This is a genomic window from Angustibacter peucedani (assembly GCF_054779595.1).
This window is the reverse complement of record NZ_BAAGXY010000008.1, coordinates 1-56,083: the sequence shown is the minus strand read 5'-3', so window position 1 is coordinate 56,083 and position 56,083 is coordinate 1. Positions and strand designations below refer to the sequence as shown.

Below are 56,083 nucleotides of genomic sequence, written 5' to 3'. Positions count from 1 at the left end.
CGAGCCTGGAGGCGAGCCGTGCGGCGTGTGCGAGCGGCACACCACCGACGCGGTGTGGTCCGACGAGCACTTCACGATGCACCCGCCCGTGGGCGGCAGCCTGCCGGGCACCGTGTGGGTGGCGAGCCGCGTGCACGTCGACTCCTTCTGCGACCTGCCGCCCGAGGTGGCCGCGGCGTTCGGCCCGATGGCTGCACGCGTCGAGCGGGCGCTGCTCGCCCGGGGCGACGTGGGGCGCGTGCACCTGTACCGCTGGGGCGACGGCGGCTCGCACTTCCACGTGTGGTTCATGCCGCGCCCGCTGGGCATGCTCGAGGCGAGCGGTGCGATGCTCCCGCTGTGGGAGGACGTCCTGCCGAACGTGCCGGACGCCGAGCTGGCGGCCGCGGCGCGCGAGGTCGCGGCCCGGATGCGATGAGCTCGCCGGCTGGTGCGGCTGCGGCCCCCGCGGGACCGGGGCTCGCACGGAGGCTCGGCACCGGCGACGCCGTCGTCGTCGGCCTGAGCGCCATGGTCGGCGCCGGGGTCTTCGCGGTGTTCGCACCGGCGGCCCGGGCCGCCGGTGCGGGCCTGCTGCTCGGTCTGGCGCTGGCCGCGGTCGTGGCCTTCTGCAACGCGACCTCGTCGGCGCAGCTGGCGCAGGCCTACCCGACGTCCGGCGGCACGTACGTCTACGGCCGCGAGGTGCTCGGGCCGTGGTGGGGCTTCGTCGCCGGCTGGGGCTTCGTCGTCGGCAAGACGGCCTCGTGCGCCGCCATGGCGTTGACCTTCGCGAGCTACGCCGTGCCGGGAGGCGTTGCGTGGCAACGGGTCGCGGCGGTCGGTGCCGTCGTGCTGCTGACGGTCGCGAACCTGCGCGGCATCACGCGGACGGCCGTCGTCGCGCGGGTCCTGCTGGGCCTGACCGGAGTGGTGCTGCTCGGCTTCCTGGTCCTCGCCGCGACGCGCGCTCCCGACGTCCACCCGGCCGCGCTGCCGTGGCACGGCGGCGCGGGCGGCGTGCTGCAGTCGGCGGGGCTGCTGTTCTTCGCGTTCGCCGGCTACGCGCGCATCGCGACGCTGGCCGAGGAGGTGCGTCGGCCCGAGCAGCTGGGTCGGGCGGTGGTCGTCGCGCTGGCGGTCGTGGTGGCCCTGTACCTCGCGGTCGGTGCCGCGCTGGTGGCGGTGCTGGGGGCCGACCTGCCGCGGTCGGCCACGCCGGTGGCCGCGGCCGCCGACGCGCTCGGCGCCGGGTGGGCGGTGCCGGTGGTACGGGTGGGGGCCGCGGCGGCCAGCCTCGGCGCGCTGCTGGCCCTGCTCGCCGGCGTGGGCCGCACGACGCTGGCGATGGCCCGCGAGCGCGACCTGCCGGGCGGGTTGGCGTCGGTCGACCCGCGGCACCAGGTGCCCGACCGGGCGCAGCTCGCGATCGGGGCGGCGGTCGTCGTCCTGGTGCTGCTGCTCGACCTGCGCGGCGTCATCGGCTTCTCGTCGTGCGGGGTGCTGGTCTACTACGCGGTCGCCAACCTCTCGGCGTCCCGGCAGCCGGCGGCGCAGCGGCGCTGGCCGCGGGCGCTGCCGGCGCTCGGGCTGGTCGGGTGCCTGGTGCTCGTGGCGACGCTGCCGCGCACCTCGGTGCTGGTCGGGCTGGCGGTGCTGGCCGTCGGCGTCCTCGGCCGGCTCGCCGTCGTCCGCCGCCGTGCCGCCCGCCGCTCCTGACGACTGGTGAAGGTCAGAGGCGGCGCTGCAGCTGCGGGCACTGCTCGGCGAGCCGGAACCCCAGGGCCTCGTTGATCGCCAGCATGTGCGCGTTGACGTCGGCGTTGCCGGTGGTGACGAGGGTGCGCTCGGGGTGGGCGGCCTGCAGCCGGCGCAGGTTCTCGACCTTGACCGCGAGGCCGAGCCGGTGGCCGCGGTGGGCGGCGCGCACGAGGGTGCCCCACTGCCACACGTTCGTGCGGGTGCCGGCGCCGACGACGAGGTCGGTGTAGGCCACGACCTGGTCGTCGCCGTCCACCGCCACGGTCGTGAACCGCTCGCGCCCCATGCTCTTCGCCACCTGGAGGTGCTCGCGGTAGCGCTCGGGGGTCAGCGACTCGGGCTCGTACTCGACCGTGCCGGCCGGGGCGTCGACGGCGAGCTGGTTCTCGGTGTCGCACAACGACGCCTGCAGCGGCTCGGGCACTCCCCCGACGTACGTCTGCAGGCGGTACCGCCCCTCCCACGCGGGTCGCGCGCGCTCGCACAGCTCGTCGAGCAGCGCGTCGGCCACGGGCAGCGCCAGGTGGCGCATCGAGTCGAGGCTGGCCTCGACGAACCCGTGCCGGACGGCGAACCGGCGGTACGGGTGCGCGGACCCCGAGCCCAGCGGCACCAGCAGCTCGGACAGCACCTCGGTGCGCCCCCGGCTGCGCACGTGCTCGACGACGTGCTCGACCAGCGCCGACCCGACCCCGCGACGACGGCTGGCCGGGTCGACCAGCACGTCGACGTACGCCTTGTCGACGTTGTCGGTCAGCGGCAGCCACTCGTGCGCGAGCGCCACCGGCCGGCCGTCGCGCCACGCCGCCCACAGCAGGTGGTCCTCGCCGGGATCGGCGTAGCGCTGCTCGGCCGCGAAGGCGGACGCCGCCTCGGGGTCGTACCAGGGGCGGTCGACGGCCTTGCTCGCCGCCTCGACGGCGTGCAGCTGCGCCAGCAGCCCGTCGTCCGAGAGGTCGACGAGCTGCACCTGGAGGAGGGCTGCCGTGGTCACGACTCCACGCTAGGGAGCCCGACCCCCGCGACGCGAAGGGTTTTCGGCCGCACAAGTCGGGTGATCGCGGACGTCGGCGCCACTAGGGTGACCGCGTGACCGACACCGCTGCCGCACGCCCCCGCACCGCCGTCGACGAGATCGCGGACGCCCACCTCGACGCCGAGATCGCGCTCGACCCGATCTCCGCCACCTTCCTGGGCGTCCCGGGCCACGAGACCGAGCTCACCGACTACTCGCCCGACGGCCACGCGGCCCGTCGCGAGGTCGGCCTGCGCACGCTGCGCGCCCTCGACGACGCCCAGCCCGTCGACGACGTCGACCGCGTCACGATCGCCGCCATGCGCGAGCGCCTCGGCCTGGCCGAGGAGCTCTACGCGCTCGAGGCGGACGACCACGACCTGAACGTCATCGCCAGCCCGATGCAGAGCCTGCGGTCGGTGTACGACCTGATGGCCAAGGACACCCCCGACGACTGGTCGACCGTCGCGCAGCGGCTCACCGCGACCCCCGAGGCCATGGACCGCTTCGTCGCCTCGCTGCGGGTGGGCATCGCGCGCGGCGTCACACCCTCGCGCCGCCAGGTCGAGAAGTGCGCCGCGCAGGCCGAGCAGCACGGCTCCTCCGACGGCTTCTTCGCCGAGCTCGCGTCGGGCGCCCGGGCCGGCGACGCCGAGCTGCCCGAGTCGGTGCAGTCCGACCTCGGCCGCTCGGCAGCCGTTGCGGCACATGCCTTCTCGGAGTTCGGCACCTTCCTGCGCGAGGAGCTGCTGCCCGTCGCGCGGGCCGAGGACGCCGTCGGACGCGAGGAGTACGGCCTGCGCTCGCGCTACTTCCTCGGCGCCACCGTCGACCTCGACGAGACCTACGAGTGGGGGCTGGAGGAGCTCGCCCGCATCGAGGCCGAGATGCGCGAGGTCGCCGAGCGGATCAAGCCCGGTTCGACGCCCGACGAGGCCATGCAGGCGCTGGACGACGACCCCGCCCGCCAGCTCGAGGGCACCGACGCGTTGCAGGCCTGGATGCAGCAGCTCAGCGACGCCGCGGTCGACGCCCTCGGCGGCTCGCACTTCGACATCCCCGAGCCGGTGCGCCGGCTCGAGTGCTGCATCGCGCCGACCCACGAGGGCGGCATCTACTACACCGGCCCCAGCGAGGACTTCAGCCGCCCGGGCCGCATGTGGTGGTCGGTGCCGGACGACGTCACGACCTTCGGCACCTGGCGCGAGACCACGACCGTCTACCACGAGGGCGTCCCGGGCCATCACCTCCAGGTGGCGCAGACGACCTACCGCAGCGCGCTGCTGAACCGCTGGCGCCGGCTGGGCTGCTGGGTCAGCGGCCACGGCGAGGGCTGGGCCCTGTACGCCGAGCGGCTGATGGCCGACCTCGGCTTCCTCGACGACCCGGGCGACCGCATGGGCATGCTCGACGGCCAGCGGATGCGCGCGGCCCGCGTCGCGCTCGACATCGGCGTGCACTGCCAGAAGCAGGCCCCGGCCGAGCTGGGCGGCGGCACCTGGGACGCCGACAAGGCCTGGGAGTTCTTCCGGCACAAGGCGAACATGGCCGAGTCGTTCCTGCGCTTCGAGGTCGACCGCTACCTCGGCTGGCCGGGCCAGGCGCCGTCGTACAAGGTCGGCGAGCGGCTGTGGCTGGACGCCCGTGACCAGGTCCGGCAGCGCGAGGGCGAGGCGTTCGACCTGACCAAGTTCCACCGCCGGGCGCTCGACCTCGGCTCGGTCGGGCTCGACGTCCTGCGCGAGGCGCTGCTCGCCTGACGGGACGAACGGAACAGATCGCCGGCACCTGTGGTTGGGTGCACGTGATGGGGAACGTCTGGGGACTGACGGCCCGGCGCTGGCTCGACCTGCGCCGGTGGGCCGGCGACGGCTGTCGCAGCTGACCGCCGTCCACCTCCCACCACCCCCAGAAGGACCCTCATGCTCTCCTCGCTCAAGCGCGTCCCCTTCGGCGCGCAGGTGCTGCTCGCGCTCGTCCTCGGCGTGGCCCTCGGCCTGCTGGCCCGCTCGCAGGACGTCGGCTGGCTGGCCCAGACGCTCACCACGGTCGGCACGCTGTTCGTGCAGCTGCTCAAGCTGGCCGTCCCGCCGCTGGTCTTCACGGCGATCCTGGTCTCGATCACCAACCTGCGGCAGGTGACCGGGGCGGCGCGGCTCGCCGTCCGCACGCTCGGCTGGTTCGCGATCACCAGCGCGATCGCCGTCACGATCGGCATCGTCCTCGGCCTGGTGACCCACCCCGGCCGCGGCGTCTCCCTGGACGTCGGGGCCGCCGAGAAGCCCGAGACCGTCGGCTCGTGGCTGGACTTCCTCACCGGGATCGTGCCCACGAACCCGGTCGGCGCGTTCGTCGACGGCAACGTGCTGCAGATCGTCTTCCTGGCCGCCGTCACCGGCGCCGCGGTGCTCGCGGTCGGCGAGAAGGCCCAGCCGCTGATCACCCTGTCGGAGGCCGTGCTCGAGGTCGTGCAGAAGGCGCTGTGGTGGGTCATCCGGCTCGCCCCGCTCGGCACGCTGGGCCTGATCGGCAAGGCCGTGGCCACCTACGGCTGGGACCTGCTCGCACCCCTCGGCACCTTCACCGTCACGGTCTACGTCGGCCTGGCGCTCGTGCTGCTCGTCGTCTACCCGACGCTGCTGGCCACGGTCGGCCGGCTGAACCCGCTGCGGTTCTTCGCGGGCGCGTGGCCGGCGATCGAGCTGGCGTTCGTGTCGCGCTCCTCGGTGGGCACCATGCCCCTGACCCAGCGGGTCACCACCGACAACCTCGGCGTCCCGCGCGAGTACGCGTCGTTCGCGGTGCCGTTCGGCGCCACGACGAAGATGGACGGCTGCGCCGCGATCTACCCGGCGGTGGCGGCGATCTTCGTGGCCCAGGTGTTCGGGATCCCGTTGGGGCTCAAGGAGTACGTGCTCATCGCGTTCGTCTCCGTCGTGGGCTCGGCGGCCACGGCCGGCCTCACCGGCGCGATCGTCATGCTGACGCTCACGCTGTCGACGCTGGGTCTGCCGCTCGAGGGCGCCGGCCTGCTGCTGGCGATCGACCCGGTGCTCGACATGGGCCGCACCGCGGTCAACGTCGCCGGCCAGGCGCTGGTGCCGGTGCTGGTGTCGGCCCGGGCCGGCATCCTCGACCGCGCGGTGTTCGACGCGCGCGACCAGGCGGTCACCGAGGCCCGGCCGACGCAGCCCGCTGCCCGGCCCGAGCCCGTCCCCGCCTGAGCCGTCCCGCCACCGGCATAGGGTCGGGCGCGTGAGCACTCCTCCCGCGCCCGGCCCGCTGCTGGTGCTGGCCTCCGCCTCCCCCGCCCGGCTGCGCACGCTGCGCTCGGCCGGCGTCGAGCCCGACGTCCAGGTCTCGGACGTCGACGAGGACGCCGCCGTCCTCGCGGCCACCGGGGTCTACGGCCCCTTGGAGGCCGACCAGGTGGCGCTCGTCCTGGCCCGCGCCAAGGCCGAGGCCGTCGCGGCGACCCGCGACGACGGGTTGGTGCTGGGTTGCGACTCGGTGCTCGAGCTCGACGGGGAGACGCACGGGAAGCCCGCCGACGCGGCCGAGGCGCTCGCCCGCTGGCGCCGCATGCGGGGGCGCTCGGGCGTCCTGCACACCGGCCACTGGGTGGTCGACCTGCGCGACGGCGAGGACGGCGGGTCCGGCGCCACGCTCGGCGCGGTGTCGTCCACGACCGTGCACTTCGCCGACGTCCCGGACGACGAGCTCGAGGCCTACGTGGCCACGGGCGAGCCGCTCGCCGTGGCCGGCGCGTTCACCACCGACGGCCTCGGCGGCGCGTTCGTGCGCGGCATCGAGGGCGACCACCACACCGTCGTCGGCGTGAGCCTGCCCGTGCTGCGCGAGCTGCTCGGCGAGTGCGGCGTGCGCTGGACGGACCTGTGGAGCCCCGCAGCAGCGATTTGACGTCGCCCCTCGACGCGCGGTTAGGTGAGGCTTACCTTGTTGTGGTGAGCCTTACCTTCCCGAGTTGAGGAGACTGCGGTGCTGCCGACGTTCGTCATCGGCCTGCGCGAGGGCCTCGAGGCGGCCCTGATCGTGGGCATCGTCGCGGCGTTCCTGGCCAAGCAGGGCCGGCGCGACGCGCTGCGCCAGGTCTGGGCCGGCGTCCTCGCGGCGGTCGTGCTCTGCCTCGGCGTCGGCTTCGCGCTGCACGCCCTCGAGCGCAGCCTGCCGCAGCGCCAGCAGGAGGGCCTCGAGACCGTCATCGGCCTGCTGGCCGTCGCGATGGTCACCTGGATGATCCTGTGGATGCGCAAGAACGCGCGGTTCATGAAGCGCGACCTGGAGCACGCGGCGACCTCCGCGCTGGCCCGGGGCTCGGCCCGCGCCCTGGTGGTCATGGCCTTCCTGGCGGTGCTGCGCGAGGGTTTCGAGACGGCGGTGTTCCTGCTCTCGGTGTTCCAGAGCAGCACCAACGCCGGCACCGCCTCGGCCGGGGCGCTGCTGGGCATCGCGGTCGCCCTGGTGCTCGGCTACGCCATCTACCGCGGCGGCCTGCGCATCAACCTGCAGAAGTTCTTCACCGCCACCGGCGCCGTGCTGGTGCTCGTGGCAGCCGGTCTGCTCATGACGTCGGTCCACACCGCCCACGAGGCGGGCTGGATCACGTTCGGGCAGGGCACGGTCGCCGACCTGTCCGCCCTCGTCACCCCCGGCACGGCCCAAGCCGCGCTGCTCACCGGCGTGCTCGGCGTCCAGCCCCGGCCGACCGTCGTCGAGGTCGTCGTCTGGGCCGTCTACCTCGTGCCGATGCTCGCGGTCGTGCTCTGGAAGCCGCGCCGCCGCACGCCGGCCGCGCGCCCCACCGCCGCCGACGCCGTCGGCACCCCCGCCTGACCGTCCCGCCCCACCCAACCTGCTCGAGAGGTCCGCATGTCCCTGCCCCGCTCCGCCACGGCCGCTGCCGCGGCGCTGGCCGCCACGACGCTGCTGCTGACCGCCTGCGGTGGCAAGGACGACCCCGCCGCGGCCGGGTCGAAGACCGTCTCCATCAAGGTGACGGACGCGGGGTGCACGGCCGAGCCGGCGACCGCCGAGGCCGGCCCGCTGACCTTCGAGATCACCAACGTCGACGCGCAGCGGGTCACCGAGGCGGAGGTCCTCAAGGACGGCAAGATCCTCGGCGAGAAGGAGAACCTCACGCCGGGCCTGTCCGGCACCTTCACGCTGCGCCTGGAGGCCGGCGAGTACGTCGTGCTGTGCCCCAACGCCGCCACCGACCAGTCGCCCTTCACGGTGACCGCCGCGAAGGACGCCGCTCCCGGGTCCTCGGTCGCCCCCGACCTGGCCCGGTCGGTCTCGACCTACCAGGCCTACCTCGAGGACCAGAGCGCGTCGCTCACCGTCTCGACCGAGAAGTTCGTCGCGGCCATCAAGGCCGGCGACACCGCCAAGGCCAAGCAGCTCTTCGCCCCGACCCGCATGTTCTACGAGCGCATCGAGCCGGTGGCCGAGAGCTTCGGCGACCTCGACCCGCAGATCGACGCGCGCGTCAACGACGTCGACCCCGGCGACGACTGGACCGGCTTCCACCGCCTCGAGAAGGCGCTGTGGGCCGACCAGGACCTCAAGGGCATGGACGTCGTCGCCGACAAGCTGCTCACCGACGTCAAGGCGCTGCAGACCAAGGTCAAGAGCGTCGAGCTCGCCCCCGAGCAGATCGCGAACGGCGCCGTCGGCCTGCTCGACGAGGTCGCCAAGAGCAAGATCACCGGCGAGGAGGACCGCTACAGCCACACCGACCTGTGGGACTTCGCGGCCAACGTCGCCGGTGCCCGCGAGGCGGTCGACGTGCTGTCGCCGACGTTGCGGGACAAGGACTCCGCCCTGCTCGGCACGATCAACGGCCAGTTCAAGGACGTCCTCGCCTCGCTCTCGAAGTACCAGACCAGCACCGGCTACCGCGACTACTCGGCCGTCACCGACGACGAGCGTCGCACCATGACCACCCAGGTCAACGCGCTCGCCGAGTCGCTCAGCAAGATCGCGCCGCTGATCGCCTGAGTGCCGCACCGCACCGCCGCACCGCCGCACCGCCGCACCGCCGCACCGCCGCACCCTGCACGGAAGGACCCCGATGAGCTCCACCGGACGTGTCTCGCGCCGCCGCTTCCTGGGCGGGCTGGGCGCTGCCGGGGCGACCGCGGGCCTGGGGGCGGTCGCCGTGACGGCGCACGCCAGCGCCCCGACGTCCGGCACCTCGGGCACGCCGCTGCACCCCGGTGCGCGCGTGGACTTCCACGGCGAGCACCAGGCCGGGATCGGCACGGCGTCGCAGGACCGGCTGGCCTTCGCGTCGTTCGACGTCACGACGACCGACCGCGAGGAGCTGCGGCGGGTGCTGCAGGAGTGGACCGCGGCGGCGGTGGCCATGACGCGCGGCGTGCCCGTGCCGGGCGGGTCGTCGAACCCGGCGGCTCCGCCGGCCGACACCGGCGAGGCCGACGACCTGCCGGCGTCCGCGCTCACCGTCACGGTGGGGTTCGGGCCGTCGCTGTTCGACGACCGCTTCGGTCTGGCCTCGCGCCGCCCGGCAGCGCTCGACGAGATCCCCGCGCTGCCCGGCGACGAGCTGCAGCCCCAGCGCTGCGGCGGTGACCTCGCGATCCAGGCCTGCTCGAACGACCCGCAGGTGGCGTTCCACGTCATCCGCAACCTGGCGCGCATCGGCAGCGGCGCCGTCGCGATGCGGTGGTCGCAGCTCGGTTTCGGCCGGACGTCGTCGACGTCCGTCACGCAGTCGACGCCGCGCAACCTGATGGGGTTCAAGGACGGCACCCGCAACGTGCGCGGCGAGGACGCCGACGCGATGGCCCGCCACGTGTGGGTCGGCGACGAGGGCGACCAGAGCTGGATGCGCGGCGGCACCTACCTGGTGGCGCGGCGGATCCGGATGCTCGTGGAGTCGTGGGACCGCGACTTCCTGGCCGACCAGGAGGCCGTCATGGGGCGCAAGAAGGGCACCGGCGCGCCGCTCACCGGCCACGACGAGTTCGACGTGCCGGACTACGCCGCGCAGGGCACCGACGGCTCACCGGTCATCCCGGACGACGCGCACATCCGGCTGGCCAGCCCCGAGAACAACGACGGGCTGACGATCCTGCGCCGCGGGTTCTCGTACACCGACGGCATCGACGACATCGGGCTGCTGGACGCCGGGCTGTTCTTCATCGCCTTCCAGCAGGACCCCCGCAAGCAGTTCGTCCCGCTGCAGCGCAAGCTCGGCCGGGTCGACGCGCTCAACGAGTACATCAAGCACACCGGCAGCGGCGTGTGGGCCTGCCCGCCCGGCCTGGTCGACGACAGCCGCACCTGGGCCGACCACCTCTTCACCTGACCGCACCTTGGTCGAGAAGTGCGGTCAGACCGGCGGGACGCCCCGCCGACGGGTGCTGAACGACCGGTCGCGCCGCGCGGCGTAGCGCAGCCGCTTCACCAGCTCGGCGCGCAGGTCCTCGGGCTCGACCACGCCGTCGAGCACCAGGTCGCTCACGAGCCGCTCGAGGTCGACGTCCTCCTCGTACTCGCGCCGCCGGTCGGCCACGAACTGCGCCCGCTCGCCGTCGTCCTCGATCGCCGCGATCTTGTTGGCGTACACCGCGTTCACGGCCGCGTCCGGACCCATGACCGCGATCCGCGCCGTGGGCAGCGCGATGCACGCGTCCGGGCCGAAGCCCGGACCGGCCATCGCGTACAGCCCGGCCCCGTACGCCTTGCGGACGACGACGCTGACCTGGGGCACGGTCGCCTCCGACACCGCGCTGACCATCTTGGCGCCGTGGCGGATGATGCCGCCGCGCTCGACCTCCGAGCCGATCATGAACCCTGGCACGTCGGCGAGGTACACGAGCGGCACGTTGAACGCGTCGCACCACCAGATGAACCGCGCGGCCTTGTCGGCGCTGTCGGCGAACAGCACGCCGCCGCGCACCGCCGAGTTGTTCGCGACGATGCCGACGGTCTCGCCCTCGATCCGGCCGAAGCCGGTGACCAGCTCCCCCGCGAACAGAGGCTTGACCTCGAAGAACGAGTCGTCGTCGACCAGCCCGTCGATCACGTCGTGGACGTCGAACGGCGTGCTCTCGACCTCGGGCACGACCGTGGCGTCGAGCGGGGACGCCGGCGGCTCGGGCGCGTACGACGGCGGGGCCTCGCGCCAGGTCGACGGCAGGTAGGAGAAGAGCAGCCGGGCCTGCTCGATCGCGTCCGCGTCGTCGACGGCCAGCAGGTCGCCGCAGCCCGAGACGGTGCAGTGCATGCGCGCGCCCCCCATCTCCTCGAGCGACACCTTCTCGCCGACGACCATCTCGGCCATGCGCGGGCTGCCGAGGTACATGGAGGCGTTGCCCTCCACCATGATCACGCAGTCGGTGAACGACGGGATGTACGCGCCACCGGCGGCCGATGGGCCGAACAGGCAGCAGATCTGCGGCACCTTGCCCGAGAGCGCCACCTGGTTGTGGAAGATGCGGCCGGCCCCCCGCCGTCCGGGGAACAGCTCGACCTGGTCGGTGATGCGGGCACCCGCCGAGTCGACGAACCAGAACACCGGGAGCTCTTCTCGCAGAGCCGATTCCGTCGCCCGCACGATCTTCTCGACGGTGCGCGCGCCCCACGAGCCGGCCTTCACGGTCGGGTCGTTGGCGACGACGATCGCCGCGCGGCCGTCGACCAGACCGCGACCGGTCACGACGCCGTCGGCCGGCAGCCCGTCGGCCATCGCGTTGGCGTAGCGGCCGTCCTCGACGAACGAGCCCTCGTCGAAGAGCAGCGCGATGCGGTCGCGGACGTAGAGCTTGTTCTGGCCGGCCAGCTTCTCGGCCGCCTTCGGCGTGGGCGCGGACGACGCCTCGTGCGCGGCGCGCAGCCGCTCGCGGACCTCGGCGACCCGGGGGTCGGCCGGGTGCTCGGCGCCAGGGGTCACGACGGCAGCCCCAGGCCGCGCGCGATGACCATGCGCTGCACCTCGCTGGTGCCCTCGCCGATCTCGAGGATCTTGGCGTCGCGGTAGAAGCGCGCGACCGGGTACTCCTCCATGAACCCGTTGCCGCCGTGGATCTGCGTGGCGACGCGGGTGGCCGTGACGGCCGCCTCGGTGGAGTAGAGCTTGGCGATCGCGGCCGCCTGCTTGACCTCGGCGACGCTGCGGCGGCCCTCGTGGTGCAGGTCCTTCAGCCACGCGGCCTTGTAGGTCAGCATGCGCGCGGCCTCGACCGCGACGGCGAGGTCGGCGACCTGGAACGAGACGCCCTGGTTGACGCCGATCGGACGGCCGAACGCCTGTCGGGTCTTCGCGTACTCGGTGCTCGCCTCGAGGCAGGCCTGGGCCAGACCGACGGCCAGCGCCGAGATCGCGATGCGGCCGTCGTCCAGCGTCTTGAGGAACTGCTTGAAGCCCTGGCCGCGGTCGCCGAGCAGGTGGTCCTCGGGGACGCGCGCGCCCTGGAACGTCAGGCCGTGGGTGTCGCTGGCGTGCCAGCCGAGCTTGTCGTAGGCCGGCTCGACCGTGAAACCCGCTGTGCCGGAAGGGATCGTGATGGCTGAGATCTCGGGCCGGCCGTCGTCCAGCGTGCCGGTGCGCGCCGTCACCGTGACGACGCTGGTGATGTCGGTGCCCGAGTTGGTGATGAACGCCTTGGCGCCGTCGACGACCCACTCGCCGTCCTCCAGGCGCGCCTTGGTGCGCGTGGCACCGGCGTCCGACCCGGCGTCCGGCTCGGTCAGGCCGAAGGCCGCGAGCGCCCGGCCGGCGACGAGGTCGGGCAGCCAGCGCTGCTTCTGCTCCTCGGAGCCGTACGACAGGATCGGGTTGATGCCGAGGCCGACGCCGGCCGACAGCGTGATGCCGATCGACTGGTCGACGCGGCCGAGCTCCTCGATCGCGACGCACAGGCTGGTGAAGTCGCCGCCGGCGCCGCCGTACTCCTCGGGCACGACGAGCCCGAACAGCCCCAGGTCGCCCATCTGCGGCACCAGCTCGACGGGGAACCGGTGCTCGCGGTCCCAGGTGTCGGCGTGCGGGCGCACCTGCTCCTCGGCGAACTCGCGGACGACGGACCGGAAGTCCTCGTGGTCCTTGCTCAGCTCGAAGGACGTGCTCGGCTCGAACGCGCTCACTGGGGTGCCTCCTTGACGTTGACGTCAACGTAAAGCACGATCGGGTCCATGGCAAGCCGCACCTGGACCATCGCGCAGGTCGCCGAGGAGCTCGGGATCACCCACCGCACGGTCCGCTACTACGAGGACCTCGGGCTGGTGACGCCCGAGCGCCGGGGCACCGTGCGCGTGTTCCACCCGCGCGACCGGATCCGGCTGCAGCTGGTGCTGCGCGGCAAGCGCCTCGGCTTCCCGCTCGACGAGATCCGCACCATCGTCGACATGTACGACGAGCAGCCCGGCGAGACCGGCCAGCTGCGCTACCTGCTCGACCAGATCGACGTCCGGCGGGCCGAGCTCGAGCAGCGCCGGCGGGACGTCGAGGCCGCGCTCGCCGAGCTCGACGAGCTGGAGCGGCGCTGCCAGGACGACCTGCGGACGCTCGCGTGACGGCCCGGTCGGCGGGGTGCTCGCGGTTCGCTAGGCTCGCGGCCGGTCGGAGGGAGCGACGATGACGACGGCGACGACGACGGACGGAGCGGACATGGGACGACACGGGAACCGCATGATCACCAAGGTGCTCATCGCCAACCGTGGCGAGATCGCGGTGCGGATCGCGCGCGCCTGCGCCGACTCCGGCATCGCCTCGGTCGCCGTGTACGCCGAGCCCGACCGCGACGCCCTGCACGTCCGGGTGGCCGACGAGGCCTACGCCCTGGGCGGTTCGACGCCCGGCGACTCCTACCTGGTGCAGGAGAAGCTGATCGAGGTGGCGCGCCAGTCCGGCGCCGACGCCGTGCACCCCGGCTACGGCTTCCTGGCCGAGAACGCGTCGTTCGCGCAGGCCGTGATCGACGCCGACCTGGTCTGGATCGGCCCCTCCCCCGAGGCCATCGACTCCCTGGGCGACAAGGTCAAGGCCCGCCACATCGCCGAGCGCGCGGGAGCCCCGCTGGTCGCCGGCACCAAGGACCCGGTGAACGGCGCCGACGAGGTCATCGCCTTCGCCGACGAGCACGGGCTGCCGGTCGCCATCAAGGCGGCCTACGGCGGCGGCGGGCGCGGCCTGAAGGTCGCCCGCGAGCGCGACGAGATCGCCGAGCTCTACGAGTCGGCCGTGCGCGAGGCCGTGTCGGCGTTCGGCCGCGGCGAGTGCTTCGTCGAGAAGTACCTCGACCAGCCGCGCCACGTCGAGACCCAGTGCCTGGCCGACACGCACGGCAACGTCGTCGTCGTCTCGACCCGCGACTGCTCGCTGCAGCGCCGGCACCAGAAGCTCGTCGAGGAGGCGCCCGCGCCGTTCCTGTCCGACGAGCAGAACGCCGAGCTGTACCGCGCCTCGAAGGCGATCCTGCGCGAGGCGGGCTACACCGGCGCCGGCACCTGCGAGTTCCTCGTGGGCCAGGACGGCACCATCTCGTTCCTCGAGGTCAACACCCGCCTGCAGGTCGAGCACCCGGTGACCGAGGAGGTCAGCGGCATCGACCTGGTGCGCGAGCAGCTGCGCGTCGCCGCGGGCGAGGAGCTCGGCTACGACGACCCGCCGCTGCGCGGGCACTCCTTCGAGTTCCGCATCAACGGCGAGGACGCCGGCTGCGGCTTCCTGCCCGCCCCGGGCACCGTGACGCGGTTCGAGCCGCCGTCCGGGCCCGGCGTCCGGCTCGACTCGGGCGTCGTGTCCGGGGACGTCGTCGCGGGGGCGTTCGACTCGATGCTGGCCAAGCTGGTCGTCACCGGGGCCACGCGGCAGCAGGCGCTCGAGCGCTCGCGCCGCGCGCTGGACGAGTTCGTCGTCGACGGCATGCCGACCGTCCTGCCCTTCCACCGCGTCGTCGTCCGCGACCCGGCCTTCGCGCCGGCGGACGCCGAGACGCCGTTCACGGTGCACACGCGCTGGATCGAGACGCAGTTCGACAACCAGATCGAGCCGTTCGCGGGGGCGGCCGGCGAGGCGGGCGAGCCCGAGGAGCGCCAGCGGGTCGTCGTCGAGGTCGGCGGCAAGCGGCTCGAGGTCGTCCTGCCGGCCGGCTTCTCGGCCGGTGGCGGTGGTGGCGGTGGCGGCGCGAAGGCCAAGGCGCCCAAGCGGTCGGGGCGCTCGTCGTCCGCCGCGGCGGCCGGTGGCGACGCACTCACGGCGCCGATGCAGGGGACCATCGTGAAGATCGCGGTCGAGGAGGGCCAGGCGGTCGAGGCCGGCGAGCTCGTCGTCGTCCTCGAGGCGATGAAGATGGAGCAGCCCATCACCGCCCACAAGTCCGGCACCGTCACCGGCCTGGTCGCCGAGATCGGCCAGACCGTCACCAGCGGCGCCGTCCTCCTCGAGCTCAAGGACCCCACCCCCGCCTGACCCCTCCCCCGCACCCACAGGTCGCTTTCTTGGGAATGTGCCCTCCCCGCGCGGCCCCAGGGGGCGAACTCCCAAGAAGGTGCCCAATGGGGTCGATCGTCCACAGGTGCACGAGGGCTCGGAGGTCATCCACAGCACGGCGTGGTGCCGTTGAAGGCGAGCAGTCCGGCGGCACACGCTGCGGCATGGTGACTCGACGACGACCCAACGGCTCGGAACTTCCTCGCGTCTTCCGAGGAGCAGATGCGGTGTCGGCCGGCGCGTTGTCACCCAAGCAGCTGCGAGGGCCCCTCGTCGTCCGTGTCATCCAGGGTGTCTACCGCCCGGCCTGGGTGCCCCTGACCCATCGGCTCAAGTGCGAAGCGGCCGCACTGGTGCTGCCGGAGGGTGCTGCCATCAGCGGCGTCTCGGCGGCAGCGGTCCGTGGGCACGACCTCGCCCGACCGGACGACGACGTGCTGGTCCGGGTTGGCCCTGCGACCCCGGTACGGAAGCGCGTCGGACTCGTCGTCCGGACTTCGGTGCACCCGGTGTCGGTGTCGCACGTCGACGGCCTCCCACTCGCCAGCCCTCTCGTCACGGCGTTCGACCTGGCGGCGCGGCGTCCACTCGCCGAGGCCGTGGGGAACCTCGACCTCTACGCCCGCGGTGGCGGCGTCGACCTGGCGGAGCTGAGTCACTGGCTCCACGGCAGCCACGACAACGACGTGGTGGCGGTGCGAGCCGCCGTCGCTCTTGGCGATCCCCGCGCGGAGTCGAGGCAGGAATCAGCCGTGCGCGTCCACCTCGCGCTGGCTGGCATCCACCTGGTACCTCAGCACGAGATCTGGCACCGAGGACGGCTGATCGCACGGAGCGACCTGGCGGACGTCGACCACCAGGTCGCGGTCGAGTACGACGGCGCCTGGCACGCGCTGCGCGGCCAGCTGCAGCGCGATCGCGCACGGCTCAACGCCCTGGGAGATGCAGGATGGACCGTGGTGCACGTGACGGCTGACCTCCTGCGCGACCCGGCCCAGTTGGTGGCCGTCGTCCGAGCTGCACGTCTGCGCGCGTCCGCCTGAATCCCTCAGGGCACCTTCTTGGCATTTCGCCCTCGCAGAGCTCCCGGAAGGGCGAAGTCCCAAGAAGGTGCCCTGACGCGACGGGTGGCGGATGCGTGCGGTCGGGCGGCGAGGGGTCAGGAGGGGCGGGTGTGGAGCTGGCGGGCGGCCTCGGCGATGGAGCCGGACATCGAGGGGTAGACCGTGAACGACGCGGCGACCTGGTCGACGGTGAGCTTGGTCTGCACCGCGAGCGCCACCGGGAAGACGAGCTCGGAGGCCCGCGGCGCCACCACGACGCCGCCCATCACGATGCCGGTGCCGGTGCGCGAGAAGAGCTTGACGAAGCCGTCCCGCACGTTCTGCATCTTGGCCCGCGGGTTGGTGGCCAGCGGCAGCATGACCTGCTCGAAGGCGATCCCCGCCTCCTCCAGCGCCGGCGCCGACCAGCCCACGGTCGCGATCTCGGGGTCGGTGAAGATGTTGGCCGCCACGGCCCGCAGGTTCAGGGGCTGCACCGCGTCCCCGAGCGCGTGCGACATCGCGATCCGTCCCTGCATGGCGGCGACCGACGCGAGCGGCAGCACCCCGGTGCAGTCGCCCGCCCCGTAGACCCCGCGCGCCGTCGTCCGCGAGACGCCGTCGACCTCGATGTGCCCGGACGACGACAGGGCCACCCCCGCCGCCTCCAGACCGAGGTCCTCGGTGTTCGGCACGGAGCCCACCGCCATGACGCAGTGCGAGGCCGCCACGGTCCGTCCGTCGGTGAGAGTCACCAGCACGCCCGCGCCCTGCCGCTGCACCGACTGCGCCCGCGAGCGTCCCAGCACGTTCATGCCGCGGCGGGTGAAGACGTCCTCGATCACGGCTGCGGCGTCGGCGTCCTCGCCGGGCAGCACGCGGTCGCGCGACGACACGAGCGTGACCTCGCACCCGAGCCCCAGGTAGGCGTGGGCGAACTCCGCGCCGGTGACGCCCGACCCGACGACCACGACGTGCTCGGGCAGCTCGGGCAGGTCGTACACCTGCTGCCAGGTCAGGATCCGCTCGCCGTCCGGGAGGGCCGACTCCAGCTCGCGCGGCCGCGCCCCCGTCGACACGAGCACGACGTCGGCGTCCAGCACCTGCTCGGCCCCGCCGTCCGCCGGCGTCACGACCACGCGCTCCGGCCCGTCGAGCCGTCCGCGGCCGCGCACGACCGTGACGCCGTCGCGCGCGAGCCGTGCCCCGATGTCGTCGCTCTGCGCCCGCGCGAGCGCCTTGACCCGCTCGTTCACGACGCGCAGGTCGGCGCGCGCGACCTCGCCCGGCTCGGGCGACTCGGCCAGCCGGACGCCGAGCCCGGCCGCCGCGAAGAAGCGCGACATGAAGTCGGACGTCGAGATCAACGTCTTGCTCGGCACGCAGTCGGTGAGCACCGCCGCACCGCCCAGGCCGTCGCGGTCGACCACCGTGACCTCGGCCCCGAGATGGGCCGCCACGAGCGCGCTCTCGTAGCCGCCGGGACCTCCCCCGACGACCACGACCCGCTGCGCTGCCCGCTCGCTGCTCACGGCGTCCATCCAACCACCCGGTCCCCTAACCTGAGGGCCATGCCCCTGTACGCCGCCTACGGCAGCAACCTGGACTCGCGCCGCATGGGCGAACGGGCACCGCACTCCCCGCCGTGCGGCACCGGCTGGCTCAGCGGCTGGCGGCTGACCTTCGGCGGCGAGGACATCAGCTGGCAGGGCGCGCTTGCCACGATCGTCGAGGACGCCGGCACCCAGGTCTACGTGGCGCTGTACGACATCACGCCGGCCGACGAGGCGACGCTCGACGACTGGGAGGGCGCCGGGCTCGGCACGTACCGCAAGGTGCGCGTGCGGGTGCACACCCTGGACGGCGACGAGATGGCGTGGGCGTACGTCGTCGACGGCTACGAGGGCGGGCTGCCCACCGCGAGCTACCTGGGCGAGATCGCCGACGCGGCCGAGGCCGCCGGCGCGCCCGACGACTACGTGGCCGACCTGCGCGGGCGTCCCTGCCGCTCCATCGGGTGAGCGGCCGGACGGCGGTCCGCGGGCTCGCGCTGGCCTGCCACCCGGGCCCGGCGCTGGCCGTCACCGCGCTGGCCGGGCTGCTCGCCGTCACGGCCGGTGCGACCGCCACCACGACCGCGCTCGTCGTGGTCGCGTTCCTCGTAGGCCAGCTCTCGGTCGGCTGGGCCAACGACTGGCTGGACGCCGACCGCGACGCGACCGTCGGGCGCAGCGACAAACCGGTCGCCACGGGGCAGGTCGGGCGCGAGGTGGTCCGGGTCGCGGCGCTGACGGCGCTCACGGCGAGCGTCCCGCTGTCGTTGACGCTCGGCGTCCGGGCCGGGGTGGCCCACGTCGTCGCCGTCGCGTCGGCCTGGGCGTACGACCTCGGCCTGAAGTCGACGCCGTGGTCGTGGGTGCCGTTCGCCGTGAGCTTCGGGCTGCTGCCGGACGTCGTCGTGCTGGCCCTTCCCGGTCACCACCTCGCGCCGTGGTGGCTGGTCGCCGCCGGTGCCCTCCTCGGCATCGGTGCGCACCTGGTCAACGTCCTCCCCGACCTCGACGACGACCACGCCACGGGCATCCGAGGGTTCCCGCACCGCTTGGGGCGCAAGGGTTCTGCGGTGGGTGCGGCCAGCGTGCTGGTCACGGCCGCCGCGTTGGTCGCCCTCGCGCCACCGGGCCGCACCGCCCCTGCCGCCCTCGTCGTCCTGGGCGTCGCGGTGGTGGCCGCGGCCACGGCTGCGGTCACCGGCGCCCGGGGGCGGGGGCGGCTCACGCCCCTGGTCGCCACCGCGGTCGTGGCGGCCGCGGCCGTCGTCCTCCTGCTCGCCTCGGGCGCCCGCCTCGGCTGAGCCGTTCATCCCGGCTTCATCACGACGTCGTCCGGGCCCTGGGCCGCCCGACACCCGGGGGGATAGCCTGCGCTCGGCCGGGCAGACGACCACGTCTTCTCCGCCGTGCTGACGAGGAGGCTGATCGTGCGAACCCGTTCACTGCGCGCCACCGTCGTCCTGGCCATCGGGGCCTCGACCCTTGCCGTGGCGTCCTGCGCGCCACCGGAGAAGGCTGCGACCGGCGACACCAAGAAGGCGTCCACGGCGACCAGCGCCCAGGACCTCGGGGGCCTCGACGCCCTCGTCACCGCGGCCAAGAAGGAAGGCACGCTCAACGTCATCGCGCTGCCGCCGGACTGGGCCAACTACGGCGAGATCATCGCGGGCTTCACCGCCAAGTACGGCATCAAGGTCAGCTCCGCGCAGCCGGACGCCGACAGCGCCACCGAGATCTCGACCGCCAAGAACCTCAAGGGCCAGAGCACCGCGCCGGACGTCTTCGACCTCGGCACCGCGGTGGCGCTCGCCAACACCGACCTGTACGCGCCGTACAAGGTGCAGAACTTCGACAAGATCCCGGCCGAGCTCAAGGACGCGAACGGCACGTGGGTCAACGACTACGGCGGCTACATCTCGATCGGCTACGACGCCGGCAAGGTGCCCGCGCCGACCAGCTTCGCCGACCTGCTCAAGCCCGAGTACAAGGGCAAGGTCGCCCTGAACGGCAACCCCACCAAGGCCGGCGCGGCCTTCGCAGGCGTCGTCGCGGCGTCCCTCGGCAACGGCGGCTCGGCCGACGACGTCGCGCCCGGCGTCCAGTACTTCAAGAAGCTCAAGGACGCCGGCAACCTGGTGCCCGTCGACCCCACCCCGGCCACGATCCAGTCCGGCCAGACCGCCGTCGTCATCGACTGGGACTACAACAACGCGGGCCAGACGAGGGCGCTGCAGGGCAAGGTCGACTGGAAGTCGGTCATCCCCGAGGGCGCGGTCAACGGCGCCTACTACGTGCAGGCCATCAACAAGGACGCGCCGCACCCGGCCGCCGCGCGCCTGTGGCAGGAGTACCTGTACTCCGACGAGGGCCAGAACCTCTGGCTCAAGGGCGGCGCCCGCCCGGTGCGCGGCGAGGAGATGTCGCAGGCCGGCACCATCGACAAGGCCGCCTACGACGCCCTGCCGAAGGTCAGCGGCACCCCGGTCTTCATCACCGAGGCCCAGCGCACGAAGATCACCGACTACCTGAACGCCAACTGGCAGAAGGTGATGGGCTGATCCGGCGGTGACGACCGTCCCTGCGGGACGTGCTCGCGGCACCCGTCGCCGGACGGCGGGTGCCGCGCTCGGCACGCTCCCCTTCTTCGCCTTCGTGGCGGTGTTCCTCGTCGTCCCCACGGTCGTGGTGGTCGTGCAGGCGTTCCTCTCGGACGACGGCGTGCCGACGCTCGACAACGTCCGCGAGCTCGGCAACGCCGACATCCGGCGGGCGCTGCTCAACAGCGTGGTGCTCTCGGGCGTCACGGCCTTGATCGGCGCGGCGGTCGGCGCAGTGGTCGCCTACGCCGTCTCGACCGCTGCGCCGCAAGGGATCCTGCGCCGGACGGTGAGCGCGGCGTCCGGCGTCCTGGCGCAGTTCGGCGGCGTCATGCTGGCCTTCGCGTGGATCGCCACGCTCGGCCTGTCCGGCCTGGTGCCCACGCTGCTGCGCGACCACCTCGGCACCGAGGCCGACACCTCGTGGCTCTACGGCCTCAGCGGCTTCGTGCTGGTCTACCTGTACTTCCAGATCCCGTTGATGGTCATCGTCTTCCTGCCCTCGATCGACGGTCTGCGCCCCCAGTGGCGCGAGGCGGCCGAGTCGCTCGGCGGCACCACGTGGCAGTACTGGCGCCGCATCGCCGGACCGCTGCTGCTGCCGGCGTTCCTCAGCTCGGCGCTGCTGCTGTTCGCCAACGCGCTCTCGGCCTACGCCACCGCGGCCGCGCTCAACGCGCAGAGCACGTTCATCCTGCCGCTGCAGATCGGCAACGCCATCGGCAGCGAGGTCGTGCTGGGCCGGCAGAACGTCGCCAAGGCGCTCGCCCTCGAGATGGTCGTGATCGTCGCGGTCGTCATGACGGGGTACGCCTGGTTGCAGCGCCGGGCCGAGCGGTGGCTGGGCTGATGGCCAGCACCGGACGTCGTCGGGCCCGCGCCCAGCGCCGGCTGCGCTGGGCCGTGCTGCTCGTCGCCGGGTTCTTCTTCGCCCTGCCGCTGTGGGCGATGCTCGTCTTCAGCACCTCCTCGCCGCACGGCGTCACCGGCGAGACCTGGGCCCAGCTCGTGCACGTGCGCCAGCTCGGCCGCGACTACCCGACGTTCGTGGACGGCGTGAAGCTGTCGGCCGCGCTCGTCGTCCTCACCGTGCTGCTGATGCTGGTGCTGCTCGTGCCCACGATGACCTGGGTGCGGCTGCGGCTGCCGCGGCTGCGTCGTCCGATGGAGTTCCTCTGCCTGCTGCCGCTGACGATCCCCGCCATCGTGCTGGTCGTCGGCCTGGCGCCGGTGTACGCGTGGGTGACCTACTTCGTCGGGCCGTCCAGCGTCTGGCTCTTCCTCGCCTACACCGTGCTGGTGCTGCCGTACGCGTACCGCGCGATCGACGCCGGCCTGAGCGCGATCGACGTCCGCACGCTGTCCGAAGCCGCGCGCGGCCTGGGCGCCAGCTGGCCGCGGGTCTTCTGGTCGGTCATCACGCCCAACATCCGCACCGCGCTGATGTCGGCGTCGTTCCTGTCGGTGGCGTTGGTGCTGGGCGAGTACACGATCGCCTCGCTGATGAGCCGCAACAACCTGCAGGTCGGCATCTTCCAGCTCAGCCAGCGCACGCCGTCCATGTCCGTCGCGGTGTCGCTGGCCGCGCTGCTGCTGTGCTTCGTGCTCCTCGTCGTCCTCTCGCTCGCCGGCGGCCGTCGCCGCCCGGCCGTCGTGGGCGTCGCACCCGCCACCACCCAGGAGGTCGAGTGACCACCACGTCCGACGCGAGCGGTGCGGTCCGCACCGGCGTCCCGGTGCGGCTCGAGGGCCTGCACCGCCACTACGGCGGCGTCCACGCGCTCGACGGCTTCGACCTGGACCTCGCACCCGGCGAGCTCGTCGCGCTGCTCGGCCCCTCCGGCTGCGGCAAGACCACCGCGCTGCGCCTGCTCGCCGGGCTCGAGGACGCCGACGAGGGGCGCATCGTCGTCGGCGACCAGGACGTCACCGCGGTGCCCGCGAACAAGCGCGACATGGGGATGGTCTTCCAGGCCTACAGCCTCTTCCCGCACATGACCGCCCGCGACAACGTCGCGTTCGGGCTGCAGCTGCGCGGCGCGTCCGCCGCCGACCGGCGCCAGCGGGCCGGCGAGATGCTCGAGCTGGTGGGCCTGGCCGCGCAGGCCGACCGCTACGCCCACCAGATGTCCGGCGGCCAGCAGCAACGCGTCGCGCTGGCCCGGGCGCTCGCGATCCGCCCGCGCGTGCTGCTGCTCGACGAGCCGCTGTCGGCGCTCGACGCCAAGGTGCGCGTGCAGCTGCGGGACGAGATCCGGCGGATCCAGCTCGAGATCGGCACCACCACGCTGTTCGTCACGCACGACCAGGAGGAGGCGCTCGCCGTCGCCGACCGCGTGGGTGTGATGCGGGCCGGCCGGCTCGAGCAGATCGCAGCCCCCGACGAGGTCTACGCGCGGCCCGCGACGCCCTTCGTGGCCGACTTCGTCGGGCTCACCAACCGGGTCGACGGCGTGGCCAGCGGTCAGCAGGCCCGCGTGCTGGGCGCCGACGTCCCGCTGCTGCCGGGCTCGCCGACGTCCGGCGACGTGACGGTGCTGGTGCGACCCGAGTCCGTCGCGGTCACGGCCGACCCGGCGGGGACCGGCGAGATCGCCGCGGCCAGCTTCCTCGGCTCGCTCGGCCGGGTGCAGGTGCGCACGCCGGACGGCGGCGTCGTCCTCGCGCAGGTGCCGACCCGCGACGTCGAGGCGCTGGCCCCGGGCACGCGCGTGACCCTGACCGTGCGTCCGGTACCTGCGCTCGCGGTCGAGCGCAGCCGCGTATCGTCCTCGCCGTGACCACGCCTGACGCGACGCCCCCGACCGCCCCGCCGGACCTGTCCGACCCGCGCACCGACCCGTTCGACGTCGCGCAGGCCGCCGCGACCCGGCTGGCCGAGCTGACCGGGGCCGCGCACCACGACGTCGCGCTCGTGCTCGGCTCGGGCTGGGCGCCGGCCGGCGACCTGCTGGGCGAGACGCTCGCCGAGATCGCGACGACCGACCTGCCGGGCTTCAGCGCCGCCGCCGTCGCCGGCCACCACGGCGTGATCCGCTCGGTGCGCATCGGCGACACCGACCGGCGGGCGCTGGTCTTCGGCTCGCGCACCCACTACTACGAGGGCAAGGGCGTGCGGGCGGTCGTGCACGGCGTCCGGACAGCGGCCCGCGCCGGCTGCTCGACGGTCGTGCTGACGAACGGGTGCGGCGGCCTGAGCCCCGCGTGGACCCCCGGCACTCCGGTGCTGATCAGCGACCACCTCAACCTCACCGCCACCTCGCCGCTCGAGGGTGCGACCTTCGTCGACCTCACCGATCTGTACAGCAGCCGGCTGCGCGCGCTGTGCCGCGAGGTCGAGCCCGACCTCGACGAGGGCGTGTACGTGCAGTTCCCCGGCCCGCACTACGAGACGCCGGCCGAGGTGCAGATGGCCAAGGTGCTCGGCGGCCACCTGGTCGGCATGTCGACGACGCTGGAGGCGATCGCGGCGCGGCACGCGGGCTTGGAGGTGCTCGGCATCTCGCTCGTGACCAACCTGGCGGCGGGCATCAGCGACCAGCCGCTCGACCACGCCGAGGTGCTCGAGGCCGGCCGCGCCGCCGCCGAGCGCTGCGGGCGGATGCTCGCCGACGTCGTCCGGCGGATCTGATGGCGGTCGACGACGAGCTGCTCGCGCGGGCGGTGCTCTGGCGCGACGACGACCCGGACGACGCCACGCGGGCCGAGCTCGACGACCTGGTCGCACGGGTGCGCGGCGGCGACCTGGAGGCGCTGGCCGAGCTGGCCGACCGCTTCGACGGCACGCTCGAGTTCGGCACCGCCGGGCTGCGCGGAGCCATCGCGGCCGGCCCGAACCGGATGAACCGCGCGGTCGTGATCCGTGCGGCCGCAGGCCTCACCGCCTACCTCGCCGCCGAGAACGGCCGACCGCCGCGCGTGGTCGTCGGCTTCGACGCCCGCCACCGCAGCGACGACTTCGCACGCGACACCGCGGCCGTCGTCACCGCCGCGGGCGGCGAGGCCTTCGTGCTGCCGCGCCCGCTGCCGACCCCGGTGCTGGCCTTCGCGATCCGGCACCTCGGCGTCGACGCCGGCGTGATGGTCACCGCGAGCCACAACCCGCCGCAGGACAACGGCTACAAGGTCTACCTTGGCGACGGCAGCCAGATCGTGCCGCCGGCCGACGCCGGCATCGCGGCCGCCATCGCAGCGGTGCCGACGGTGCAGTCCGTGCCGCGCGCCGACGACGGCTGGACGACGCTCGGCGACGACGTGCTGGAGTCCTACCTCGACGCGGTCGCGGCCGTCGTCCGGCCGGACTCCCCCCGCGACCTGCGGGTCGTGCACACGCCCCTGCACGGCGTGGGTCGCGACGTGCTCGTCGGCGCCCTGCAGCGCGCCGGTTTCGCGGCGCCGTACGTCGTGCCCAGCCAGGGCGACCCCGACCCCGACTTCCCGACGGTCGCCTTCCCCAACCCCGAGGAGGCCGGCGCGATCGACGCCGCGCTCGACGCCGCCCGCGAGCAGCAGGCCGACGTCGTCCTCGCCAACGACCCGGACGCCGACCGGTGCGCCGTCGCGGTGCCCGACCCGGCGGCCGACGGCGGGTGGCGGATGCTCGGCGGCGACGAGGTGGGCGTGCTGCTCGGCGCCTACGTCGTGCGCCGGCTCGAGGCCGACGGCGGCGTGCCCGAGGGCACGGTGATGGCGAACTCGGTCGTCAGCGGGCGGCAGCTGGCCGCGGTGTGCGCGGCTCACGGCGTGCGCCACGTCGAGACCCTCACCGGCTTCAAGTGGATCAGCCGCGTGCCCGGCCTGCGGTACGGCTACGAGGAGGCGCTCGGCTACTGCGTCGACCCCGCCCGAGTGCGCGACAAGGACGGCGTCAGCGCCGCCCTGCTCGTGGCCGAGCTGGCCGCGACGCTGAAGGCCGAGGGGCGCACCCTGCTGGACGAGCTCGACGACCTCGCCGCCGCCACCGGGGTGCACCTCACCGGCCAGCACAGCGTGCGCGTCGAGGACCTCTCGCTCATCACCGACGCCATGGCGCGGCTGCGGGCCGAGCCCCCGGCCGAGCTGGCGGGCGCGGCCGTCGAGCGGCGCGACGACCTCGCGACCGGCTCGGCCGAGCTGCCGCCCACCGACGGGCTGCGCTGGTACACCGCCGACGGCAGCCGCGTGATCGTGCGGCCGAGCGGCACGGAGCCCAAGCTCAAGGCCTACCTCGAGGTCGTCGAGCCGGTCACCGGCTCGGACGGCGCGGCGGCCCGGGCCGTGGCGGCCGAGCGGCTCGCCGCGCTGCGTGCCGACGTCGCGGCGGCGGTCGGGCTGTGAGCTCGCTGGTGCTGCGTCCCCTGCGGGTGGACGACGAGGCCGCCGCGCGCCGGGCCCACGAGGAGCTGCTCGCCGACCACTTCGAGTTCCTGCTCGACACCCGCGAGGGCGAGCCCTGGGCCGACTACGTGGCCCGCCTCGACCGGGTCTCGCGCGGCGAGGACGTGCGCGAGGGCTGGGTGCCGGCGTCGTTCCTCGTGGCCGACGTCGACGGCGAGGTGGTGGGGCGGATCTCGGTGCGGCACGGCCTCAACGACTGGCTGGCCGAGCACGGCGGCCACATCGGCTACGGCGTACGGCCGGGCTCGCGCCGGCGCGGGTACGCGAGCGAGATGCTGCGCCAGGCGCTGGACGTCGCGCGATCGGTCGGGCTGACCCGCGTCATGGTCACGTGCGAGCCGTCCAACACCGGTTCGGCCGCGGTGATCGAGCGCTGCGGCGGGGTCTTCGAGCGGCTGTCGCAGGCGAGCGACGAGCAGGTCGCCATGCGCCGCTGCTGGATCGACCTCGAGAAGGACGCTCCGGTCACGCCGTGACGACGAGCTCCGCGACGTCCGGGTGCAGGGCAGCCAGCCCGGCGTCCAACGTCACCAGCCGGGCGCTGCGCCGGAGGGCCAGCTCGGCCAGGTAGGCGTCGGTGACCTGCCGGTGACCGATCACCCCGTGCATCGTCACCTGCTGGTACCCCAGGTCGTCAGGCCAGAACTCGTGCCCGGGCTGGGCGCAGATGCGCGCCAGCAGGCGCTGGCCGGCCACCGCGCTGCGACCTTGGAGCACGGCGATGCGCACCAGGGCGCCCTGCGTGATCGGACAGGTGGCGAAAGCCGGGTCGGAGCGCTCGCCCCACCACCGGTCCGCCGCGGCGTGGTGCACGTGGTCCGGTAGCGAGAGCGCGACCAGCACGTTGCCGTCGAGCAGCTGCGTCATGCGTCGTCGTCCAGCGCCCGGACGTCGTCTGCCGTGATCGGATGTCCCGTCGCCTCGAACGTCGGGAACCCGTGACGGGACGACGACTCGCGAGGCGACGGGTCGGTCGGCTCCTGCTGCAGTCCTCGCCGCATGATCTCGGCGACCACGCTGCTGAGCGACTGGTGCCGGTCGTGCGCGATCGCTCGCGCGGCTCGGTGCAGGTCGTCCGGGAGGTCGATCGTCGTACGCATCAACGCATCATAGCATCGCCATCATGATGACATGATGCTACCGGCGTCGGACGCTGCGCCCGACCTGGACTAACCTGTCTCCGGTGAGCACCTCCACCGTGCCTGCGACGGCGCAGGCTGATCTCGCCGCGATCGCCGGCATCGACTCGCTGTCCGACGCCGCGCTCCGCCGGTTCCTGCACGGCCTTCCCGGCGTCGACCAGGTCGGCCTCGAGGCCCGCGCGGCGGCCCTCGGCACGCGGTCGATCAAGACGACGTCCAAGGCCTGGGGCATCGACACCGCGATCGGCATGATCGACCTCACGACGCTCGAGGGCGCCGACACCCCCGGCAAGGTCCGCACCCTGTGCGCCAAGGCGGCCCACCCCGACCCGAGCGACCCGTCGTGCCCCAAGGTCGCCGCGGTCTGCGTCTACAACGACCTGGTCGACGTCGCCGTCGACGCGCTGCGCGGCACCGGCATCCACGTCGCGGCGGTCGCCACGGCGTTCCCGAGCGGTCGCGCCAGCCGGGCCGTCAAGCTCGCCGACACCCGCGACGCCGTCGAGGCCGGCGCCGACGAGATCGACATGGTGATCGACCGCGGGGCGTTCCTGTCCGGCCGCTACCTGCAGGTCTTCGAGGAGATCGCCGAGACCAAGGCCGCCTGCACGGCGACCGACGGCCGCGAGGCGCACCTGAAGGTCATCCTCGAGACCGGCGAGCTCAGCACCTACGACAACGTCCGGCGCGCGTCGTGGCTCGCCATGCTGGCGGGCGGCGACTTCATCAAGACCAGCACCGGCAAGGTGCAGCCCGCGGCCACCCTGCCCGTCACGCTGCTGATGCTCGAGGCGGTGCGCGACTTCCGGCTGGCCGGCGGTCGGCAGGTCGGCGTCAAGCCCGCCGGCGGCATCCGCACCAGCAAGGACGCGCTGAAGTACCTCGTCGTCGTCAGCGAGACGGCCGGCGACGACTGGATGGACCCGGACTGGTTCCGGTTCGGCGCCTCGACGCTGCTCAACGACCTGCTGCTGCAGCGCCAGAAGCTCGCCACCGGCCGCTACTCCGGCCCCGACTACGTCACCCTGGACTGAGCGGATCTGATCACGATGCCCACCTTCGAGTACGCCCCCGCACCGGAGTCGCGCTCCGTCGTCGACCTGCAGCCGTCCTACGGCCTGTTCATCGACGGCGAGTTCGGCGACCCGTCGTCCGGCGCGTCGTTCAAGACGGTCAGCCCGAGCACCGAGGAGGTGCTGGCCGAGGTCGCCGAGGGCGACGCCGCGGACGTCGACCGCGCCGTCCGCGCCGCCCGCCGCGCGTACGACCGGGTCTGGTCGAGGCTGTCCGGCGCCGAGCGCGGCAAGTACCTGTTCCGCATCGCGCGGATCATCCAGGAGCGCTCGCGCGAGCTCGCCGTCCTGGAGTCGCTCGACAACGGCAAGCCGATCAAGGAGAGCCGCGACGTCGACGTCCCGCAGGCGGCCGCGTGGTTCTTCTACTACGCCGGCTGGGCCGACAAGCTCGACCACGCCGGGCTCGGGCCCGACCCGAAGGCGCTCGGCGTCGCGGGTCAGGTCATCCCGTGGAACTTCCCGCTGCTGATGCTGGCCTGGAAGATCGCGCCCGCGCTCGCGTGCGGCAACACCGTGGTGCTCAAGCCGGCCGAGACCACGCCGCTGACGGCGTTGCTGTTCGCGGAGATCTGCCAGCAGGCCGACCTGCCGGCCGGCGTGGTGAACATCGTCACCGGGGCCGGCGAGACCGGCCGTGCGGTGGTCGAGCACCCGGACGTCGACAAGGTGGCCTTCACCGGCTCGACCGAGGTCGGCAAGCGCATCGCGCGGGCCGTGGCCGGCAGCCGCAAGAAGGTCACCCTCGAGCTCGGCGGCAAGGGCGCCAACATCGTGTACGACGACGCGCCGGTCGACCAGGCCGTCGAGGGCATCGTCACCGGCATCTTCTTCAACCAGGGCCACGTCTGCTGCGCGGGCTCGCGGCTGCTGGTGCAGGAGAACGTCGCCGACGAGGTCGTCGAGCGGCTCAAGCGCCGGCTGTCGACGCTGCGCGTGGGCGACCCGCTCGACAAGAACACCGACGTCGGTGCCATCAACTCGGCCGAGCAGCTCGCCCGCATCACCGAGCTGGCACAGGTCGGCGAGGACGAAGGTGCCGAGCGCTGGTCGCCGGCCTGCGACCTGCCGGGCAACGGCTTCTGGTTCGCCCCCACGGTCTTCACCGGCGTCTCGAACACCCACCGCATCGCGCAGGAGGAGGTGTTCGGCCCGGTGCTGTCGGTGCTGACCTTCCGCACGCCCGACGAGGCCGTGGCCAAGGCCAACAACACGCCGTACGGGCTGTCGGCCGGCATCTGGACCGACAAGGGCTCGCGCATCCTGTGGACCGCCGACCGGCTGCGCGCCGGCGTGGTGTGGGCCAACACGTTCAACAAGTTCGACCCCAGCTCGCCCTTCGGCGGGTACAAGGAGTCCGGTTACGGCCGCGAGGGCGGCCGCCACGGCCTGGAGGCCTACCTTGCCCACTGACACCCGGCTCGAGGTCCGCAAGACCTACAAGCTCTACGTCGGCGGGGCCTTCCCGCGCAGCGAGTCCGGCCGCTCGTACGAGGTCACCGACAGCCGAGGCCGCTTCCTGGCCAACGCGGCGCAGGGCTCGCGCAAGGACGCGCGCGACGCCGTCGTCGCGGCCCGGGGCGCGGTGGGCAAGTGGTCGTCGGCCACCGCCTACAACCGCGGCCAGGTGCTGTACCGCGTGGCCGAGCTGCTCGAGGGCCGGCGCGCGCAGTTCGTCGACGAGGTCTTGCGCGGCGAGGGCCTGCAGCGCGCCCGCGCCGAGAAGGTCGTCGACGCCGCGATCGACCGCTGGGTCTGGTACGCGGGGTGGTCGGACAAGGTCGCGCAGGTGCTCGGCAACCTCAACCCGGTCGCCGGCCCGTTCTTCGACATCAGCGCGCCCGAGCCCACCGGCGTCGTCGCGGTGCTGGCGCCGCAGCGCTCGTCGCTGCTCGGCCTGGTGTCGGTCGTCGCACCGGCGATCGTCACCGGCAACACCGTCGTGGTCGTGGCCAGCGAGCGCCGACCACTGCCGGCCGTGTCGCTGGGCGAGGTGCTCGCGACGTCCGACGTGCCGGGCGGTGTGGTCAACGTGCTGACCGGCCGCACGGCCGAGATCGCTCCGTGGCTGGCCTCGCACATGGACGTCAACGCGATCGACCTCGCGGGCGCCGCGGAGGCCGAGGGCCTCGCCTGGCCCGACCTCGAGGTCGCCGCGGCCGACAACCTCAAGCGGGTCGTGCGCCCGTCGGTCGACGCGGCCGGTGCGGCGGTCGAGCCGGACTGGCGCCCCGAGCCGGGCCTGGACCGGCTGCGCCGGTTCCTCGAGACCAAGACCGTCTGGCACCCCAAGGGCACGTGAGCGTCCCGGCGTTCGTCGTCGCGCTCTCGCGCGGCGAGGCCACGACGACGTCCGAGGTGACGGGCGGGCTCGCGGTGGTCAACGACGTCTACCCGGTCTCGCACGAGCAGAACCGCCTGCTGCTGACCGCACCCACGCCCTGGGACGTCGCCGTGGCGGACGCCGAGCGCGTGCAGGGCGGCGCCGGGCTGGCCCACCGCCGGGTCGACTGGCTGACCGGCGCACCCGACGACGTCACGGACGACGCGGTGCGCGCTGCCGGCTGGCAGCCGTCGCACGCGGTGTTCATGCACCTCGACGGACCTGCCGACGCCTCGCCGGGCGCGGCGCGCACGGTGCCCTGGTCCGTCGTCCGGCCGGCCGTGCTGGCCGACTGGCGCGAGGCGCTGCCCGACCTGGACGACGACGGCGTCCGCCAGCTCGCCGACCGCCGCGAGGCCACGGCGCGCGCCTGCGGCCTGTCGTGGCACGTCGTGCTGGACGACGAGGACCCGGTGTCGTGGTGCAGCCTGCGCGTGCTCGACCTGGACGGCGAACGGATGGCGCAGGTCGAGGAGGTCATGACGCTGCCGTCGCACCAGGGCCGCGGGTTCGCCCGCAACGTGGTGGCCCACGCGGTGGGCGCGGCTCGTGCGGCGGGCGCCGGGCTGGTGTGGCTCGAGGCCGACCGCGACGACTGGCCGCGAGAGCTCTACTCCCGCATCGGTTTCGAGGTCCGAGGCCCGGCCACGACGGTGGCCACGCGGTCGCCGTCCGAGCAGGTGGCGTCATGAGCGAGCAGGAGCACCGCGCCTGGCACGCGGCGCGCCTGGCCCGGCTCGTCGGGCCGCGCGGCGCCCTGGCGCTGACCGGCACGCACTGGCTCGAGGACGAGCTGGTGCTCGACGGCGTGCCCGGCACCTGGCGGGCGGTCGAGGGGTCGAGCCCGCCGCGCGCCACGCTCACCGCCGCGGCTCGCGACAGCGTGGTCGTCGACGGCGCGCCGCTCGACGGCACGGTCGAGGTGGTGAGCGACCTCCTCGGCGAGCCCACGCCGGTCGTCGCGGGTCGGCTGCAGCTGGTGCTGGTCGACCGCGAGGGCGTCCTCGGCGTCCGCGTCTACGACCCGGATGCCCACCGCCGCAGCGGTTTCGACGGCGTCGAGACGTTCCCGTACGACCCGGCGCTCGAGCGTCCCGCCACCTTCGAGCCGTACGAGACCGAGCAGGTCGTGCCGGTCGACAGCGTCGACGGCGTGCGGCGCACGCTGCCGATCGGTGGCGTGGTGGCCTTCGAGCTCGCCGGCACGACCGTGCGGCTGGCCGTCGAGCGCGACCCGGACGACGGCGTCCTGCAGGCCGTGTTCCGCGACCGCACGGGCGACCGCGCGGCCGGCGGCACGGCCTACCCCTTCCGGTTCCTGAACTTCCCGCCGCCGGACGGCGAGAGCCGCACCGTCGCCGACCTCAACCAGGTCTTCCTGCCGCCGTGCGCGTTCAGCGACCACTTCGTCTGCCCGCTGCCGCCGCCGGGCAACTCCCTCGACGTCGCCGTCGAGGGCGGCGAGGCCCGCGTGCGCTGGGCGCCACCGGCCTGACCCGCCCGCGCCCGCTCAGGGCGCGAGGAGCACGCGCGTCCAGAGGTCGAGCAGCAACCGCTCGACCTCGTCCGGGCCGAGGCCACGGGCGGTGAGCAGCTCGTAGAACTCCGGGGCGTTCGTCGACCACACCAGGTCGGCCACCCGGTCGTCGTCCAGGTCGGGCCGCACCTCGCCCGTCGACCGCAGGTCGCGGGCCAGCAGCCGCATGTTCGCCGCGCGCCGCTCGCCCAGGCCCGCCAGCACCTCGGCCGCCGCGGGGTCGCTCGCGGCGGCCTGGCGCAGCACGGCGACGAGCGGCACGACCCGCTGGTGGCGCGCGGCGATGGCCGCCGCGTAGACCGCCAGCTTGGAGCGCGCGTCGGGGGCGGCCTGCATCTCGCGCACGTAGTCGCGCTCGGCCGACGCGGTCGGGACGTCGGCGGGCCGGCCCGGGTCGTGGCCGGCCAGCGCCTCGTCCACCAGGGCGAGGACCAGCTGCGGCTTGCGCCCGACCGCCGCGTACACGGTGTCGACGGCCACGCCGGCGTCGCGCGCGACCTGCGCGACCGTCGTCCCGGCGTAGCCGTCGGCCGTGAACCGGGCGTGCGCCGCCTGCAGCACCGCCCGGCGGGTGCCGGCAGCCTGCTCGGCCCGCTGCGGGGAGCGGTAGGTGCGGGTCTTGACCGGTCGCGTCACGCGTCCTAGCCTACCCGTATTCGGCAGAACGTCATTCGGATGAATTGCCGTCGAGGCGCCGGAGGTGCCGCATGGGGTCCGTCGACCAGTCCACCCACAGCCCCGCCACCGCGCTCGCGCCGGTCTTCCGGGCCGCCGGCACCGGCCGGGGCACCTGGGCCATGGGCTCGCTGTTCGAGAGCCTGCTGGCCGCGTCCGAGAGCGACGGCGAGCTCGGGGTGTCGGTGGTGCTGCAACCGCCCGGCACGGCCACGCCGCTGCACGTGCACACCCACGAGTCCGAGGCGTTCTACCTGCTCGAGGGCACCATGACCTACCGCGCGGGCGACGAGACCTTCCACCTCGGCGCCGGCGACTTCGTGTACCTGCCGAAGGCCGTGCCGCACGCCTTCCGCGTCACCGGCGAGGCCCCGGTGCGGTTCGTCGGGCTCACGGTGCCCGGCGCGCTGCTCGGCCTGTACGACGAGGTGGGGGTGCCGGCGACCGAGCACCGGCTGCCGGGCGCCGACGGCCTGCCGATGGACGTCGAGATCAGCCGCTGGAACGAGGTCGGCCCGCGCTACGGCCTGCGGGTGGTCGGGCCGCCGATCCCGGCCTAGGCCGCCACGGCCGCCGTGCTGTCGGCGCCGCGGCGCACCAGCGCCGGCCCGATCGCCGCCCCCACCGCGGCAGCCACGAGCGACAGCACGAGAGCGCCGCCCCACACCACCCAGCGCCCGGCCTCGAGCGCGTGCGCGCCGGCCACCGGGCCGACCAGCGCGCTGGCGCCGTACGCCAGCCCGATCATCCCGTTGTACCGCCCGCGCAGGTGGTCGGGCGAGATGGCGTTGACGATGGACGGCGCGACGGCGTTGAAGCCGATCTCGCCGACCGTCCAGACCGCCACCGTGGCGCCGTAGGCCACCAGCGTGTGGGCGAAACCGGTGAGGAAGAACCCCACACCCAGCACGAGGATCGACCCGACGTAGAGCGGCACCTGCGGCAGCGTGCGCAGCGCCGGGAAGGTCAACGGCTGCAACGCGATGATGACGACGGGGTTGACCGCGTACGCCAGCCCGTAGGCCGCCGGCGAGAGGCCGTCGCCGCGCATGGCCAGGGGCAGCGCGACGTACGCCTGCATGTAGACGCAGGCCCCCACCAGCGTCAGCGCGGTGAGCGCCAGCAGCAACCGGTCGCGCAGGACCTCGCCGTAGCCGCCGGACGCCCCCGGCTCGGGAGCCGCGCGCGACTCGGGCACGCCGCGCGCGACCAGCACCGCGAACAGCAGGCAGGTCACGGCGTCCAGGGCGAACAGCAGCCACCAGCCGCGCTCGGCGAGCAGGCCGCCCACCACGCCGCTGACCGAGACGCCGAGGTTGACCGCCCAGTACATGAGGCCGAACGCCCGCGGTCGGTCGGCGGGCGCGACGATCTCGGCCACGGCGGCGCTCGCCGCCGGGCGGTAGACGTCGATCGCCAGGCCCAGCAGCAGCGCGCACACGGCGATCAGCGGGAGCGGACGGGCCAGGCCGAGCGCCCCCATGCCGACCGCGGTGGCCAGCAGCCCGCCGACCAGCGTCGGACGTCGTCCGTACCGGTCGGCCAGCCAGCCGCCGAGCGGCTGCGAGGCCATCGCCCCGGCGCCGAAGCACGACACCATCGTCCCGGCGGTGCCGACGTCGACGTGACGGCCGCCGACGAGGTACAGCGCCAGGAACGGCTCGACGAACTGCCCGACCCGGTTGACCACGGTGCCGGCGAACAGCACCCAGAACGGGCGGGGCAGACCCCCTGCCGTGCGCTGCCACCAGTCCCTCACGCGCCCACCGTAGGGCGCGGCGCCGACAGCGCCGACAGGCCCGTCAGCTCACCAGCGCAGCCCCGCGGCGGCCAGCCCGGCCTCGGCCGCGAGCCGGTCGACCGGGTTGAACGGCGGCGTCTGCGGCGGCTCCACGCCGAGCATGCGACAGGCGTCCCGCAGCACCGCGTCGTAGGCCAGCGTGGCCGACAGCAGGCGGTGGTAGAGCGCGGGCGTGCGCGGGTCGCAGGCCCGCAGGCGCGCGATCTCGACGTCCAGCCGGTGCAGCGACGCCCGCAGGTCGTGCAGCTGCTCGACCGCGGGGTCCGGCGGCAGCACCCGGCGCACGCCGACGGCGTGCAGCGCGGCGCGGCCTGCGCGTCGTGCCAGCGGCCCGGTCCGGGCGCCGATGCCCATGCCTCCATGCTGCGCCTGTCCCCCGCCGTGCGCCACCCCCGTGCCGGGTCTGCGAGAATCACCCCTCGTGCCCGAGTCCCCTCGCCCGCCCGTGACGCGCCTCGTCGTCCTCGCCGGCCCGTCGGGCAGCGGCAAGTCCCACCTCGCCCGGCGCCTCGGCCTGCCGGTGCTGCGGCTCGACGACTTCTACTGCGACGGCGACGACCCGCGGCTGCCGATGCGGTTCGGCATCGTCGACTGGGACGACCCCGCCTCCTGGGACCTCGAGGCCGCCGTGGCCGCCGCGGTCGAGCTGTGCCGCACCGGTCGGGTCGACGTCCCCGACTACGACATCCCGACCTCGCGCGCGGTCGGCCACCACGAGCTGGACGCCGGGAGCTCGCCCGTCGTCGTCGCCGAGGGCATCTTCGCGGCCGAGACGATCGGGCCGCTGCGGGACGCCGGGGTGCTGGCCGACGCCATCACCCTGACCCACCGCCCGGTCGTCACCTTCGCGCGCCGGCTCGCCCGCGACCTGCGCGAGTCGCGCAAGCCACCGCTGACGCTGGTGCGACGCGGGTGGGCGCTGCGCGCGGCCGAGCCGGCGATCGTCGCGCGGCAGGTCGCGCTGGGCGCCGTGCCCTGCACCGTCGCGCAGGCCGAGACCCGCATCCGCGCACTTCTCGCCGGAACGGGTGCGTCAACCAGCTCGTGACAGCCGGGCGACCGGTCGCCCCGCCGAGCCCGACGCCTGAGCGGGGAAGAACACGCTCCAGGCCAGCGCCACCGACAGCATCAGCACCACCAGCGACGGCACCCCCGTCGGCTGGCGCAGGAAGACCAGCAGGTAGCCGGCGCGGGGCACCCCGAACCGGACGACGCCCACCACGTGCCGCGGCGCGACCGTCCAGGCGTCGGGCGAGGCGTTCGCGTCGCCCTGGGTGCGGACACCGCCGGGCACCTGCTCGTGCACGCGGTGGGTCACGACGCCCTGCGTCGTCTCGAACGTCACGACCTCGCCCACCGGGGGCAGGGCGCCGCGGGCCGGCGCGTCGACGACCAGCGCGCCCACCGGGAAGGTCGGGTCCATCGACCCGGTGCGCACGGCGTAGATCCGCCAACCCTGGTGCCACGCGACTCCTGCCACGACGGCGCCCGCGAGCACCGCGGCGGCGGCAGCCACGGCGACGAGCCGACCGAGCAGGCGCACGAGGACCTCCAGCAGGAAGGGGTGGTGGGGGCCGACCGGCTGGCCGACCCCCACCGGGACCGTCAGAAGTTGGCGGCGTCCGGCCGGTGGCCGGCCTGGGTCGCCACGACCTTGAACGGCACGCTCGCGACCGGCGTGTTCTGCGCCCTCCACTTGCCTGTGACGCCGAACACCATGCTCATCGTGCCGCCCTGGCCGGAGCTCAGGTTCGACGCGATCTTGATGGCGTAGGGCACGCCGCAGTACGGCGGGGTGTCGGTCGGGCTGGTGGCCTGCTGGTTGCTGCCGCCGTGGCCGTCAGCGTCCACGCCGCACGAGTCGCCGACGCCCGAGGTTCCCTTGTGCTGCAGGTTGTACGAGGTGAACAGCTGCTGGCCGCCGTTCCACACCTCGAAGTGCCCGTAGCGGCCGAGGCCGCCGTCCGCGCCGCCGTCCTTGGAGCCGGTGAACGCCGCCACGCCCGGGTTGGCCTGGTCGAAGACCAGCCAGACGTCGCTCTGGCCCGACGCGTCGACGTTGTAGTCGATCGTGCGGGTCTTGTACTCCCCCGGGACGAGCTCGTTGAACGACAGCGTGCGGTCGGTGGTGTTCAGCGTCAGGTGCCCGCTGCTCGCCGTGAAGCTGCCGTCCTTGCTGTCGGTGAACCACGCGCCCGTGCCCCCGGCAGCAGCGGCGACGAGCGCGGCGCCCGCCCCGACGGTGCCGACGAACCCGCTGATCTTGAGAATGCCCCGCTTGCTCACTCTGGTTCCCCTCGTGGAATCCGGAGCGCCGGTTTCGCCACTGGCTCGCCACGCGACTGGGCGACCAGTTCACGTCGTCGTGGGTCTTCGCCTCGCTCGGCCGCCGGCTGGTCCGGCGACCGAGGACGACCCTTCCGCATCCTGGGAGCCGGCTGAATGGCTCGTCCGGCCCATCTTCAGCGAGGTGATCTAGCCATTTCCGTTGCGAGACGGGCCATCTGCACCGATCTGCCGGACGTCGCCGTCCGATCTCTGGTAGACAGCAACTGTCGTGCAGCCCCAACGATCTTGCCACCCGGTGGTGACAAGATCACGGTCGGGGACGGGTCAGGCGCCGAGCGCCGCGTACGCCGGCTTGATGACGTCCTCGATCAGCGCGAGCCGCTCGTCGAACGGGATGAACGCGCTCTTCATCGCGTTCACCGTCACCCAGCGCAGGTCGGTCGCGGTCCAGCCGAGCTCGTCGACGAGCAGCTGCATCTCGCGCGGCATCGACGTCCCGCTCATCAACCGGTTGTCGGTGTTGACGGTGACGCGGAAGCGCAGGCGCGACAGCAGGCCGATCGGGTGCGCCGCCACGGACGGCGCCGCACCGGTCTGCACGTTGGACGACGGGCACATCTCGAGCGGGATGCGCTGGTCGCGCACGTAGGCCGCGAGGCGGCCGAGCGAGACGTCCTCGAGCCGGGCGTTGGCGTCGGCCTCGGGGTCGGTGCCGTACGGGCGCGAGCCGACCCGGACGTCGTCGACGATCCGCACGCCGTGGCCGAGACGGTCGGCGCCGCACCACTGGATCGCCTCCCAGATGCTGGGCAGGCCGAACGCCTCGCCGGCGTGGATCGTGAAGTGCGCGTTCTCGCGGCGCAGGTACTCGAAGGCGTCCAGGTGGCGGGTGGGAGGGAAGCCCGCCTCGGCGCCGGCGATGTCGAAGCCCACGACGCCGAGGTCGCGGTACTGCACGGCCAGCCGGGCGATCTCGCGCCCGTTGGCCGCGTGCCGCATGGCCGTGACGAGCGTGCCCACGCGGATCCGGTGCCCGGCGGCCGCAGCACGCTCCTCGCCCTCGCGGAAGCCGGCGAGCACCGCCTCCACGACCTCGGTGAGCGACAGCCCGGCCAGCAGGTGCTGCTCGGGCGCGAAGCGCACCTCGGCGTACACGACGCCGTCGGCCGCGAGGTCCTGGGCGCACTCGCTGGCGACGCGCACGAGCGCCTCGCGGGTCTGCATCACGCCGACGGTGTGCGCGAACGTCTCGAGGTAGCGCTCGAGCGAGCCGGAGTCGGCCGAGGCGCGGAACCACGCCCCCAGCGACGCGGCGTCGTCCGCGGGCAGCGCGTCGTACCCGGTCTCGCGCGCGATGTCGATGATCGTCGCCGGGCGCAGGCCGCCGTCCAGGTGGTCGTGCAGCAGCACCTTGGGCGCCTGCTGCACCAGCTCGGAGATCGCGACGTCGGGCTGCGCGGTGGGGTGTGCGGCGGGGTGGTCGATGGGCTCGTCGGTGGGCACGGCCGAAGACTAGCGGGGCGTGAACGCGTGCCCGACCGCGTACCCCGCCAGCACCAGGGCGAGCACGGACACGAGCACCGCCAGCACGCCCAGCGCGTACGGCGCCGGGAGCGGCTCGCCCTGCCGCATGGCCCGCTCGACCCGCGCCCAGCCGACCGCGGCCCGCACCGCGAGCGCCCCGCCGGCGAGGCACGCGACCCCGGCGACGACGTCCAGCAGCCCGGGCAGGTCGGCGATGCTCGCCAGCGAGGTCAGCCCGACGCCGCCGGCGACCAGCGCGAGACCGGTGCGCACCCAGGCGAGCGCCGTGCGCTCGTTGGCCAGCGAGAGGCGCGGGTCGGGCTCGGTGCCCTCGCCGTAGACCTGCCGCGGACGACGGCCCGCGCCCGGCGGGACCTCTGGCGCCGGTGCGACGTCGGGGTCGCTCACGCCTCCTCGTCGCGGTGCGCGAGCTCGGGCGCGAAGGCCGGCAGGCACACGGCGACGTACTGCGCGCCGACCGGGCCGACGCGGTACCGCACGCGCTCCCCCGCGCGCGTGACGACGGCCTGGCCGGCCGGCACCTCGAGCGCGCCGTCGTCGTGCTCGACGACGACCGTGCCGGCGAGCACCAGGGTGATCTCGTCGAAGTCCGGCGTCTGCGCGGGCTCGTCCCAGCCCGGCGGCGCGGTCATGTGCGCGACCGAGACCGCGGCCTCGCTGCTCGTCACGCGGCCCACGTACTCGTCGATGACCTTGCCGCCCGGCACCGGGATGCGGGTGGGAGAGGCGATGAGCTCCGGCATGCGGCCGAGCCTAGTCCGCGGCGATCCGCTCGACGACGAGCGGCAGCAGGTCGGGCCGCGAGCCCTCGGGCGCGATGAAGTAGCCGCCCTCGAGCGCCTCCAGCGCGCGCTCGAACCGCTCGGGGGTGTCGGTGTGCAGCGTCATCAACGGCTCGCCGCCGCGCACGCTGGCCCCCGGCTTGGCGTGCAGCTCGACGCCGGCACCGGCCTGCACGACGTCCTCCTTGCGGGCGCGCCCGGCACCGAGCCGCCAGGCCGCGACGCCCACCGCGAGTGCGTCGAGCTGGGTGAGCACGCCGTCGGCCGGCGCGGTCACGACGTGGCTCTCGCGGGCCGTCGGCAGCTCGGCCTCGGGGTCGCCGCCCTGCGCCGAGATCATCCGACGCCAGACGTCCATGGCCGAGCCGTCGCGCAGCTTGTCGGCCGGGTCGACGTCGTCGTGGCCGGCCGCGGCGAGCATCTCGCGGGCCAGGGCGAGCGTGAGCTCGACGACGTCGTCCGGGCCGCCGCCCTGCAGCACCTCGACCGACTCGCGCACCTCGAGCGCGTTGCCCGCCGTGAGCCCCAGCGGGGTCTGCATGTTGGTGAGCAGCGCCACCGTGGTGACGCCCGCGTCGGTGCCGAGGTCGACCATGGTGCGGGCCAGCTCGCGCGCGTCCTCGACGGTCTTCATGAACGCACCGGTGCCGACCTTGACGTCGAGCACCAGGGCGCCGGTGCCCTCGGCGATCTTCTTGCTCATGATCGAGCTGGCGATGAGCGGGATCGCCTCGACCGTGCCGGTGACGTCGCGCAGGGCGTAGAGCTTCTTGTCGGCCGGCGCCAGGCCGTCGCCGGCCGCGCAGATCACCGCGCCGACGTCGTCCAGCTGCGCGAGCATGTCGGCGTTGCTCACCGACGCCCGCCAGCCGGGGATCGCCTCGAGTTTGTCGAGCGTGCCGCCGGTGTGGCCCAGGCCGCGACCGCTCAGCTGCGGGACGGCGACGCCGCACGCCGCCACCAGCGGGGCGAGCGGCAGGGTGATCTTGTCGCCCACGCCGCCGGTGGAGTGCTTGTCGGCGGTGCGACGGCTCAGCGACGAGAAGTCCATGCGCTCGCCGCTGGCGATCATGGCGGCGGTCCAGCGGCTGATCTCGCGGCGGTCCATGCCGCGCAGCAGGATCGCCATGGCCAGCGCCGACATCTGCTCGTCGGCGACCACCCCGCGGGTGTACGCGTCGACCACCCAGTCGATCTGCCCGTCGGACAGCTGCTGGCCGTCGCGCTTGGCCCGGATGACGTCGACGGCGTCGAACGATTCGCTCATGGGGTGATCCTCTCGGGTGCGGTTGCGCGGGTCCACGCCGGTTCGCGACCGGCGTAGCGCCCGGCGCAGTTGATCACGTTGTGCAGGGCTAGGGGCGCTGTCCAAGGCCTGCAGCCCTTGGAAAGGTCGTGCCAGCCTGCTCAACGTGGTCAACTACGGCGGGCGGCCGGGGGGTCAGCGGGCCTGGAGGTCCTCGACGCCGAAGGCGTCGGGGAGCACCTCGCTCATCGGCTTGATGCCGGACGGCGTGTCGACCAGGCAGGTCGGACCACCGTTCTCCCACAGCAGCTGGCGGCATCGCCCGCAGGCCATCAGCGGCGTGCCGGCGCGGTCGACGCAGGCCACGGCGACGAGCCGGCCGCCACCGCTGACGTGCAGCTGGCTGACCATGCCGCACTCGGCGCACAGCGCGACGCCGTAGGCCGCGTTCTCGACGTTGCAACCCACGACGACGCGGCCGTCGTCGACCAGGCCCGCCACGCCGACCGGGAACCCCGAGTAGGGCGCGTACGCGTGGTGCATGGCCTCGACCGCGGCAGCGCGCAGCGCCGGCCAGTCGACGTCCGGGCTCTGCGGGGTCGGGTCGGTCGGGGCGTCAGCCACCCTGGCCCCTGCGGTACGTCATGCCGTCGGCAGCAGGCATCCGCAGCCGTTGCGCCGCCAGCGAGAGCACCAGCAGCGTCGCGACGTAGGGCGTCATGCCGGTGAAGTCCGACGGCACCTCGGTGGTGAGCAGGTACCAGACCAGCAGGGCCACGGCGATGGCCGCGACGACCAGCGTCGTGACGACGTTCGACCGACGCAGCACCCGGTAGACCACCAGGCCCAGCACGATGAGGAACAGCACCAGCAGCAGCGCGTGCACGCTCTCGCCGCCGCGGCGCAGCTGCAGCGCGTCGGTGTAGCCGAACAGCGCCGAGCCCGCGAGCAGCCCGCCCGGGCGCCAGTTGCCGAAGATCATGGCGGCGAGGCCGATGTAGCCGCGGCCACCGGTCTGGCCGTCGCGGTACGCGCTGGAGGCGACCTCGGCCAGGAACACGCCGCCGAGCCCGGCGAACGCGCCCGAGGCAACGACCGCCGCGTACTTGTAGAGGTACACGTTGACGCCGAGCGACTCGGCCGCCACCGGGTTCTCGCCACAGCTGCGCAGCCGCAGGCCGAACGACGTGCGCCACAGCACGAAGAACGACCCGACGACCAGCAGGATCGCGATCAAGGTCAGCACCGACATGCCGGTGGTCACGCCCCGCACGATCGCCGCGAGGTCGGACACGAAGAACCAGTGCTTGGCCTCGAGGTCGCCGAGCTGGTCGCTGACCCAGCCGATGGTGATGGTGGGGAGGTCGCCGATCGGCGGGGACTGCGTCTTGCCACCGCCCGGGTGGCCGACGAACGCCAGCCCGCTGAGGTACTTCACCGCACCGGCGGCGAGCAGGTTCAGCGCGACACCGGAGACGATGTGGTCGACGTTGAACGTCACCGTGGCGACGGCGTGCAGCAGGCCGCCGAGCGCGCCGAGCAGGACGCCGACGACGAGGCCGGCCCACGGCCCCCACTGGTAGCCGGCGAAGCCCGCGCCCCAGGTGCCGAAGATCATCATGCCCTCGAGGCCGATGTTGACGACGCCCGAGCGCTCGGCCCACAGACCGCCGAGACCGGCCATCGCGATCGGCACGGCCAGGCCGATGGCGGCCGCGATGGTGCCGCTCGACGCGATGTCGTCGGCGCCGGTGATGGTGCGCACCGCGGCCAGGGCGACGATGCCGCCGGCGGCCGCGAGCAGCCAGGTCCAGGGGCCGAGGCGGCGACGGCGCACCGGGCCCTCGGTCGTGATGGGAGCGCCCGCCGCAGCGGTGACCTCGAGGCTCATGCCGCGACCTCCTGCAGCTGGCGGGCCACGCGGCGTTGCTCGGTCACCACGCCGTAGCGGCGCACCATCTCGTAGGCGATGACCACCGAGAGCACGATGATGCCCTGCATGATCTTGACGACCTCCGGCGCGACGTTCGCGATGATCTGCAACGGGTTGCTCGCGACGTCCAGGTAGGCGAACAGCAGCGCGGCCACCCCGACGCCGATCGGCGAGTTGCGGCCGACCAGCGCGATCGCGATGCCGGTGAAGCCCAGACCGGCCGGGAACGACAGGTCGTAGGTGTAGGTCTTGCCGAGCAGCTCGGGCAGGCCGACCAGGCCGGCGACCGCGCCGCTGAGCACCATCGAGATCAGCACCATGCGCTTGACGTCGACGCCGCTGGCGACCGCTGCGGTGGCCGAGCGGCCGGTGGCACGCAGGTCGAACCCGAAGCGCGTGCGGCCCAGCACGTACCAGTAGGCGACGCCGACGAGGATCGCGACGAACACGAAGCCGTAGGTCTGCACCGGCAGGCTGGTGAGCTCGAAGCCGGGCATGCGGCCGGACTCGGGGATCGCCTTGGTCGAGATGTTGTTGCTGGCCGGCTCGCCCGAGGCGGCCTTGCGCAGCATCCACGCGATCAGGTAGCCCGCGATCGCGTTCAGCATGATGGTCGAGATGACCTCGCTGACGCCGCGGCCGACCTTGAGCAGACCGGCGATCGCCGACCAGGCCGCGCCGACCACCATGGCCACCAGCACCACGACCAGGATGTGCAGGGGCTTGGGCAGGTGGATCGAGCTGCCGACGACCGCGGCCGCGAACACCGCCATGCGGTACTGGCCGTCGACGCCGATGTTGAACAGGTTCATCCGGAACCCGATGGCCACCGCGATCGCCGACAGGTAGTACGTCGTCGCCAGGTTGACCGTCGTGATGAGGTTGCGGGTCATGGCGTTGGGCAGGTCGCCGCCGGTGAGCAGCGTCTTCCAGGTCAGCCACACCGGGTCGCCGGCGACGAGCAGGATCACGCTCGTCACCAGCACCGCGAACGCCACCGCGAGCACGGGGGCGGCGACCGCCAGCCCGATCCTGCTCAGGTCGCGGTTCCTCATGCCGGGTCCTCCGTCGTGGTGGTGGCGGTCGGGACGTCGGCCGACGCGGCCGGGGCCGGCGCGGCCGGGGCGTCGGCGGGCGCGTCGCCCGCGCCCGTCATGGCCGAGCCGAGCTGCTCGGGCGTGACCTTCGAGGGGTCGAACGTCCCGACGAACTTGCCGCGCAGGATGACCTCGATGGTGTCCGACAGGCCGATCAGCTCGTCCAGGTCGGCCGAGATGAGCAGCACCGCCAGCCCGGCCCGGCGAGCGGCCCGGATGTGGTCCCAGATCGCGGCCTGCGCGCCGACGTCCACACCGCGCGTGGGGTGTGCGGCCAGCAGGACGACGGGGTCGCCCGACAGCTCGCGGCCGACGATGAGCTTCTGCTGGTTGCCGCCCGACAGCGAGCCCGCGGTGACGTCGATGCCCGGCGTCCGGACGTCGAACTCGCGCACGATGCGCTCGGTGTCCTTGCGCGCGCCGGCCCGGTCGATCAGCGGGCCGCGGGACGACGGCGGGCGGGTCTGGTGGCCCAGCACGCGGTTCTCCCACAGCGGCGCCTCGAGCAGCAGGCCCTGGCGGTGGCGGTCCTCGGGGATGAACCCGATGCCCGCCTCGCGGCGACGGCGGGTCGACCAGCCGGTGATGTCCTGCTCGCCCATGACGACCTGGCCGGAGTCCGGCACGCGCAGGCCCATGATCGTGTCGACGAGCTCGCCCTGGCCGTTGCCCTCGACGCCGGCGATGCCGAGCACCTCGCCGCGGTGGATCGTGAAGTCGATGTCCTCGAGCAGGTTGCGGGCGCCGGCCTTCAGCGTCAGCGAGCGCACCTGCAGCTGCGGGACGTCGGTGACCGTCGACTCGCGCGTCTCGGGGCTGGGCAGCTCGCTGCCGACCATGAGCTCGGCCAGCTCGCGCGAGGTCGTGGTGCGCGGGTCGGCGGTGGCCACGGTCTCGCCGCGGCGGATGACGGTGATGTCGTCGGCGACCGAGAGCACCTCGTCGAGCTTGTGCGAGATGAAGATGACGGTCAGGCCCTCGGCCTTGAGGTCGCGCAGGTTGGCGAACAGCTCGTCGACCTCCTGCGGCACCAGCACGGCCGTGGGCTCGTCGAGGATCAACGTGGTGGCGCCGCGGTAGAGCACCTTGAGGATCTCGACCCGCTGGCGGTCGCCGACGCCGAGCGTCTCGACCAGCTCGTCGGGCTCGACGTCCAGGCCGTACGAGGTGCTGAGCTCGCGGATGCGCGCGCGGGCGCCGTCCCCGATGCCGTGCAGCTTCTCGGCGCCGAGCACGACGTTCTCGAGCACCGTGAGGTTGTCGGCCAGCATGAAGTGCTGGTACACCATGCCGATCCCGGCGGCGATGGCGTCGCTCGGCGAGCTGAAGGTCTGGGTGCGCCCGTCGACCTCGATCGTGCCCTCGTCCGGCCGCTGCACGCCGTACAGGATCTTCATCAGCGTCGACTTGCCCGCGCCGTTCTCGCCCACCACCGCGTGCACGGTGCCCTTGCGCACCTCGATGTTCACGTCGCGGTTGGCGACCACGCCGGGGAAGCGCTTGGTGATCCCGCTGAGCCGGACGGCGATCGCGTCGGTGCTGGGGGCGGGACCGGCGGCGGTGTCGGTGGCGGTGGACAGGACGGCCTCCTCGGACGGGACGAGCGTGACGAGCGTGGCGGGAAACAGGTCCGGGGCGACGCTACCGCGCCGCCCCGGACCTCGGTGAGACCTTCGACCCGGCCGCTCGGAGCGAGCGGCCGGGCGACGGGTCACGGAGTGGTGGGAACCGTGACCTTGCCGTCGACGATCTGCTGCTTCATCTCGTCGATCTTCGACTTGATGTCGTCGATCTTGCCGCCGGTGGTGGCGTAGTCGACGCCACCCTTCTTCAGGTCGTAGACCTGGTCGCCGCCGGCGACCGTGCCGTCCTGGTTGGCCTTGATGAAGTCGAACACGGCGACGTCGACCTTCTTCAGCATCGAGCTGATGATGACGTCGCGGACGCCGGGAGCGGCGGTGAGGGCCTGGTCGGAGTCGACCCCGATGGCCATCTTGTTCGCGGCCTTGACGGCCTCGAACACGCCCGCGCCCGAACCGCCGGCCGCGTGGTAGATGACGTCGGCGCCGGCGTCGAGCATGCCCTGCGCGGCGGTCTTGCCCTTGGCCGGGTCGGTGAAGCCCGAGAAGTCCGGCGGCTGGGTCAGGTACTTGACCTGGATCTTGATGTCCGGCTTGACGGCCTTGGCACCGGCGACGTAGCCGGCCTCGAACTTCTGGATCAGCGGGACCTGCACGCCGCCGACGAAGCCGATGTTTCCGGCCGTCGACTTCATGGCCGCGATCGCGCCGACGAGGTAGGAGCCCTCGTTCTCGGCGAACAGCAGGCTGGTCACGTTGTCGGGCGTCTTGTCACCCTTGGCGTTGTCGACGATCGCGAACTTGGTGTCGGGGAACTCGGCCGCGACCTTGTCCGTGGCACCCGCGTAGGCGAAGCCGACCGCGATGACGGGGTTGTAGCCGGCCTGGGCCAGCGTGCGCAGGCGGTCCTCCTTGGCCGACTCGGCCTCGCCGGTCGACGCCTCGGCCTCCTGGCCGGTGACGCCGAGCTCGGACTTGGCCTTGTCGAGGCCCGCGGCGGCGGCGTCGTTGAACGACTGGTCGCCACGGCCGCCGATGTCGTACGCGAGACCGACCTTCAGGGCCTTCTTGGTGCTCGAGGCGGTGGAGCCGCCCGTCGAGCCGCTGTCGTCGCTGCTGCCGCAGGCAGCCAGTGCGAGGGCCGCCACCGAGGTGACCGCCACGATCTTCATCACCCGACGCAAGGGTGTCTCCTTCAATTCGGTGCCCTGTGGTCCGTGCCCAGAGGTGCGAGATGGTGCGAGATGTACGAGATGGTGCGATCTGCCAGCGCCGCCGTCCGGAGGTCGTCCTGGCGCGAGTCGGACGGGACTCTACCCGCGGCGGACGGGTGCTGTCCGCCGCCCAGGGCGAGGTATCCGAACTGTTACCCGCGGGTCACGTCGTCAACTTCTGACGACGACCGCACGGCCTCGGCCAGCCCGCGCAGCGCCGCCTGGGCGAGCAGGGCGGCCCCGATCGGCACGGCGCCGTCGTCCACCCGCAGGTCGCCCTGGTGCAGGTCGTAGGTCGGCCCGCCGGGCGTCCGCGTGCCCAGCCGGGCCATCGCGCCGGGCACGTGCTCGAGGTACCAGGAGAAGTCCTCGCCGCCCAGGCTCTGCTCGGTGCCGACCACGCCGGTGGCGCCCACGACGGACGTCGCGGCGCTCGTCAGCTGCTGCACGGACAGCGGCTCGTTGACCACCGGCGGGACGCCGCGCACGTGCTCGACCTCGGCGATGACGCCGTACGGCTGGACGACGGCGTGCACGACCTCGTCGACGACCCGCTGCGCCTTGTCCCACGCGCGGATGTCGAGCAGCCGCAGCGTGCCGGCCACCTCGCCGTGGCCGGGGATGACGTTCTTGGCGGCGCCCGCGTGGATCGAGCCCCACACCATGCTCGCGCCCGAGCGCGGGTCGAGCCGGCGCGACAGGGCGGCCGGGACGTCGGTGACGACCTTGGCCAGGGCGAAGGTGAGGTCCTGCGTCAGGTGCGGGCGGGACGTGTGGCCGCCACGGCCCTTGAGCCGCACCGTGACCGCGTCGGCGGCCGCGGTGATCGCGCCGACCCGCAGGCCGACCTGGCCGACGTCCAACGAGGGGTCGCAGTGGACGGCGAAGATGCGCTGCACGCCCTCGAGCACGCCCTCGCCGACGAGCTCCACCGCGCCGCCGGGCATGACCTCCTCGGCCGGCTGGAAGAGCAGACGCACCCGGCCGGGCAGCGGGTCGACCTGGTGCCGCGCGTGCAGCGCCAGCCCCGCGCCGAGCAGGGCCGCGACGTGGACGTCGTGCCCGCACGCGTGGGTGACGCCGGGGACGGTGGAGCGCCAGGGGTCGTCGGTCTCGTCGTCCAGCGGGAGCGCGTCGAGGTCGGCGCGCAGCGCCACCACGGGCGCGTCGGGCCGTGGGTCGCCGACCTCGGCGACCACGCCGCTGCGCGCGAGCGGGCGCACGTAGACGCCCTCGCGCTCGAGCCGCGAGGCGACGAGCGCGCAGGTGCGGGTCTCCAACCACGAGGTCTCGGGGTGGGCGTGCAGGTGGCGCCGCACGGCGACGACCTCGTCCGCGACCTCGGCGACGAGCTCCTGCACCGTCGGCGTGACGGACGTCCGGGTTTCGTTCACGATCCCGCCAGGCTAGTCCTCAGAACGCGTCGCGGGGGACGTAGGTGCCCCAGACCTCGCGCAGCGCGTGGCAGACCTCGCCCACCGTGGCGCGCGCGGCGAGCGCCTCGCGCATCGGGTAGAGCACGTTGTCGGTGCCCCGCGCGGCGTCCTGCAGGGCGGCCAGCGCGCGGTCGACCGCGGGCTGGTCGCGCTCGGCGCGCAGCGTCGCCAGGCGCGCGGCCTGCTCGGCCTCGATGGCGGGGTCGACCCGCAACGGCTCGTACGGCTCGTCGTCGTCGATGGTGAACCGGTTGACGCCCACCACGACCCGCTCGCCGCCGTCGATCTCCTGCGCCACCTGGTAGGCCGACCGCTCGATCTCGGTCTTCTGGAAGCCCTCCTCGATCGCCGCGACCGCGCCGCCGCGGTCCTCGACGGCCCGGATCAGGTCACGCGCCGCGGCCTCGAGCTCGTCGGTCATCGACTCGACGACGTACGAGCCGGCGAACGGGTCGACGGTCTTGGTCACGTCGGTCTCGTACGCGATGACCTGCTGCGTGCGCAGCGCGAGCCGGGCGGCCTTGGCGGTGGGCAGCGCGATGGCCTCGTCGAAGCTGTTGGTGTGCAGGCTCTGCGTGCCGCCGAGCACCGCGCCGAGGCCCTGCAGCGCGACGCGCACCAGGTTGACCTCGGGCTGCTGGGCGGTGAGCTGGACGCCGGCGGTCTGGGTGTGGAAGCGCAGCATCAGGCTCTTGGGGTCCTTGGCGCCGAACTCGTCGCGCATCACCTGGGCCCAGATCCGCCGTGCGGCACGGAACTTCGCGACCTCCTCGAGGAACGTCGTCCGGGCCACGAAGAAGAACGAGAGGCGCGGGGCGAAGTCGTCGACGTCGAGGCCGGCGTCGATCGCGGCCTGCACGTAGGCCTTGGCGTTGGCGAGGGTGAACGCGACCTCCTGCGCGGGCGTCGCCCCCGCCTCGGCCATGTGGTAGCCCGAGATGGAGATGGTGTTCCAGCGCGGCATCTCCTTGCGGCAGTAGGCGAAGGTGTCGGCGATGAGGCGCAGCGACTCCTTCGGCGGGTAGATGTACGTGCCGCGCGCGATGTACTCCTTGAGCACGTCGTTCTGGATCGTGCCGGTGAGCTGCCCGGGCTCGACGCCGTGCTCGGCCGCGACCAGCTGGTAGAGCAGCAGCAGCACCGACCCGGGCGCGTTGATGGTCATGGACGTCGACACCTCGTCGAGCGGGATGCCGTCGAACAGCACGCGCATGTCGTCGACCGAGTCGATGGCGACGCCGACCTTGCCGACCTCGCCGTGCGCGATGGCCTCGTCGGAGTCGAACCCCATCTGCGTGGGCAGGTCGAAGGCGACGCTGAGGCCGCCGGTGCCGGCCGCCACCAGCTGGTGGTAGCGCTCGTTGGACTCCTTGGCCGTCCCGAAGCCGGCGTACTGGCGCATGGTCCAGGGGCGGCCGGTGTACATGCTCGGGTAGACGCCGCGGGTGTACGGGTACTGCCCGGGCTCGCCCAGCTGCGTCGCGGCGTCCCAGCCGTCGAGCGCGTCCGGGCCGTAGACGGTGCGCACCGGCAGGCCGGACTCGGTCACAGGTTCGGTCACGCTGCGAGGGTAGCCGCGCTCCGGCGCCCCTGCGCCGCCTCGTGGCTGACCTCACACCGTCCACCTGCCGCGCCGCTCTGCGGCGTCGCTACCCGCGCGTGGCTACCCGCGTGGCTACCCCGAAGTGGGGGTGATCGCGGCCAGATCGAGGTAGCCATGGCGGTCGCCATCCCCAGGGCGACGGCGTCGTCCCACGATCCACAGGCACCGGTGGTGCAGCGGCGTCGAGGGCGGCGCGCCACCACCCTGGCTCGGTGGACCTCCCTGACGACCTGCTCGCTGTGGCACGCGCGCAGCGCGGCCTGGTCACCCTCGGTCAGCTCCAGCACGCTCAGGTCTCGCGCGCGGCCGTCCGGTGGTCGCTGGGGCGCACCACGCGCCTGGTGCTCCCGCGGGTGCTGGCCCTGTTCACCGGCGGGCTGGACGACGAGCAGCGGCTCGTGGCGGGATGCCTCTGGGCCGGCCCGCGCGCGCAGGTCGCCGGTCTCACCGCCGCGCGGTGGCACGGCTTCCCCGACCTGCCGGACGACGGGCTGGTGCGGCTGCTCGTCGACTGGGGCAGTCCCGCCGGGGCGGCCTTCGCGCTGCGGCGGCGCACCACGCGGCTCGACCCGAACCCCTGGCGCCGCGACGCGCTCGTCGTCACCTCGAGAGCGCGGGCAGCGGTCGACGCCGCACGGTCGCTGGCGCCAGAAGCCGCTCGGCTGCTCGTCGTCTCGGGCGTCCAGCGCGGCCTGGTGCGGCTCGACGACCTCCGCGCCGAGCTGGAAGCCGGGCCGCGGCAGGGCAGCGCTGCCGTGCGACGGGCGCTGGCGGACGCGGAGACCGGCGGGTGGTCCCTGCCCGAGGTCGAGGTCCTGCGCGAGCTGGCCCGCAGCGCCGTGCTGCCGCGCGCGTGGCCGAACCCGCGCCTCGTCGCCGACGACGGCACGGTGCTGCCGACGCCGGACTTCTGGCTCGACGACGTCGGCCTGGCCGGCCAGGTGCACTCCCGCGCCTTCCACGTGCGCGACGAGCACTGGGAACGCACCGTCGCCGCCGACACGGCTCTGGGCGAGCACGGCGTCGTGGTGCTGGCGGTGACGCCCACCGGGTTCCGACGTGACCCGGCGGCGTTTCGCGCACGCGTCGAGCGCGCCTACCTCGCAGCGCGGCGGTCGGGCCGGCGTCCGGCGGTCGTCATGCAGGCCCGGCAGCCCGGCGTGGTGCGATGAGTCCGTCGTCGCTACCCACGTGGCTACCGCGACGTGGTCGCCATCGCACCCGTTCCGAGGTCGCCACGGAGGTAGCCACGGACGCACTCAGAGCAGGTCGGTGCGGCCCGCCGCCTTGAGGGCGTCGACGACGCCCTTGACGTCCTGGGCGTGCGAGCGCGCGGCCACCAGCACCGCACCCGGTTGGTCGACGACGACGACGTCCTGCAGCCCGAGCAGGGCGACGACCCGCCCGGACGTCGTCACCACCACGCCGGTGGAGTCGTGGGCCAGCAGCTGCCCGTCCCCCAGCACCTGCAGCGGCTGCTGCGGCAGCACCGTGCCGAGCGAGTCGAAGTCGCCGACGTCGTCCCACCCGAACTCGCCGGGGACCACCGCCACCCGCCCGGCCGCCGCCGCCGGCTCGGCCACGGCGTAGTCGATCGCGACCTTCTCGAGCGTCGGCCAGACCTCCTGCAGCACCCGCTGGCCGTCCGGGCCGTCCCAGGCGGCGCCGATCCGCCGCAGCCCGGCGCCGAGCTCGGGCCGGTAGGCGTCCAGCAGCTCCAGCAGCGTGGCGGCCCGCGCCACGAACATCCCGGCGTTCCACCGGTACCGGCCGCTGGCCACGTACGTGGCGGCGGTCTCGGCGTCCGGCTTCTCGACGAACTCCTCGACCGCCAGCGCCGACGGCGCCCCCGGGACGTCGAGCGCCTCCCCCGCGCGGACGTAGCCGAAGCCCGTGGCCGGGTGGGTCGGGGTGATGCCGATGGTGACGAGCCGGCCGGTGCGCGCGACGGCGACGGCCTCGGCCACGGCGGCGGCGAACACCGCGTCGTCCCCGATGACGTGGTCGGCGGCGAACGACGCGACCACGGCCTCGGGGTCGCGGGCGTGGACGACGGCCGCGGCCAGCCCGATCGCCGCGGCCGAGTCGCGGGGCGAGGGCTCCACCAGCAGGTGGTCGAGCTCGAGGTCGGGCAGCTGCCGGGCGACGGCGGCGGCGTGCGCGCCCCCGGTGACGACGCAGGTGCGGGCGGCCACGGGCGCGAGCCGTTCGAACGTGCCCTGCAGCAGCGAGCGCCCGGTGCCGGTCAGGTCGATGAGGAACTTGGGGTGGTCGCGCCGCGACAACGGCCACAGCCGGGTGCCGGCGCCGCCCGCGGGGACGATCGCCACGAGGTCGTCGATCATCGGGCGACCGTACCGAACGGCCACCCGGCCGGCTGTCGAGTTGGTCACACCGGCCCCCGCAACCGCGTCCCGATGGCAGGAGCACGCCCGGGCGTCCGTAGAGTGTCCGGGTCGTGGACGTCGCCGTCCGCCCGCCTCCCGCCCCGCAGCTCCCGAGCCGCGCGCGGCCCGCGGCAGCGGCCCGTCACCCGCCTCCAGGCGAAAGGGAACGTCGTGCCCAAGGCACCCGCAGGCACCCTCTACCGGGGCCGCGAGGGGATGTGGTCGTGGGTCGCGCACCGCGTGACCGGCGTGCTGATCTTCTTCTTCCTCTTCGCGCACGTGCTCGACACCGCGCTCGTGCGCGTCTCGCCCGAGGCGTACAACGACGTCATCGGCACGTACAAGAACCCGGTGGTGGGGCTCGGCGAGGCCGGCCTGGTCGCGGCGATCATCTTCCACGCGTTCAACGGCGTGCGGATCATGCTGGTCGACTTCTGGTCCAAGGGCCCGCGCTACCAGCGGCAGATGCTCTGGGTGGTCGTCGCCCTGTGGGTGCTGCTGTTCGCGCCGTTCGCCGTCCGCCACCTGATGCACGTCTTCGGCTGAGGGGACCAGGGATGACCACCGTCGAGCAGCCCCGCGCGCCGTACCGCCGCAGCCGGGCCACCCGCAGCAACTTCGAGCTCTACTCCTGGCTGTTCATGCGCGGCTCGGGCGTCGTGCTCATCGCGCTCGTGTTCGGCCACCTGTTCGTGAACCTCGTGAGCGGCCAGGGCATCAAGGCCATCGACTTCGCCTTCGTGGGCGGCAAGTGGTCGAGCCCGTTCTGGCAGACCTGGGACCTGCTGATGCTGTGGCTCGCCGAGCTGCACGGCGTCAACGGCGTCCGCACGATCATCAACGACTACGCGGAGAAGGACAGCACGCGCATCGTCCTCAAGACGCTGCTGCTCGTCAGCGCCGCGCTCGTCCTGGTGCTGGGCACGCTGGTGATCTTCACCTTCGACCCGTGCCCGGTGGGCGAGCCGACCGACCTGCTCCCCTCGTTCTGCACCAACTGACCAGAGACCGCGAGGCAACCACATGCAGACGCACACGTACGACGTCGTCATCGTCGGGGCCGGCGGGGCGGGCATGCGCGCCGCCCTCGAGTCCGGCCAGCGCGCGCGCACCGCGGTGCTCACCAAGCTCTACCCCACCCGCTCCCACACCGGCGCGGCGCAGGGCGGCATGTGCGCCGCCCTCGCCAACGTCGAGGAGGACAACTGGGAGTGGCACACCTTCGACACCGTCAAGGGCGGCGACTACCTCGTCGACCAGGACGCCGCCGAGGTGATGTGCAAGGAGGCCATCGACGCCGTCCTCGACCTCGAGAAGATGGGCCTGCCCTTCAACCGCACGCCCGAGGGCAAGATCGACCAGCGACGCTTCGGCGGCCACACGCGCAACCACGGCGAGGCCGCCGTCCGCCGCTCGTGCTTCGCAGCCGACCGCACCGGCCACATGATCCTGCAGACGCTGTACCAGAACTGCGTGAAGCACCAGGTCGAGTTCTTCAACGAGTACTACGTCCTCGACCTGCTGATGACCGGCAGCGGTGACAGCACCCGCACCGCCGGCGTCGTGGCCTACGAGCTGGCCACGGGCGAGATCCACGTGTTCCGCGCCAAGTCGGTCGTGCTGGCCACGGGCGGCGCCGGCAAGGTCTTCAAGACGACGTCCAACGCGCACACCCTCACCGGTGACGGCATGGGCATCGCGTTCCGCCGCGGCCTGCCGCTCGAGGACATGGAGTTCTTCCAGTTCCACCCGACCGGCCTGGCCGGCCTCGGCATCCTGCTCTCGGAGGCCGCACGCGGCGAGGGCGCGATCCTGCGCAACAGCGAGGGCGAGCGCTTCATGGAGCGCTACGCCCCGACCATCAAGGATCTCGCGCCGCGCGACATCGTCGCCCGGTCGATGGCCAACGAGGTGCGCGAGGGCCGCGGCTGCGGACCCAACAAGGACTACGTGCTGCTCGACCTGACCCACCTCGAGCCGGCGCACATCGACGCCAAGCTGCCCGACATCACCGAGTTCGCGCGCACCTACCTCGGCGTCGAGCCCTACACCGAGCCGGTGCCGGTGTACCCGACGGCGCACTACGCCATGGGCGGCGTGCCGACCAACGTCGAGGCCGAGGTGCTGCGCGACAACACCCACGTCGTCCCCGGCCTGTACGCCGCGGGCGAGGTGGCCTGCGTGTCGGTGCACGGCTCGAACCGCCTGGGCACCAACTCGCTGCTCGACATCAACGTCTTCGGACGTCGGGCCGGCATCGCCGCCGCCGAGTTCGCCCGCACCGCACCGCTGGTCGACCTGCCGGACTCCCCCGAGACCGCGACGGTGGACCTGCTGCAGGGCATGCTCGACCGCCAGGACGGCGAGCGCGTGGCCGCCGTGCGCAAGGCGCTGCAGGAGACCATGGACCGCAACGCGCAGGTCTTCCGCACCGAGGCCTCGCTCAAGCAGGCGCTGACCGACATCGAGGGCCTCAAGGAGCGCTACCGCAACGTCTCGGTGCAGGACAAGGGGAAGCGGTTCAACACCGACCTGCTCGAGGCCGTCGAGCTCGGCTTCCTCATCGACCTGGCCGAGGTGATCTGCCTCGGCGCGCTCGAGCGCAAGGAGTCGCGCGGCGGGCACTTCCGCGAGGACTACGCCCACCGCGACGACGTGAACTTCATGCGGCACACCATGGCCTACCGCGAGGCCGGCGCGGACGGCGTCACGGTGCGCCTGGACTACAAGCCGGTCGTGCAGACCCGTTACGAGCCGATGGAGCGCAAGTACTGATGACGACCACCACCGACGCCCCCGCCGAGGTCGGCGCGGTCCCCGGCTTCGACGTCACGCTGCGGATCCGCCGGTTCGACCCCGAGCGCGACGCCGAGCCGCACTGGGAGGACTACACGGTCTCGGTGCACGCCACCGACCGCATCCTCGACGCGCTGCACACCATCAAGTGGGAGCAGGACGGCAGCCTGACGTTCCGCCGCTCGTGCGCCCACGGCGTCTGCGGCTCGGACGCCATGCGCATCAACGGCAAGAACCGGCTGGCCTGCAAGACGCTGCTCAAGGACCTCAACCCCAAGAAGCCGATCCTGGTCGAGCCGATCAAGGGGCTGACGGTCGAGAAGGACCTCGTCGTCGACATGGACCCGTTCTTCGCGGCCTACCGCGAGGTCATGCCGTTCCTCGTCACGTCCGGCAACGAGCCCAGCCGCGAGCGCATCCAGAGCCAGGAGCAGCGCGACCGCTTCGACGACACCACCAAGTGCATCCTGTGCGCCGCGTGCACGTCGTCGTGCCCGGTGTTCTGGGGCGACGGCCAGTACTTCGGCCCGGCCGCGATCGTCAACGCGCACCGCTTCATCTTCGACAGCCGCGACGAGGGCGCCGACCAGCGGCTCGAGATCCTCAACGACAAGGAGGGCGTGTGGCGCTGCCGCACGACCTTCAACTGCACGGACGCGTGCCCGCGCGGCATCGAGGTCACCAAGGCCATCCAGGAGGTCAAGCGGGCGCTCCTGACCCGCAAGGTCTGACCGTGCGCCGCCTGCTCGCCACCGCCCTCGCGGCGACGGCGTCGGTCACGGCGCTCGCCGTGGCCGCGCCGGTTCCGGCCGTCGCCGGCACCACCACCGTGATCGGCGGACCCCGGCTCGGGGGCACCCGCGTCATCAGCGACCTGCCGGACGGCGTCCCCGCCCCGCCGTCGCTCCCGGCCTCCGCCTACGTGCTGGCCGACCTGACCTCGGGCGACGTGCTGGTGGCCCGCGACGCCCACGGCCGGTTCCTGCCGGCGTCCACGCTCAAGTCGCTGACGGTGCTCACCGTCCTGCCCGAGGTCGACCCGGCCTCGCTCGTCACCGCCCAGCCCGACGACCTCGTCGACGGCACCCAGGTGGGGCTCGACCCCGGCTCGCACTACACGGTGCAGCAGCTGCTGCAGGGCACGATGCTGGCCTCCGGCAACGACACCGCCACCGCGCTGGCGCGGGCCGCGGGCGGCGTCCCCGAGACCGTGCGCGCGATGCAGGAGACCGCGCGGCACCTCGGCGCCTACGACACGACGGTGCGCAACCCGAGCGGGCTCGACGCCCCCGGCCAGCTGACCAGCGCCTACGACCTGGCCCTGGTCGCCCGCGCCGCCATGCAGCTGCCCGACTTCCGCACGCTGGTGGCCACCAAGCGCGCGCGGTTCCCGGGCAAGGAGCGCAAGGGCCACCGCCGCGCGACCTACGAGATCCAGAACCACAACACGCTGATCTACAACTACGACGGCGCGATCGGGGTCAAGAACGGCTACACCGTCGCGGCCCGCTGGACGTCGGTCGGCGCGGCCACCCGCGACGGGCACACCTACGTGCTCAGCGCGCTGCGCCGGCGCGACCGCAGCTGGCGCCCCGAGGCCGCGATGCTCGACTGGGCGTTCCGCTACGGCGCGAAGGCGACCCCGGTGGGCCGGCTGGTCGACCCGGGCGAGGTCGACGCGACCCCGGCGGCCACGGCTCCCGCGGTGGCGGCGACCGGTGCGGCAGCTCCGGCGGCGGCGTCGACGTCGGTCGGCGGG

Annotated in this window: 56 protein-coding genes (1 of these 56 cut by a window edge); 33 read left to right on the top strand and 23 right to left on the bottom strand. The window is 73.5% G+C overall.

Translation table 11 applies throughout. The annotated features are described in order from the left end of the window. Both ACYVJ4_RS02770 and ACYVJ4_RS02765 read left to right on the top strand, forming a co-directional pair. Window positions 1-418 carry the 3' portion of a hypothetical protein gene (locus tag ACYVJ4_RS02770; protein ID WP_460458577.1) on the top strand. The gene continues 77 nt to the left of window position 1, outside the view, so only the last 418 of its 495 coding nucleotides appear in the window; its start codon lies beyond the left edge, outside the window; its stop codon occupies window positions 416-418. Continuing rightward, window positions 415-1,698, top strand: a complete 1,284-nt coding sequence (locus tag ACYVJ4_RS02765; protein ID WP_460458576.1) for an APC family permease — start codon at window positions 415-417, stop codon at window positions 1,696-1,698. Before ACYVJ4_RS02770 ends, ACYVJ4_RS02765 begins: the two co-directional genes overlap by 4 nt. Before the next feature lie 13 nt (window positions 1,699-1,711). Here the strand turns inward: ACYVJ4_RS02765 and ACYVJ4_RS02760 are convergent, their stop codons facing one another. After that, window positions 1,712-2,734 carry a GNAT family N-acetyltransferase gene (locus tag ACYVJ4_RS02760; protein WP_460458575.1) on the bottom strand — a complete coding sequence of 341 codons (1,023 nt, stop codon included), beginning with the start codon at window positions 2,732-2,734 and terminating at the stop codon, window positions 1,712-1,714. 95 nt (window positions 2,735-2,829) lie between these two features. Between ACYVJ4_RS02760 and ACYVJ4_RS02755 the strand changes: the two genes are divergently transcribed. The 6 genes from ACYVJ4_RS02755 to efeB all read left to right on the top strand — a co-directional run bounded on the left by ACYVJ4_RS02755 (window position 2,830) and on the right by efeB (window position 10,109). Beyond that, window positions 2,830-4,515, top strand: coding sequence for a DUF885 domain-containing protein (locus tag ACYVJ4_RS02755; RefSeq protein ID WP_460458574.1), 1,686 nt, complete (start codon window positions 2,830-2,832; stop codon window positions 4,513-4,515). Window positions 4,516-4,677: 162 nt separating this feature from the next. Further along, complete coding sequence (locus ACYVJ4_RS02750; protein WP_460458573.1) at window positions 4,678-5,979, top strand: dicarboxylate/amino acid:cation symporter; 1,302 nt, start codon at window positions 4,678-4,680, stop codon at window positions 5,977-5,979. A gap of 31 nt (window positions 5,980-6,010) precedes the next feature. Next, window positions 6,011-6,676 (top strand): Maf family protein, encoded by a 666-nt coding sequence (locus tag ACYVJ4_RS02745; protein ID WP_460458572.1) that lies wholly within the window; start codon window positions 6,011-6,013, stop codon window positions 6,674-6,676. A 78-nt stretch (window positions 6,677-6,754) separates the two neighbouring features. After that, window positions 6,755-7,609, top strand: a complete 855-nt coding sequence (gene efeU / locus ACYVJ4_RS02740) for an iron uptake transporter permease EfeU (RefSeq protein WP_460458571.1) — start codon at window positions 6,755-6,757, stop codon at window positions 7,607-7,609. A 36-nt stretch (window positions 7,610-7,645) separates the two neighbouring features. Beyond that, the gene (gene efeO, locus ACYVJ4_RS02735; RefSeq protein WP_460458570.1) at window positions 7,646-8,776 is read left to right on the top strand and encodes an iron uptake system protein EfeO; all 1,131 of its coding nucleotides are present in this window, start codon (window positions 7,646-7,648) and stop codon (window positions 8,774-8,776) included. A 73-nt stretch (window positions 8,777-8,849) separates the two neighbouring features. Beyond that, a complete protein-coding gene (gene efeB, locus ACYVJ4_RS02730) occupies window positions 8,850-10,109 on the top strand; it encodes an iron uptake transporter deferrochelatase/peroxidase subunit (protein WP_460458569.1) in 1,260 nt (419 codons plus the stop codon). A 24-nt stretch (window positions 10,110-10,133) separates the two neighbouring features. Here the strand turns inward: efeB and ACYVJ4_RS02725 are convergent, their stop codons facing one another. Together ACYVJ4_RS02725 and ACYVJ4_RS02720 are read right to left on the bottom strand one after the other, a co-directional pair. Beyond that, the gene (locus ACYVJ4_RS02725) at window positions 10,134-11,696 is read right to left on the bottom strand and encodes an acyl-CoA carboxylase subunit beta (RefSeq protein WP_460458568.1); all 1,563 of its coding nucleotides are present in this window, start codon (window positions 11,694-11,696) and stop codon (window positions 10,134-10,136) included. Beyond that, window positions 11,693-12,889, bottom strand: a complete 1,197-nt coding sequence (locus ACYVJ4_RS02720; protein WP_460458567.1) for an acyl-CoA dehydrogenase family protein — start codon at window positions 12,887-12,889, stop codon at window positions 11,693-11,695. The genes ACYVJ4_RS02725 and ACYVJ4_RS02720 overlap by 4 nt, the downstream gene beginning before the upstream one ends. Before the next feature lie 48 nt (window positions 12,890-12,937). Between ACYVJ4_RS02720 and ACYVJ4_RS02715 the strand changes: the two genes are divergently transcribed. The 3 genes from ACYVJ4_RS02715 (at window position 12,938) to ACYVJ4_RS02705 (ending at window position 16,279) form a co-directional block, all read left to right on the top strand. Further along, window positions 12,938-13,318, top strand: a complete 381-nt coding sequence (locus ACYVJ4_RS02715) for a MerR family transcriptional regulator (RefSeq protein ID WP_460458566.1) — start codon at window positions 12,938-12,940, stop codon at window positions 13,316-13,318. 115 nt (window positions 13,319-13,433) lie between these two features. Next, window positions 13,434-15,215: an acetyl/propionyl/methylcrotonyl-CoA carboxylase subunit alpha gene (locus ACYVJ4_RS02710; RefSeq protein ID WP_460458565.1), complete on the top strand. Its 1,782-nt coding sequence runs from the start codon at window positions 13,434-13,436 to the stop codon at window positions 15,213-15,215. Between the two features lie 248 nt (window positions 15,216-15,463). Beyond that, the gene (locus tag ACYVJ4_RS02705; protein ID WP_460458564.1) at window positions 15,464-16,279 is read left to right on the top strand and encodes an endonuclease domain-containing protein; all 816 of its coding nucleotides are present in this window, start codon (window positions 15,464-15,466) and stop codon (window positions 16,277-16,279) included. Between the two features lie 116 nt (window positions 16,280-16,395). On the opposite strand, the gene ACYVJ4_RS02700 is transcribed toward ACYVJ4_RS02705, so the two are convergent. Next, window positions 16,396-17,820: an NAD(P)H-quinone dehydrogenase gene (locus ACYVJ4_RS02700; protein ID WP_460458563.1), complete on the bottom strand. Its 1,425-nt coding sequence runs from the start codon at window positions 17,818-17,820 to the stop codon at window positions 16,396-16,398. A 30-nt stretch (window positions 17,821-17,850) separates the two neighbouring features. On the opposite strand from ACYVJ4_RS02700, the gene ACYVJ4_RS02695 reads away from it, so the two are divergent. The 9 genes from ACYVJ4_RS02695 (at window position 17,851) to ACYVJ4_RS02655 (ending at window position 26,281) form a co-directional block, all read left to right on the top strand. Beyond that, window positions 17,851-18,300, top strand: coding sequence for a gamma-glutamylcyclotransferase family protein (locus tag ACYVJ4_RS02695; protein WP_460458562.1), 450 nt, complete (start codon window positions 17,851-17,853; stop codon window positions 18,298-18,300). Beyond that, window positions 18,297-19,133 carry a UbiA family prenyltransferase gene (locus ACYVJ4_RS02690; protein ID WP_460458561.1) on the top strand — a complete coding sequence of 279 codons (837 nt, stop codon included), beginning with the start codon at window positions 18,297-18,299 and terminating at the stop codon, window positions 19,131-19,133. Before ACYVJ4_RS02695 ends, ACYVJ4_RS02690 begins: the two co-directional genes overlap by 4 nt. Window positions 19,134-19,259: 126 nt before the next feature. Further along, window positions 19,260-20,390: an ABC transporter substrate-binding protein gene (locus tag ACYVJ4_RS02685; protein WP_460458560.1), complete on the top strand. Its 1,131-nt coding sequence runs from the start codon at window positions 19,260-19,262 to the stop codon at window positions 20,388-20,390. Between the two features lie 7 nt (window positions 20,391-20,397). Further along, the gene (locus ACYVJ4_RS02680) at window positions 20,398-21,279 is read left to right on the top strand and encodes an ABC transporter permease (protein WP_460458559.1); all 882 of its coding nucleotides are present in this window, start codon (window positions 20,398-20,400) and stop codon (window positions 21,277-21,279) included. Beyond that, on the top strand, window positions 21,279-22,121 hold the full coding sequence (locus ACYVJ4_RS02675) for an ABC transporter permease (RefSeq protein ID WP_460458558.1): 843 nt from the start codon (window positions 21,279-21,281) through the stop codon (window positions 22,119-22,121). Before ACYVJ4_RS02680 ends, ACYVJ4_RS02675 begins: the two co-directional genes overlap by 1 nt. Then, window positions 22,118-23,209 (top strand): ABC transporter ATP-binding protein, encoded by a 1,092-nt coding sequence (locus tag ACYVJ4_RS02670; RefSeq protein WP_460458557.1) that lies wholly within the window; start codon window positions 22,118-22,120, stop codon window positions 23,207-23,209. The genes ACYVJ4_RS02675 and ACYVJ4_RS02670 overlap by 4 nt, the downstream gene beginning before the upstream one ends. Then, entirely contained in the window at window positions 23,206-24,060 is an 855-nt protein-coding gene (locus ACYVJ4_RS02665) for a purine-nucleoside phosphorylase (protein ID WP_460458556.1), read from the top strand. The genes ACYVJ4_RS02670 and ACYVJ4_RS02665 overlap by 4 nt, the downstream gene beginning before the upstream one ends. Further along, window positions 24,060-25,745, top strand: a complete 1,686-nt coding sequence (locus ACYVJ4_RS02660) for a phospho-sugar mutase (protein ID WP_460458555.1) — start codon at window positions 24,060-24,062, stop codon at window positions 25,743-25,745. The genes ACYVJ4_RS02665 and ACYVJ4_RS02660 overlap by 1 nt, the downstream gene beginning before the upstream one ends. After that, complete coding sequence (locus tag ACYVJ4_RS02655; RefSeq protein WP_460458554.1) at window positions 25,742-26,281, top strand: GNAT family N-acetyltransferase; 540 nt, start codon at window positions 25,742-25,744, stop codon at window positions 26,279-26,281. The genes ACYVJ4_RS02660 and ACYVJ4_RS02655 overlap by 4 nt, the downstream gene beginning before the upstream one ends. On the opposite strand, the gene ACYVJ4_RS02650 is transcribed toward ACYVJ4_RS02655, so the two are convergent. Then, window positions 26,271-26,672: a TA system VapC family ribonuclease toxin gene (locus ACYVJ4_RS02650; RefSeq protein WP_460458553.1), complete on the bottom strand. Its 402-nt coding sequence runs from the start codon at window positions 26,670-26,672 to the stop codon at window positions 26,271-26,273. The two genes, ACYVJ4_RS02655 and ACYVJ4_RS02650, sit on opposite strands and share 11 nt — an antisense overlap. Next, on the bottom strand, window positions 26,669-26,905 hold the full coding sequence (locus ACYVJ4_RS02645) for an antitoxin (protein WP_460458552.1): 237 nt from the start codon (window positions 26,903-26,905) through the stop codon (window positions 26,669-26,671). Before ACYVJ4_RS02645 ends, ACYVJ4_RS02650 begins: the two co-directional genes overlap by 4 nt. 98 nt (window positions 26,906-27,003) lie before the next feature. Here ACYVJ4_RS02645 and deoC point away from each other — a divergent pair, with 98 nt between their 5' ends. From deoC to ACYVJ4_RS02620, 5 genes are read left to right on the top strand one after another with little or no spacing between them, the layout of a single operon-like run. Continuing rightward, the gene (gene deoC, locus ACYVJ4_RS02640) at window positions 27,004-27,981 is read left to right on the top strand and encodes a deoxyribose-phosphate aldolase (RefSeq protein WP_460458606.1); all 978 of its coding nucleotides are present in this window, start codon (window positions 27,004-27,006) and stop codon (window positions 27,979-27,981) included. 15 nt (window positions 27,982-27,996) lie between these two features. Then, window positions 27,997-29,433, top strand: a complete 1,437-nt coding sequence (locus tag ACYVJ4_RS02635) for an aldehyde dehydrogenase family protein (protein ID WP_460458551.1) — start codon at window positions 27,997-27,999, stop codon at window positions 29,431-29,433. Next, window positions 29,423-30,322: an aldehyde dehydrogenase family protein gene (locus tag ACYVJ4_RS02630; protein WP_460458550.1), complete on the top strand. Its 900-nt coding sequence runs from the start codon at window positions 29,423-29,425 to the stop codon at window positions 30,320-30,322. Before ACYVJ4_RS02635 ends, ACYVJ4_RS02630 begins: the two co-directional genes overlap by 11 nt. Then, a complete protein-coding gene (locus ACYVJ4_RS02625; RefSeq protein ID WP_460458549.1) occupies window positions 30,319-31,095 on the top strand; it encodes a GNAT family N-acetyltransferase in 777 nt (258 codons plus the stop codon). Before ACYVJ4_RS02630 ends, ACYVJ4_RS02625 begins: the two co-directional genes overlap by 4 nt. Further along, the gene (locus ACYVJ4_RS02620) at window positions 31,092-31,898 is read left to right on the top strand and encodes a DUF1684 domain-containing protein (protein ID WP_460458548.1); all 807 of its coding nucleotides are present in this window, start codon (window positions 31,092-31,094) and stop codon (window positions 31,896-31,898) included. Before ACYVJ4_RS02625 ends, ACYVJ4_RS02620 begins: the two co-directional genes overlap by 4 nt. Before the next feature lie 15 nt (window positions 31,899-31,913). Here ACYVJ4_RS02620 and ACYVJ4_RS02615 read toward each other — a convergent pair whose 3' ends face one another. Further along, window positions 31,914-32,576 carry a TetR/AcrR family transcriptional regulator gene (locus ACYVJ4_RS02615; protein WP_460458547.1) on the bottom strand — a complete coding sequence of 221 codons (663 nt, stop codon included), beginning with the start codon at window positions 32,574-32,576 and terminating at the stop codon, window positions 31,914-31,916. 71 nt (window positions 32,577-32,647) lie between these two features. Between ACYVJ4_RS02615 and ACYVJ4_RS02610 the strand changes: the two genes are divergently transcribed. Further along, window positions 32,648-33,175 carry a dimethylsulfonioproprionate lyase family protein gene (locus ACYVJ4_RS02610; RefSeq protein WP_460458546.1) on the top strand — a complete coding sequence of 176 codons (528 nt, stop codon included), beginning with the start codon at window positions 32,648-32,650 and terminating at the stop codon, window positions 33,173-33,175. Here ACYVJ4_RS02610 and ACYVJ4_RS02605 read toward each other — a convergent pair. Together ACYVJ4_RS02605 and ACYVJ4_RS02600 are read right to left on the bottom strand one after the other, a co-directional pair. Beyond that, window positions 33,172-34,374 (bottom strand): MFS transporter, encoded by a 1,203-nt coding sequence (locus ACYVJ4_RS02605; protein ID WP_460458545.1) that lies wholly within the window; start codon window positions 34,372-34,374, stop codon window positions 33,172-33,174. The genes ACYVJ4_RS02610 and ACYVJ4_RS02605 overlap by 4 nt on opposite strands. 48 nt (window positions 34,375-34,422) lie before the next feature. Further along, window positions 34,423-34,770, bottom strand: coding sequence for a hypothetical protein (locus ACYVJ4_RS02600; protein WP_460458544.1), 348 nt, complete (start codon window positions 34,768-34,770; stop codon window positions 34,423-34,425). 67 nt (window positions 34,771-34,837) lie between these two features. Here ACYVJ4_RS02600 and ACYVJ4_RS02595 point away from each other — a divergent pair, with 67 nt between their 5' ends. Next, window positions 34,838-35,464, top strand: a complete 627-nt coding sequence (locus ACYVJ4_RS02595) for a uridine kinase family protein (protein ID WP_460458543.1) — start codon at window positions 34,838-34,840, stop codon at window positions 35,462-35,464. Here ACYVJ4_RS02595 and ACYVJ4_RS02590 read toward each other — a convergent pair. The 13 genes from ACYVJ4_RS02590 to ACYVJ4_RS02530 form a co-directional block, all read right to left on the bottom strand. Then, a complete protein-coding gene (locus tag ACYVJ4_RS02590; RefSeq protein ID WP_460458542.1) occupies window positions 35,450-36,013 on the bottom strand; it encodes a signal peptidase I in 564 nt (187 codons plus the stop codon). The genes ACYVJ4_RS02595 and ACYVJ4_RS02590 overlap by 15 nt on opposite strands. A gap of 8 nt (window positions 36,014-36,021) precedes the next feature. Next, window positions 36,022-36,702, bottom strand: a complete 681-nt coding sequence (locus ACYVJ4_RS02585; RefSeq protein WP_460458541.1) for a hypothetical protein — start codon at window positions 36,700-36,702, stop codon at window positions 36,022-36,024. A 327-nt stretch (window positions 36,703-37,029) separates the two neighbouring features. Continuing rightward, window positions 37,030-38,145, bottom strand: a complete 1,116-nt coding sequence (locus tag ACYVJ4_RS02580; RefSeq protein WP_460458605.1) for an adenosine deaminase — start codon at window positions 38,143-38,145, stop codon at window positions 37,030-37,032. A 72-nt stretch (window positions 38,146-38,217) separates the two neighbouring features. Further along, window positions 38,218-38,637 (bottom strand): YidH family protein, encoded by a 420-nt coding sequence (locus ACYVJ4_RS02575; RefSeq protein WP_460458540.1) that lies wholly within the window; start codon window positions 38,635-38,637, stop codon window positions 38,218-38,220. Next, window positions 38,634-38,993 carry a cupin domain-containing protein gene (locus ACYVJ4_RS02570; RefSeq protein ID WP_460458539.1) on the bottom strand — a complete coding sequence of 120 codons (360 nt, stop codon included), beginning with the start codon at window positions 38,991-38,993 and terminating at the stop codon, window positions 38,634-38,636. Before ACYVJ4_RS02570 ends, ACYVJ4_RS02575 begins: the two co-directional genes overlap by 4 nt. A gap of 10 nt (window positions 38,994-39,003) precedes the next feature. Then, entirely contained in the window at window positions 39,004-40,299 is a 1,296-nt protein-coding gene (locus tag ACYVJ4_RS02565) for a thymidine phosphorylase (protein WP_460458538.1), read from the bottom strand. 174 nt (window positions 40,300-40,473) lie between these two features. Beyond that, window positions 40,474-40,821, bottom strand: a complete 348-nt coding sequence (locus ACYVJ4_RS02560; protein WP_460458604.1) for a cytidine deaminase — start codon at window positions 40,819-40,821, stop codon at window positions 40,474-40,476. 73 nt (window positions 40,822-40,894) lie between these two features. Further along, window positions 40,895-42,169, bottom strand: a complete 1,275-nt coding sequence (locus ACYVJ4_RS02555; protein ID WP_460458537.1) for an ABC transporter permease — start codon at window positions 42,167-42,169, stop codon at window positions 40,895-40,897. Next, window positions 42,166-43,266 carry an ABC transporter permease gene (locus ACYVJ4_RS02550; protein WP_460458536.1) on the bottom strand — a complete coding sequence of 367 codons (1,101 nt, stop codon included), beginning with the start codon at window positions 43,264-43,266 and terminating at the stop codon, window positions 42,166-42,168. Before ACYVJ4_RS02550 ends, ACYVJ4_RS02555 begins: the two co-directional genes overlap by 4 nt. After that, window positions 43,263-44,888, bottom strand: a complete 1,626-nt coding sequence (locus ACYVJ4_RS02545) for an ABC transporter ATP-binding protein (RefSeq protein ID WP_460458603.1) — start codon at window positions 44,886-44,888, stop codon at window positions 43,263-43,265. The genes ACYVJ4_RS02550 and ACYVJ4_RS02545 overlap by 4 nt, the downstream gene beginning before the upstream one ends. Window positions 44,889-45,019: 131 nt before the next feature. After that, a complete protein-coding gene (locus ACYVJ4_RS02540; protein ID WP_460458535.1) occupies window positions 45,020-46,072 on the bottom strand; it encodes a BMP family lipoprotein in 1,053 nt (350 codons plus the stop codon). 182 nt (window positions 46,073-46,254) lie between these two features. Next, window positions 46,255-47,499, bottom strand: coding sequence for an amidohydrolase (locus ACYVJ4_RS02535; protein WP_460458602.1), 1,245 nt, complete (start codon window positions 47,497-47,499; stop codon window positions 46,255-46,257). Window positions 47,500-47,515: 16 nt separating this feature from the next. Then, window positions 47,516-49,099: an acyl-CoA mutase large subunit family protein gene (locus ACYVJ4_RS02530; RefSeq protein ID WP_460458534.1), complete on the bottom strand. Its 1,584-nt coding sequence runs from the start codon at window positions 49,097-49,099 to the stop codon at window positions 47,516-47,518. A gap of 254 nt (window positions 49,100-49,353) precedes the next feature. On the opposite strand from ACYVJ4_RS02530, the gene ACYVJ4_RS02525 reads away from it, so the two are divergent. After that, window positions 49,354-50,313, top strand: a complete 960-nt coding sequence (locus tag ACYVJ4_RS02525; RefSeq protein WP_460458533.1) for a hypothetical protein — start codon at window positions 49,354-49,356, stop codon at window positions 50,311-50,313. Window positions 50,314-50,400: 87 nt separating this feature from the next. Here the strand turns inward: ACYVJ4_RS02525 and ACYVJ4_RS02520 are convergent, their stop codons facing one another. After that, window positions 50,401-51,486: a mannose-1-phosphate guanylyltransferase gene (locus ACYVJ4_RS02520; RefSeq protein ID WP_460458532.1), complete on the bottom strand. Its 1,086-nt coding sequence runs from the start codon at window positions 51,484-51,486 to the stop codon at window positions 50,401-50,403. A gap of 213 nt (window positions 51,487-51,699) precedes the next feature. Between ACYVJ4_RS02520 and sdhC the strand changes: the two genes are divergently transcribed. The 5 genes from sdhC to ACYVJ4_RS02495 form a co-directional block, all read left to right on the top strand. After that, window positions 51,700-52,074, top strand: coding sequence for a succinate dehydrogenase, cytochrome b556 subunit (gene sdhC / locus ACYVJ4_RS02515; protein WP_460458531.1), 375 nt, complete (start codon window positions 51,700-51,702; stop codon window positions 52,072-52,074). A gap of 11 nt (window positions 52,075-52,085) precedes the next feature. Beyond that, a complete protein-coding gene (locus ACYVJ4_RS02510) occupies window positions 52,086-52,529 on the top strand; it encodes a succinate dehydrogenase hydrophobic membrane anchor subunit (RefSeq protein ID WP_460458530.1) in 444 nt (147 codons plus the stop codon). A 22-nt stretch (window positions 52,530-52,551) separates the two neighbouring features. Next, window positions 52,552-54,303, top strand: a complete 1,752-nt coding sequence (gene sdhA / locus ACYVJ4_RS02505) for a succinate dehydrogenase flavoprotein subunit (RefSeq protein WP_460458529.1) — start codon at window positions 52,552-52,554, stop codon at window positions 54,301-54,303. After that, on the top strand, window positions 54,303-55,055 hold the full coding sequence (locus ACYVJ4_RS02500) for a succinate dehydrogenase iron-sulfur subunit (protein WP_460458528.1): 753 nt from the start codon (window positions 54,303-54,305) through the stop codon (window positions 55,053-55,055). The genes sdhA and ACYVJ4_RS02500 overlap by 1 nt, the downstream gene beginning before the upstream one ends. A 2-nt stretch (window positions 55,056-55,057) precedes the next feature. Then, window positions 55,058-56,083 (top strand): D-alanyl-D-alanine carboxypeptidase family protein (locus tag ACYVJ4_RS02495; RefSeq protein ID WP_460458527.1); only part of this gene is annotated, 1,026 nt, incomplete at its 3' end.

Excerpts from the sequence above, each read along its gene's own strand:
- ACYVJ4_RS02765 (WP_460458576.1), top strand. The coding sequence starts at position 415 with ATGAGCTCGCCGGCTGGTGCGGCTGCGGCCCCCGCGGGACCGGGGCTC.
- ACYVJ4_RS02750 (WP_460458573.1), top strand. The coding sequence starts at position 4,678 with ATGCTCTCCTCGCTCAAGCGCGTCCCCTTCGGCGCGCAGGTGCTGCTC.
- efeO (WP_460458570.1), top strand. The coding sequence starts at position 7,646 with ATGTCCCTGCCCCGCTCCGCCACGGCCGCTGCCGCGGCGCTGGCCGCC.
- efeB (WP_460458569.1), top strand. The coding sequence starts at position 8,850 with ATGAGCTCCACCGGACGTGTCTCGCGCCGCCGCTTCCTGGGCGGGCTG.
- ACYVJ4_RS02715 (WP_460458566.1), top strand. The coding sequence starts at position 12,938 with ATGGCAAGCCGCACCTGGACCATCGCGCAGGTCGCCGAGGAGCTCGGG.
- ACYVJ4_RS02710 (WP_460458565.1), top strand. The coding sequence starts at position 13,434 with ATGATCACCAAGGTGCTCATCGCCAACCGTGGCGAGATCGCGGTGCGG.
- ACYVJ4_RS02700 (WP_460458563.1), bottom strand. The coding sequence starts at position 17,820 with ATGGACGCCGTGAGCAGCGAGCGGGCAGCGCAGCGGGTCGTGGTCGTC.
- ACYVJ4_RS02695 (WP_460458562.1), top strand. The coding sequence starts at position 17,851 with ATGCCCCTGTACGCCGCCTACGGCAGCAACCTGGACTCGCGCCGCATG.
- ACYVJ4_RS02675 (WP_460458558.1), top strand. The coding sequence starts at position 21,279 with ATGGCCAGCACCGGACGTCGTCGGGCCCGCGCCCAGCGCCGGCTGCGC.
- ACYVJ4_RS02660 (WP_460458555.1), top strand. The coding sequence starts at position 24,060 with ATGGCGGTCGACGACGAGCTGCTCGCGCGGGCGGTGCTCTGGCGCGAC.
- ACYVJ4_RS02650 (WP_460458553.1), bottom strand. The coding sequence starts at position 26,672 with ATGACGCAGCTGCTCGACGGCAACGTGCTGGTCGCGCTCTCGCTACCG.
- ACYVJ4_RS02645 (WP_460458552.1), bottom strand. The coding sequence starts at position 26,905 with ATGCGTACGACGATCGACCTCCCGGACGACCTGCACCGAGCCGCGCGA.
- ACYVJ4_RS02635 (WP_460458551.1), top strand. The coding sequence starts at position 27,997 with ATGCCCACCTTCGAGTACGCCCCCGCACCGGAGTCGCGCTCCGTCGTC.
- ACYVJ4_RS02620 (WP_460458548.1), top strand. The coding sequence starts at position 31,092 with ATGAGCGAGCAGGAGCACCGCGCCTGGCACGCGGCGCGCCTGGCCCGG.
- ACYVJ4_RS02610 (WP_460458546.1), top strand. The coding sequence starts at position 32,648 with ATGGGGTCCGTCGACCAGTCCACCCACAGCCCCGCCACCGCGCTCGCG.
- ACYVJ4_RS02600 (WP_460458544.1), bottom strand. The coding sequence starts at position 34,770 with ATGGGCATCGGCGCCCGGACCGGGCCGCTGGCACGACGCGCAGGCCGC.
- ACYVJ4_RS02570 (WP_460458539.1), bottom strand. The coding sequence starts at position 38,993 with ATGCCGGAGCTCATCGCCTCTCCCACCCGCATCCCGGTGCCGGGCGGC.
- ACYVJ4_RS02565 (WP_460458538.1), bottom strand. The coding sequence starts at position 40,299 with ATGAGCGAATCGTTCGACGCCGTCGACGTCATCCGGGCCAAGCGCGAC.
- ACYVJ4_RS02560 (WP_460458604.1), bottom strand. The coding sequence starts at position 40,821 with ATGCACCACGCGTACGCGCCCTACTCGGGGTTCCCGGTCGGCGTGGCG.
- ACYVJ4_RS02555 (WP_460458537.1), bottom strand. The coding sequence starts at position 42,169 with ATGAGCCTCGAGGTCACCGCTGCGGCGGGCGCTCCCATCACGACCGAG.
- ACYVJ4_RS02550 (WP_460458536.1), bottom strand. The coding sequence starts at position 43,266 with ATGAGGAACCGCGACCTGAGCAGGATCGGGCTGGCGGTCGCCGCCCCC.
- ACYVJ4_RS02520 (WP_460458532.1), bottom strand. The coding sequence starts at position 51,486 with ATGATCGACGACCTCGTGGCGATCGTCCCCGCGGGCGGCGCCGGCACC.
- ACYVJ4_RS02510 (WP_460458530.1), top strand. The coding sequence starts at position 52,086 with ATGACCACCGTCGAGCAGCCCCGCGCGCCGTACCGCCGCAGCCGGGCC.
- sdhA (WP_460458529.1), top strand. The coding sequence starts at position 52,552 with ATGCAGACGCACACGTACGACGTCGTCATCGTCGGGGCCGGCGGGGCG.
- ACYVJ4_RS02500 (WP_460458528.1), top strand. The coding sequence starts at position 54,303 with ATGACGACCACCACCGACGCCCCCGCCGAGGTCGGCGCGGTCCCCGGC.